Here is a 56,273-nt window from a genome sequence, read left to right on the forward strand (position 1 = left end):
CAGCACCTTGTTGGTGGTGCGGGAGGCATCCAGCTGCACGGAAAAAGCGCCGTTGGGGCCGGCCAGCGGCAGCAGGTTCCAGCGCGCGCTCGATCCATCCTGGAAGTCGTCGCAGAAATACAGGCCGCTGGCGGGGCAGAACTGGGTCGGCACGGTGTCGGTGCTGGTGTCGCCGATGCCGGTGACGCTGGTGCTCAGCTTGCCGCCGCCGGCTTGCGCCAGGGCGTTGGCCTTGACCAGCGCCACCGGGCGCGGCGTGAACGCGTACGGCGCGCTCCAGGCGGCCGGCGCGACTGCGCACGCCGGCAGCGCCACGCCGTTGAGCACCGAGCCCTTGTCGCTAAAGGCGCCGCCGCTGCCGCTGGGCGAGGAGACGACATCGGCACAGCTGCTGGCGCCCGCGATGGCGAAGACATTGTTATTCGACAAGATCTTGGCGCGCTGGCCCACGCCCACGCTGTACATATGGGGATAGACGGGTGCCGACTTGCTGCCCGTGTAGTAGTTGTTGAACAGATGGACCATGCCGAAGCGCACCCGCGGCGAGCGCTGGGTGACATCGGCGAACACATTGTTGCTGAAGGTGATGCGCAGCTTGCCTTCGTCGGTGGTGGCCGTGTCGCTCGACCCGATCAGGTTGTTCTTGTTGTGCTGGCCGAAATGGTTGTACGACACCGTGACGAAGTCGGAGGCGTTGGTGATATCGACCGTGCCGTCATGGCACTGCTTGTGCTTGCCGTTTTCGATGGGCTGCAAGTCGTCGGTCAGCGGGGCGTCGGTAAAGCTGTTGTGGTCGATCCAGACGTGGTGCGAGTTGGAGACGCCGATCGCGTCGTAAGCCGAATTCCAGTTGCCGCTGGCGCCGTCGAGCGGGTCCCAGATGGGGCCGGCGTCGCAGGGGTTCATGATCTTGAGGTTGCGGATGATCACCTGCTCGACGTTTTGTACCGCGATATGGCCGTTGACGATGCCCGTATTGGCCCCGGCGCCGATCAGCGTCGTGTTGCTGCCCAGGCGGATGGCGCCGCGCGCGGCCTGGTCGCCGGTGCTGACGTAGGGTACGCCGCCGCTCATGTCGATCATGCCGGTCAGCTTGATGATCTTGCTGCTGTTGCCGCCGTTGCGCAGGGCGGCGAGCAGCTGGGCGCGGTCGGCCACGGTGTAAATCTGTTCGGGAACGGCGCTGGCGCCACCCACGGTGCCGCCGGATTGGCTGGCCCAGCCGTCGGCGGGAGCGCTCTGGCGCGCGGGATCGACGGCTGCCTGGGCCTGGCTACAGGCGGCCGCCATCAGCAGGGCGGCGCTGAGAGCAGCGGCCCTGATCGGTGCTTCATTCATTGGATTCTCCGGTGACTAGGCTTTGGGGGCGCGGCGGCGCATGATCAGGAAGGCGGCAAAGCCGGCCAGCATCAGCGTGACGCTGGCCGGTTCCGGCACGGGCGAGGGCGCCGCTTCGAGGCGCGCGCTGAAGCTGTTGAAGCCGGCGCCCCAGTCGAGCGCGGACAGATCGAGGGCGATGCTGTGGCCGTCGATCAGATTGAGCACCGGCAAGCCGCCCACGGCGGCGCTGTCGATCAGCGTGAAGCGGGTCAATGGCGCGGCCAGGCTGGCGCCGAAATCGAAGCGCATGCTGTACGGCCCCGCGCTCACCGGTCCATTGTTAAATACCGTGAGAACGCCGTCTTCGGCGAAGTCGATGCCGAACAGGAAGTCGGCGCTGAGAAACTCGACCCCGTTGGCGCCGCCGGGGTCGATCGCCGTGACGTTCGACCCGGGAACCGGGGCGAACAGCTGGTCCAGTCCCAGCATGCCGTCGGCGGACCCGTTATAGGTCGCGCTGATGGTGGTGTGCTGCAGCGGCAGGGGCGCCGCGTTTGCTTGTCCCGCGGTCAGTGCCATGACCGCGAGTGTCTCCAACATTCTTTTTGTTTTCATTTTTTTGTCGTCCAGTAAAGTGAAACTGCAGGCTACATCGTTATTTCCTCATCAAAAACAGGATTGCTTACGCCGTCACGGTGGTGTTGTACACCTTGCCGCCGATGGTCACGTTGGTCAGTGTTGCCGACTTCACGTTGTAGGCGAACCAGGGATTGTCGGCATTGGCCGGGGTGCCGAAGTCGCAGTCGGTGATCGTGATGTCGGTAATCGGCACGATCAGCGACGGGTCATTGCCGTTGTAATCGAAGGCGACCGGACCGAGCAGCATGATGGCCTGGTAGCACGAAAAGGTGCCAGCCCTGGTTTTCACGTTGCCGACCTTGACGTTCGAAATGTGCAGGTTCGATACCACCGGCGGGCGCGTGCGCACGTTGTCGGCGGTCGGCGCGTAATCGCAATCGATGGTGACGACCGCGCCAGCCGAGGACGACACGGTTTTCGGTGCGATGGGCGAGCCGGGCAGGGGATTGTAGAACTGCGGCGTGGTCTGCACGCCGTTCGGTATCGTCACGTTGCGCACGTAAAAATGCTTGAGGAAGCCGCCGCGGTTCATATTGGTCTTCATGCGGATGGCCGTGCTCAGCGGGCTGGTGGCCCAGTTCACGTTGCGGAACTCGATATCCTGCGCGTACACATGCTCGATGCCGCCCGACATTTCGCTGCCCAGGGTCACGCCGCCATGGCCGCTGTTCATGATGCAGTTCTGAATCAGTACGTTCCGCGTCGGGCCGTGCTGGGTATCGAGGTTCTTGCCGGCCTTGATGGCGATGCAATCGTCGCCGGTGTTGAAGGTGCACTCTTCGACCAGCACGTTGTCGCACGCTTCCGGATCGAAGCCGTCGCTGTTCGGACCCATGCTGTCCATGTGCACCTTGCGCATTTCCAGGTCGCGGCACGCCACCGGGTGGTGCAGCCAGAACGGCGCCTGGTTGACCTGGTAGCCCTTGAGCAGCACCCTGGTGCAGTCGATGAATTCGATCATGCACGGGCGAAGGTAGTGGCCGCGGCCGAACACGCGCTTGCCGACCGGCACGCCGGCTTCCGACAAGGAGGGCAGGTAAGCTTCATCGTGGCGCCAGCGGCTGGACTCGCCTTCGATCAGCTTGACTTGGGCCGGCGTCAGATGCGGTGCCACGGTCAGGATGCTGGGCGGATTGGCCGGGTTCACGGCCACCTGCGACATCAGTTCCTTCGCGCCGGTGCGCTTGACCTTCCAGTCCCACCAGCAGTCGCCGCCGCCCACCGGCACGCCGCCCTGGCCGTCGAGAATGCTGGTCCAGTCCTCGCCGGTGAGGGCGATATTGTTCTGCTTGTGCGCGTACACCAGCGGCGAATAGTTCAGGCAATCGTTGCTCTGCCAGCGCGACAGGGTCAGCTTGCCGTTGGGGCCGCAGTCGACCTCGCCGTATCTGGCGAAATCGTCCGGGTCGTTGCTGAAGAATACGTGCGCACCGGACTTGAGGTGCACGTGCACGTTCGAGCGCAGCACGATCGGGCCCTTGCACAGCCAGGCGCCGGCGGGAATGATCACCCGTCCGCCGCCAGCCTTGGCGCAGGCGGCAATCGCCGCGGCAATGGCCGGATAGCAGTCGTGCGCGCCGGCGGCCGGCGTTCTGACCATGCCCGGTTCGTGGTGGCCGATGAACCCTTTGACGGTGGTCACCTTGCACGCTCTGGCGCCGTGCGCGGTGATCACAAAGTCTTGCTTGCGAAATACCAGCGGCGTTTTAAAGCGCTTGGCAATGGCGTGCGCCTGCTGCCATGGGTCGGACGGCTTGTCGCCGGCCAGGGCCGGCAGGGCAATGCCGCCGCCGCCCAGGGCCAGGCCAGCGGCCCCGGCGCCGCGCAGGAGGGCGCGGCGCCGGGTGTCGATCGAATGCTTGTTCATGAAAGTTCCTGCCTGATCTGAAGTTGTCGATTAAAAGCTGTACGTCATGCGCAGATTGTACGAGCGGCCGATCGGATTGGCGGCGCTGCTCAGGTAGCCGAAGGTGTAGCCGCTGTGGTTGGTAACCGGCGGATTTTCATCGAACATGTTGGTCACGCCGGCCACGATGCTGATGTTCTTGAAGCCGCTGTAGGTGCCGGTCAGGTTCCAGACCGCGTACGGCTTGATCTCGCGGTGATATTCGGGCGCCACCAGGTTCTGGTCGTCGTAGTGCGAGTTGTAGTTCTGGGTCAGCTGCGAACTCCAGTCGCCGCGCTTCCAGCTCGTTGTCAGCGTGTGCTTCCAGCGGTAGGTGATGATCGGGAAGCTGCTGGTGGTGCCGTTGCTGGCCAGGCCGAAGCGGCCGACGTTGGATACGAACGCGCTGTCTTTTTCGAGCTGGTTGTCGAACTGCGTCAGATAGGTACCGTCGAGCTGGAACTTGAACTCGCCGATGTCCATGCGCGGCAGCGCGTAGTTGGCGGTGAGGTCGATACCCGAGGTTTTCTGGCCGCCCAGGTTCATCGTCACGTTCTTGATGTAGGCCAGCGTGCCGTCCGGATTGCGCACGAACAGCTCTTTGTACTTGGCCGGGTCCTGGAAGTAGACTTGCTCCGGCAGGTTGGCCAGCATGTCCTTCATGCGGATGTTCCAGTAGTCGAAGGACAAGGTCAGGTTCTTGACCGGTTCCACTACCAGGCCCAGGGTCCAGCCGCGCGAGGTTTCCGGGGTCAGCTGGTCGTTGCTGCCGGTCTGCTTGGGCAGGGCCACGTTGCACACTTCCGAGGCCACCGCGCCCGCCACGGCGGTGCCGCTGCCGGCCACGCCCGGTTTGCCGCCAGGGCACAGGGCCGGATCGTCCCATTTGCCGGACGTGTTGCCGTTGGCGCCGGGCAGGCGGTAGCCGTAGCGGTCGAACAGGGTCGGCGCGCGGAAACCGGTGTTGGCCGAACCGCGCAACATCAGGGTTTTCGACGGCTCGTAGCGGAAGCTCGCTTTCGGGTTGAAGGTGTTGCCGAAGTCGCTGAAATAATCGTCGCGCGCGGCCAGGTTGACGGTCAGTTGCTTGCTGATCGGGATATCGAGCTCGGCGTACAGGGCCGAAACGTTGCGCGCGCCGCTGCCGTGCGAGGACGAGGCATTCGCGTAGCTGACCTCGTTGGTGATGCCCAAGCGCGTATCTTCGGTGGTATCGCGGTGGATATCGATGCCGACCGCCATCGCCAGTGCGCCGCCCGGCAGTTGCATCAGCGCGCGGCTGGCGGTGGCGTCGACACCGGCGAAGGTGCTGGTCGAATCGCGGTTCAGCTGGCCGTCGACCGAAATGTCGCGCAGGTAGCCCTTGCCGGCTTCGTCCTGCAGGCCGAAGGGGTTGAGCACGCCGCTGGCCAGGCCGCTGTTGAGGCCGGGACCGCTCACATAGCCGGTGTTGTAGTAGTTCTTGCGTCCGCTGTGGCCGTAGACCAGGCCGGCCTTGTAGTCCCACTCGCCGATCTTGCCTTCATCGACCAGCGCCAGGCGCTGATTCAGCTGCACATCCTTGTTGCTGGCCAGGCCCAGGTCGGCCACGCTCCAGGTCACGATCAGCGGTTCGCCCTTCAGGCCGGCCACGGCGGGCACGCCGCCGGCGCCGCCCGGATACCATTTGCTGGTGGCCGGCACGCGCGCGGTGACGCCTTTGGCGGTCACGCTGTTGGTCGGATTGCGGGCCGAGATGATGGTCGACTCGCCGCGCATGTAGTCCAGGCTCAGCGTGTGCTCGTCCGAGATCTGTTTGGTGCCGCGCGCGTAGAAGGTCAGCTGCCTGGTTTCGTGCAGCGCGGTGCCGTATTCGTTGCCGTCGATGATGCAGGTGTTCTTGGCGCCCTGGATCGAGAACGGCGCCTGGCAGCCGGACTTGTAGTACGGGTTGGCGGCGGTCTTGTTGGTGGCGGTGGTGAAATTGGCCGGGGAAGCATAGCCGCCGCTGGCCAGGGTCGGGGCGCGCCCGATGCTGGCCAGCAGTTCGGGCGAGCTCAGCTCGGCGCGGTCGCGCGCGGCCAGGCGGCTGCGCTGGCGGCCATCGATGGTGGCGTACAGATTCCAGCCGTCGGTGGCCAGGTTGCCCTTGCCGAAGGTGGCGGAGAGGCGCTGCTCGTCGCCGCCGCCCGATTTTTCAGGCTGCACGTACTGGGCGGTGACGCTGCCGCCTTCGACGCTGTTCTTGGTAATGAAGTTGACCACGCCGCCGATGGCGTCCGAACCGTAGATGGAAGAGGCGCCGTCGCGCAGGATTTCCACGCGCAGGAGCGAACTCATCGGAATGACGTCGAGGTTGGCGTAGCCGTCGGCGATCGCTTCATTGGCCAGGCGGCGGCCGTTGAGCAGGACCAGGGTGCGGTTCACGCCCAGGCCGCGCAGGTTGATGTTGGTGCCGGAACCGGCGTTGGACGGAGCCAGCGAGTTCGATTGCGGCAGCGCCATCATCACGTCGGCAAGGCTGGTCATGCCGCGCTTGGCGAATTCCTCGGCCTTGATGGTCGATACCGGCAGGGCCGTCTCGGTCGCCAGGCGCTTGATGCTCGACCCCGTCACTTCGATGCGCTGCATGCCGGCGTCAAGCTGTTGGGCCGCGGCCTGGTTCATCATCGTCAGCACCGCAAGGGTGATGGACGACAACACGAGTTTCGAGTGGGTCGAACTGGTTTGCTTGTTCATGTGAGACGGTCTCCTGCGGATTATTGTTGGCATTAGAAGCTCCCGGCCGTGGCGCGGAAGCTGGTCAGGACACCTCGCGTATCCTGTGCCACGGCGACGAAGGCGTGAGCCGGGGTCGACGTGGTCAATAATGGTGGTCCTGGTGGCGCGGCGTTCTTTGCGCCTGCTGCCTGCTGCTATGGATGGTTCTGTGCTTATCCTCGCGAAAAAGTGCGCGTCACGCGTTCCAGGTGGGCGCGCATGGCGGCGTGCGCGCCGGCCGGGTCGCGCGCCACGATGGCATCGAGGATGCGGCGGTGGTCCAGCAGCGTGGCCTGGCGCAGTTCTTCGGTCTGGAAATGTTCCTTGAGCTTGTGCCACAGGCGGCCGCGCTGCTTCCACAGATGGTCGACCGCGCCGACCATGGCGCTGTTGCCGGTGGCGCGGGCGATTGCCAGGTGGAAGTTGCGGTCGAGCTGTTCGTTGCTGCTGTAATTGTCGTGCTGGCGTTCCATGTCGACGACGGCGGTGCGGATGGCGTCGATGGCGCTGTCGCTGGCCATGCGGGCGGCGCTGGCGCACACCTCTGCTTCGACCAGGCGGCGCGCGGCCAGCACCTCGAATGGGCCGGGGCCGGCTTCGTCGAGTTCGGCGCGGGGTGGCTGGATACGGCTGACGTACACCCCGGAGCCGCCGCGCACGTCGACCACGCCGCGCAGTTCGAGGGCGATGAGGGCTTCGCGCAGGGAGGCGCGGCTGACTGCGAGGCGGGTAGCCATCTCGCGTTCGGGCGGCAGGCGTTCGCCGGCGCCGATTGCCTGGTCGCGGATCAGTTCCTCGATGCGACCAGCGACAATGCGGTACAGCCGCGGTTCGTGCGCGAGGAAGCTGTCGGGAGCAAGTGTGACGTTCTTGAGCATGGAGGCCTGCACATCTTTTGGTCAGGCCATTCTAAAGTGGTCTGACCAATCGCGCAAGGTGCTCATGCCAAAATAGTCGATTTGAGGTCGGAGCCGTCGTTCTCGCGCCAAGGCGGCACTCGGCGGGAACGACGGGGGCGAACTTTGCCTCACTTGCCCTTATAAATCCCCGCCTCAAGAATCACATCGCCGCTCTTAAGGAAATACGTCGATTTCTTCTCGATCTGGCCATTGGTCGGATTGTTATAGCGGTAATCGACCCAGCCCTTGCCGACCTTTTTGGGCCTGGTCGATGATGTCCTTGCGGAACAGCTTGCCGTCGGCGTCGGGCAGCACCACCATGTTCTTGCCGACCAGCTTGGGATTGGTCGGGTGCGCCAGCTGGGTGCCGTCGAGGGCGCGCATAGTCAGGTAGGTCGTCTCGTTGACGAACTCGGGATTCTTGCCGTTGATGGCGGCGATCAGCGCGTCCTTGCCGTTCTTTTGCAGGAAGACCACACCCTTGTCCACCATGGCGACCGCAGCGGCGGTAGTGTCGGCTGCCTGCGCGGCAAAGGACGTCGTGAGCGTGAACGCGGCGCCGGCAAGTACGGCCCTCATCATGGCTTTCATGGTCATCTCCCTGTTGATCGTCACCCGAAATGGGTAGCTGCTGGAGAAAATGTACCATGGGCCGCACTTGCTGCGAAGAAGTATTTACAGCGTTGTGGCTTACTTCGCCACGCGCCGCTGCATGGCGGCCAGGCGCCTTAGCAGCCGGCTTATCAGGCCGGCGGCCAGGTAGCGCAACGTGGCCAGCGGATGCTGCACGCCATAGCCCTGGCGGCCCAGGTTCTGCGGCATGAAAAAGCGGCTGAATCGCTGCACGGACCCGCTGTCGCTGGCCCGGAAACGGCCGTTGACGTGGGTCGTGTTGAAGCCGTATTCGTTGGCAAACAGGAACGCCGCGCTGGGCGAGGTCATTGAAATGTCCGCGAACTCGTCGTCGTGCAGGTCGGTGCAGCCGCGCAGGTAAGACACGCGGATGGTCATGGCGATGTCCGGAATGCGGATGACCAGCGGTTTGATCAGTCCCGCCAGTTCGAGCAGGCAGGGCAGCCCCAGCAGGTTGGCGTTGGCGCCCTTGCGGTATTTCTCGACGGCGGCGCGCACCTGGGCTGGCGTGGCGGGCGGCTCGGATGGCAGCAGGTCGCACGGCACGGCCAGCAGCCGCTCCCAGTGCTCGACGGCGGCGTCGCTGGCCCAGGCCAGGCTTTCGGCTGTGTCTACCCCCAGCGCGATAGTATCGCCCGGCTGCAGGAAGCGCACCGAGTCGGTGGCGCGCGAGAGGCGCGCCCACTGCGCTACGCGGCGCGGCGTGTTCTGGTGGTCGTTCATGTAGCAATTGTCGATGTGGGCGAAGGCGACGAAGGAAGCGAAGGGCACCGTGATCTTGGGCGTGAAGGCTTCGATCTGGAGCTTGATGCGGTGCAGCTTTTCGGCTGCGGCGGCGCAGCGCTGTTCGGCCTGGAACGGGTTGCCGACCCAGTTGGCGTAGCCGAACTGGGTGGTCAAGACATCGACCCGGTCGCACAGCAGCGCGATGCTGGACTTCACCAGCGCGCACTGGGCGGCGCTGGACAGGGCGCAGTCGTTCAGGTTGAGCAGGTGGCGCCCGCCTGAACTGACCAGGCAGTACGAATCGCCGTCGGCGTGGGGAAACACGGTGATGCGCATGTCGGCATCGAGCGCGACCGGCACGCCGGGCAGGCATTCGATGACATCGAAGCCGTTGCTGCGCAAGAAGTTGACCACGCGCTTGTCCTTGGTTTGCTGGAACAGCATGGTCACCTTGCCGGCAAAGTCGCGCCGCAGCCGCTTGACGAAGGGCACCGAAAAATGGTCGGGATGCTCGTGCGAAAACCAGATGAAGGTGTTGCGCTTGAGCGCGGCGATGTCCCTGATCAGCGCCGCGTTCGAGGTGCTGGTGTCGAGCAGGCTCCAGCCGTTGTTGAAGACCGGCCCCTCGACCCAGGGATCGGCCAGCAGCACGGTGTTGTCGTTGGCGAGGTGGAAGCAGGCGTGGTTGACAAAGGTTAGCAGGTTATGGCTCATGGCGGCACCCGGTCAGCTGATGGCGATAAACCGGCCGCGGTGAAACCCGAGCGACCGGTGCGGATGAAACTGGCAGCGCTCGACCGCGCCGACGAAAATGACATGGTCGCCCTCGACATAGCGGCTGCGCGGGCGGCACTCGAAGGCGGCAACAGTACCGGTCAGCACAGGCATGCCTTGCGGCGAGAGCGTGAAAGCGACCGTGTCGAAGCGGTCGTCGCCGGATCGGGCGAAGCGTTGCGCCAGATCGGCTTGGTTGTCGGCCAGCACGTTGATGACGTAGCCGGCGGCCGCCTCGAACGCGGCCATGCTGCTGGCCGTGTGCGCCAGGCTCCACAACACCAGCGGCGGATCGAGCGACACCGAATTGAAGGAGTTGATGGTCACGCCCACCAGGCGGCCGCCGGGCAGGGCGGCGGTGACGATGGTCACGCCGGTGGCGAACTGCGACAGCGCCTGGCGGAAATGCTGGCTGTCGAAAGCGGTTGACGGAACACTTGGAGAAAGGGAAGGCATGGCTGGCCTGCGCGTGATGGACGTCAGGTCATACTAAATGCGGTCGGGTGCGCGGCTTTGATCCCGCACAAGCGGCCTGAACGGTTCAGTTGGCGGGCTGGTAGCTCTCCAGAATGGCTTGCATTTTGCCATTCTTGCGTAGCGCCAGCAGGGCGCGGTTTACTTGCGCCAGGGTCAGCTTGCCGTTGGGAGGCAGCGCGCAGTACGTGTCAAAATGTTCGACAGTGAGTGCCGTGCGGCTCAGACGCACGCGCTCGGCGTGGGCGCGCCGCTGGTAATCGTAATACAGGGAATTGGTGAGCATGTAATCGAAGCGGCGGCGCAGCAGCTTGCGCAGGTTCAGGTCGTCGCTGGCGGTGTCGTCGCGCACGAATTGCCGGCCCAGTTCGCGTTCCAGGGCGGGATAGCGGTAGCCGGTGATGGTGCCGGTGCGCGCGCCGGCCAGTTCGCGCAGGGTGGCCAGGGGCGGAGTGTCAACGCGGCCGACAATGATCTGCTTGTTGGAAAAGACGGTGTCCGACCACTGCCAGCGCTTGCCGTCGAGCCATTCGGGACGCAGGTCGCACAGCAGGTCCACCGTGCCGTTTTCCAGCGCAGATTCAACCCGCTTGCGCGGCAAGGTCAGGTAGCGCGGGCGCACGTTCAGTTCATGCGCCAGCGCATCGCCGACATCCTTGAGCAGGCCGCCGGTCAGTTCGTCGCGGTGGAAGCGGGTCATGGGCATGGCGCTGCCGGTCGAGACGCCGAACACGAGGTCGGCGCCACGCGCGGGCAGCACCAGGGCACAGGAAAACAGGGATGACAGCAGCAGGAAGCCAATCTTCATGCCGCCATCATACCTTGCCGTGGCGGGCGGGGGCGGCCTACTGAATCTTGGCGATGGAGACCTCCGTCGATTTGACCAGGGCGATGACTTCGCTGCCGACCTTCAGGTCCAGATCCTGGATCGAACGGCTTGTGATGACCGAGGTGACGATGCCGTGCGCCGTTTCGACATCGACTTCCGATACCACCGGGCCGGCGATGATTTCCTTGATCTTGCCCCTGAACTGATTGCGTACATTGATTTCCGAGATAGCCATGCTGTTCCTTTACGTTGGTGGGAGGAGGATGATTCAGTAACTGATGGTTAATAACTCATGAGCAGGCGCAGCGGTTTGCTGCCGCTGTCGCTGCCGGGCCCGGGGTGGACCGCCTGCGGCGCGCCCCCGGAAAACAGTTTCAGTTCGCCCGGCTCGAAACGGTGCCATTGCTCGCCCGTGGTCAGGGGCAGGGTGGCGATCACGACGATCTGGTCATCCAGATGGTTATGCTGGCGAAAATCGATCCGCAGGTCGCAATCGACCAGGCTGGCGCTGGCGAACGGGTAGGCCCGCACCACGTAATGGAGCTGGGTCGAGCAGTGGGCCAGCAGAAAGTCGCCGTTCGAGACGATGAAATTGAAGGTACCGTGGCGCGCGATCACCGCCGCCATGGTCTGCACCGCTGCGAACAGGGCCGCGCGCGAGGGCGGCTGCACCGGAAAACGGCGCCGCAGGCCGGCCAGCAGGTAGCAAAAGGCGCGCTCGCTGTCGGTTTCGCCGGCCGGCACGAAATGCGGATCGGGCGCCGGGCGGAAGGTGCTCAGGTTGCCGTTGTGGGCGAACGACCAGGTCGTGCCCCACAGCACGCGGGTGAAGGGATGGCTGTTCTGCGGCGCCACCTCGCCCTCGGTCGCCTTGCGGATATGCGCCACCACGTTTTTGGCCTTGACCGGATTGTGCTTGAGGGCGTGCGCCAGCGGCGAATCGATGGACGGGCGGTCGTCGATGATCAGGCGGCAGCCGGCCGGCTCGTGGAAGGCGATGCCCCAGCCGTCGCGATGCCCGCCGGTTCGCCCGCCGCGCTCGCTGAAACCGGCGAAGCTGAAGTTCAGCGCCGCTGGCTTGCTGCTGTTCATTCCGAGTAATTCACACATGGGCGTCGATTCCTTTTTTGCATCTGTCGCCCTCAGCGTAGTCCGGCCCAGCGCATCTGCAAACGAATGATTTCGCGTTTCGATAGATGCATTTTGCGCATAAGAACCCGGGAGCGATATGCGCGGCCCGCATATCGATTGGCGAAACGATTCCTTCGCCGGCGAACGGCGCAAGGCTAGACTTTCCGCTTTATACCGATAGCGAGACATGCAATGCCTTTCCCCACCTTGAACACGTACCTGGCCCATTTGTCCGACCCCAACCGTCCGGCCAGCAGCGTGTGGCTGGACTCGGCGGGCCGCGCCCAGGGCAAGTATTTCAACTGCACCATCACCAGTGCCTTCCAGCCCATCCGCGCGCTCGGCAGCAGCCGCATCGTGGCCTACGAAGGGCTGGCGCGCAGTGCTTCGGCGGGCGATGCCGGACTGTCGCTGTGGAAACTGCTCGACCATGCGGCCAGCGACGACGAGTCGATCGAGCTCGACCGGCTGTGCCGCATGCTGCATGCGATCAATTTCTTCCGCCAGGACGAGGCAGGGCAGAGCGACCTGTATCTGAACGTGCACGACCGGCTTCTCAGCGCTGTCAGCAGCAACCATGGGCATGCCTTCAAGCGCATTCTCGACGCGCTCGATTTGCCGCTCGGCCGCATCGTGCTGCAACTGCCCACGACCACGCCGCAGCAGGGATGGCTGCTGAACTACGTGGCCGACAATTACCGGCGCAACGGCTTCCGGCTGGCGCTCAATGCGGCCTCGGTGGCGCAGGCGCAGGCGATGGTTGCCGAGCAGCGGCCGCACGCGATCAAGCTCGATGCGCGCTATCTGTCGGGCGGCGTCTCGCTTGCGCCACTGCTGGACGCGGCCCGGGCGGCCGGGGTGAAGCTGATTTTCAAGCGGGTCGAAACGGCGCCGGCGATTGATTCTGCCGAGGACATTGCCGGTTTGCCGCTGTACGCACAAGGCTATTACCTCGACCAGCCGCAGGCGGCCCTGGTCACCGAAGCGGCGCTCGCTGCCTGACCCCGGGGTGCACGGGACGCAAGGTTATTCCTCAGCAAAAGGGGCTTTTCGCTTAGAATTCGGGGGCTATTAACGAATTTTAGGCAGGGGCAGGTATGGCATCAGCGGCGATTTGGCGTAACGATATGGTCGCATGCGTCCTGGCGCGGTAGGGCAGCGCCGTGCGCCGCGCGACCAGGGCAAGCGCCGCCTGGCCGGCGCCGTGCTTGTTTCGCTGCTGGTGCATGGACTGATCCTGTCGCTTCAGTTCGGCATTCCGGCGCTCGGCTTGCCCGGTTCGGCGACGCCGATCGAGGTGCGCCTGGCTGATGTGGCCACACCGCCCGCGCCGATGCCGCCGGCACCGGTCGCACCTGCGGTCCCGATTCCGCCATTGCCGCTTCCCGACGCCGTGACGCCGCCAGCGCCGGCAACCGGCATGCGCCTGGTCGATCCGGCGCCGGCGCCCGCACCGGCCCCCGTTCCCGCTCCCGTCACCCCGCGCCTGGCCGTGAAGAAGGACAAGCCGCGCAAGGCTAAACGCATCAGTCCGCCTTTGCCGGCCAGCGACGCGCTGGCGATGGATACCCGCGTCATCGCCCAGGATGTGATCGTGAACGATTTTTCCGTGCCGATGCCGCGCCCGGAAGAGGCCGAGCAGAAAACCATCGATCTCAAGGAAGCCCAGCACGGCACCGACGATGGCACCGAAGCGACCAGTGCCGCCGAGGTCGCAGAGGCGGCCCGCGCGGCCCAACTGGCCGAGATCCGGCGCCAGGAGGAGCAAGCCGAGCGGCTGGCGGCGCAGCGCAAGCTGGAAGAGGACGAGAAGGAGCGCAAGCTGGCCGAGTTGCAGGTACGCCAGCAGCAGGAAAAAGCGGCGGCCGAGGCTTCTGAGGAGCAGGAAAAGCAGGCGCGGCTGGCGCAGCAGGCGCGGGTGGAGGCGGACGCGGCGCTCATGGTCGAACAGCAGAAGGCGGAACAGGTGGCCACCCAGCAGAAGCTGGAGCAGCAGACGGCCGATCAGCTGCGCGCGGAACAGGCGAAGGCGGACCGTCAGAAAGCCAATCAGCTGGCCGCCCAGCAACTGGCTGCCCAGAAACTGGCGGAGCAGCAGGCGGCGCAGAAACTGGCCGAGCAGCTGGCAGCACAAAAACTGGCCGAGCAACAAGCTGCGCAAAAGCTGGCGGAACAGCAGGCAGCACAAAAACTGGCGGAGCAGCAGGCGGCACAGAAACTGGCAGAGCAGCAAGCCGCACAGAAGCTGGCAGAACAGCAGGCCGCACAGAAACTGGCCGAGCAAGCCGCTCAGAAACAAGCCGCGCAAGCAGCCCAGGCCGCTCAACAAGCCGCGCAAGCAGCGCAGGCCGCCCAGCAAGCCGCGTTGCAACGCGGACGCGACGGCGGCGGCAGTCAGGCCGCCAACACGCCGCCGGGCGGCACCGCGGCGGGCGCCGGCAGCGGCGCGGGCGGCAAAATCATCGTTCCCAAGAACCTGCTGGGCAGCGACCTGTCGAACCGCGCGCGAGAAATGGTCAAGGGTCTCGATATCCTCTCCGGCACGCCGCCACCGCCACTGCGCGACGAGCGCCGTGTCGCCGTCGGCGCGGCCGAACGCGATGTGCCGCTGCGCATGTACGTGGAAAGCTGGCGCCAGAAGATCCAGCGCAATGGCAGTGCGAATTATCCACGCGATTGGGCCGGCGTCGAGCATACCCACGCACTGGTCAACGTGGCGGTGCGCAGCGACGGCACGGTGCAGGACGTGACGATCCTGCGTTCGAGCGGCCGCGCCGACATGGATGAAGCGGTGCTGCGCATCGTGCGCGTCAACGCGCGCTACTCGCCGTTCCCGCCAAATATCGCCTCGCGCTACGACGTGATCGACATCCGCCGCGTATGGCAGTTCGGCGAGAACCTCAAGCTGATGGAAGAACTGCGCTAGCCTTTGCGGCTGGCCACCAGGCCGGCCAGCAGCCGTTCGACCACTTCCAGGTTGGCCGGTTTGATGAGGTGATGGTCGAAGCCTGCTTCCTTGCTGCGCGCGCGATCGTTATCGTCGCCCCAGCCGGTCAGCGCTACCAGCACCACCGGTTCCAGGTGCGCCATGGTGCGCAGCGTTCGCGCGACTTCATAGCCATTCATGCCGGGCATGCCGATATCGAGAAAAACCACCTCGGGCCGGAACTGTTCGGCCAGCGCCAATGCGCGCGGGCCGTCGTTGGCGACGCGGCTGGTGTGGCCGATGATGTCCATCAGCTCCGAGAGCATGTCGGCGGCGTCGACATTGTCGTCGACCACCAGCACGCGCAGGCTGTTTGAGCGCGTATCGGCGATCGAGCCGGCGCCGGGCGCCTGCGCCCCCACTTCGGGCGCGAGCGGCAGGCGGATGTCGAAGCGGCTGCCGCTGACCGTCTCGTCGCGTACCAGGTCGATCGTGCCGCCATGGAGTTCCACCAGCCGCCGCGCCAGCGACAAGCCGATTCCGAGTCCGCCCTGGGCGCGGTCGAGCGAGGCGCCCACTTGCGAAAACATGTCGAACACCGTCAGCGCCGATTCGGGCGGGATGCCGATGCCGGTATCGCGCACCGACAGCACCGCCTGCGCGCCATCGCGCCACGCCACCACCGTGATGCGCCCGCCGGCCGGCGTGTACTTGGCGGCGTTATTGAGCACATTGCCGATCACCTGGGCGATGCGGGTCGGGTCGGCGTCGAGCATGAGCGACTCGGACGCGACGTCGACCGTCAGCGCGTGGCGGTTGGCGTCGATCAGCGGCATGGACGTTTCGACGGCGCTGGCGATCAATTCGCGCAGCTCGACGCGCACCGGCTTGAGTTCCAGGTTGCCGCGCGTGATGCGGGCGATGTCGAGCAGGTCGTTGACCAGGGTGACCATCTGCGTGACCTGGCGTTCCATCATGTCGCGCACGCGTGCCACGGTGGCCTGGTCATGCTCGGCCATGCGCATCACCTGCAAGCCATTGCGGATCGGGGCGAGCGGATTGCGCAGTTCGTGCGCGAGGATGGCCAGAAATTCGGTCTTGCGGCGGTCGGCCTCGCGCAGCGCCTCGGTGGCGCGTACCCGTTCGATGTGGGCCCACGAGCGTTCGACGGTCTGTTCGACCAGCGCCACTTCGGCATCGGTCCACTGGCGCGGACGGTCCTGGTGCACCGCCATCATCGCCACCAGCTTGCCTTCCTTGACCAGCGGGCAGCAGATGATGGCACGGCAAGCGATGGCGTTGAACATCGCGCCGCCGCCGGCTTCGTCCAGTTCGCGGTCGACGTCGCAGATGCGCAGGGTGCGGCCTTCGCGCATGTCGCTGGCGGCGCGCGCACCGAACAGGTCGAGCGAGTAGGCCCCGACGGTGCTCATGGCGCCGGGCGCGGTCCAGTCGTGGCGGATGGTGAAACGGTCGTTGTCGCCTTCCACGTCGGCGTAAGGACAGCGCGTGACGCCGAGGTGCTGGCCGAGCAGGCGCGTGGTGACATCCATGATGGTCTTGGGGTCGTCCGCGTTGCGGGTGGGTTGGCTCATGGCGTCGAGCAGGCGCAGGCGCTCTTCGACCCGTTTGCGCTCGTCGATGTCGATATGGATGCCGACCCACTCGGTGATGGCGCCGGCGGTGTCGAAAATCGGCACCGCGCGCGCATTCATGTAGCGGTACTGGCCGTCGGCGCGGCGCAGGCGGTGTTCGATCTGGTACATGCTGCTGGCGTCGAGCGCGGCGCGCCAGGCGGCGGCCGTGCGGTCGCGGTCGTCGGGATGGATGGCGTCGAGCCACCCCCAGCCGCCGAGCTGATCGCTGGACTGCCCGGTATATATAGTCCAACTCGGTTGGGCTCCCTCAAGACGACCGGCCGCCGAGGCCAGCCACATGATGGTGCTGCTGGCCTGCACCAGCGAGCGGTAGCGCGCCTCGCTGGAGCGCAGTTCATCGGCGGCCTGGCGGACGGCCATCGGTTCGGCGGCGCCGGACGGGCTCGGGTCAGACGGGGGCAAGGCTTGGGACATGGGTCGTTTTGTACGGAGATGAAATCGGTCGCATTTAACCATGAGCTTGCCAGAAAAAGGTTTTTCCTGTCGCCACTGCTGTAAAAAAATGCTCGCAGCCGGGGTTTGATGTGCAGCAAGACCCGGCCGGGTGCGCTCACTTACTCTGAACTGGACAATGTTTATTTTGATAAGCACCATGAAAACACACAAATCCTTCCTGAAAACGCTGCCAGCCCTGCTTTTGCTGGCCAGCCTGGCCGGCTGCGCCGGCTTCCGCATCACCGGCGACCCGCGTTCGGGCATCGCCAGCGAGCCGGCGCCGCCCACCCAGTTGATCAGCGCGCAGCTGATCGAAGCCGAGAAAGCCTTGCGCGCCCGGCGCAGCAGCGACAGCGTGTCCCACCTGATCGTGCGCAATGCGCCGCCGTACGCCATCGGCCGCGGCGACATCCTGTCGATCGTGGTGTGGGACCATCCGGAACTGGCGGGCCAGGGCGTGGCCGCCTCGGCCACGGCGGCCGATGCCCAGAGCCCGAGCGCGCCGCCGGCCGGCTTCGTGGTGGACCACGACGGGCGGGTGCAGTTCCCGTTCGCCGGTGCGCTCACCCTGGCCGGGCTGACCGAGGATGAGGCGCGCGCGCTGCTGACCAAGCGCCTGGCGCGCTACATCACCAATCCGCTGGTGACCTTGCGCGTGCAATCCTACCGCAGCAAGCGCGTGTATATCGATGGCGAGGTGCGCTTGCCGGGCTTGCAGTCGATTAACGATATTCCCATGACCCTGGTCGAGGCGCTCAACCGCGCCGGGGGCATGCTGCCCAGCGCCGACCAGAGCCGCATCGTGCTGGAGCGCGGCGATGCACGCTACCAGGTCGGCTTGCGTGGCCTGGTGGCGCGCGGCATCAATCCGGGCAGCATCCTGCTGGCGCCCGGCGACGTGGTGCGCGTCCATTCGCGCGACGAGAGCAAGGTGTTCGTCTCGGGCGAGGTGGTCACGCCCAAGGCGCTGACCATGCACGACGGCCGCCTGACCCTGAACGAAGCGCTGGGCGAGTCGGGCGGCATCAGTCCCATCAGCGGCGATGCGCGCCAGATCTATGTGATCCGCAGGGCGGTGGACGGCACCCGCGTCTACCAGCTCGACGCGCGGCGCGCCGGCGCGCTGGCGCTGGCCGAAGCCTTCGAGCTCGAACCGCGCGATCTGATCTATGTGGCTGCCTCTCCGCTGGCCAACTGGTACCGCAGCGTCAGCATGCTATTCCCGGGCGCGCTGACGCAAGTGGTCAATATCAGCCGCCCCTGAACCCGCTTCAAGGACCTTGCCATGAACCATGCCGACCAACCTCAACCGCTGTCACCTTCCCCCAATACCCTGCCCATGCCCATGCCCAGCCTGCCGCCAGCCGCGCCGCCCGGGCGCGAGGCGGAGCCGCACGAGATCGACTTGCAGGGCTACGTGAATATCCTGTACGACAGCCGCTGGCTGATCGGCGGGGTCACCGCGCTGGTGACCTTGCTGGCGATTATCTATGCGCTCGTCGTCAGCCCGGTGTACGAAGCGAACCTGATGATCCACGTCGAGGAAGAAAGCCCGAATGCATCGAAGAATATCCTCAGCGAAGTATCGTCCCTGTTTGAAACGAAGAAGGCGGCGATTGCCGAAATGGAGCTGCTGCGCTCGCGCATGGTGATTTCGCATGCGGTCGACAACTTGCAGCTGTTTATCAATGTGCGGCCCAAGTATTTCCCGGTGGTTGGATTCTGGTTTGCCAATCGCAAGTCGAACGACTTGTCCGAACCCGGCATTTTCGGGCGCGGCGGCTATGTATGGGGGCCGGAGAAGGCCGAGGTGTCGGTATTCGAGGTCCCGGAAGCGTGGTACAACCGCGAATTCACGCTGACCGCGCGTGGCAACGGGCGCTACCACCTGTCCGGCGGCCCTCTGGCAACGGCCTATGAAGGTATCGTCGGCACCACGCTCAGGACCAAGGCCGGGGGCGCCAGTCTGGAGTTGCGGGTGGACCGGCTGCGCGCGCAGCCGGGCGCCCAGTTCCGTCTGATGCGCAGCTCGCGCCTGGCGGCGATCGAGCGGATCCAGACGGCGCTGGTGATTACCGAGCAGGGCAAGCAGTCGGGCATCATCGAAGTGCGGCTGCAGGGCGAGGATGCGCAGCGCATCAACAGCCTGCTGGGCGAAATCGGGCGCGAGTACATGCGCCAGAACCTGGCGCGCAAGACCGAGGAGGCCGAAAAATCGCTGGCTTTCCTGAACCTGCAGTTGCCCACGCTGAAACGCCAGCTGGAAGAGTCCGAGGAAAAGTACAATGGTTTTCGTAACAGCAAGGGCAGTATCGACATGCGCGAGGAAGCACGCATCAGCCTGCAGCAGGCCGCCGCGGCGCAGACCAGGCGCCTTGAACTGGAGCAGCGCAAGACCGCCTTGCTGACCCGCTTCACCGAGAACCATCCGATCATCGTGGGCATCAACCAGCAACGGCGCGAGGTGGAAGCCGAGATTGCGGAAGTGGCCAGGCGCATCCGCACCCTGCCGGTGCTGGAGCAGGACGAATCGCGCCTGCTGCGCGAAATCAAGGTCAATACCGACCTGTACACGGCACTGTCGAACACGGCCCAGCAACTGCGCCTGATTTCCGTGGGCCGGGTCAGCAACGTGCGCCTGATCGACGCACCGATGGCGCCGGAACGCGCGCTCAAGCCGAACCGGCCGCTGATCGTGGCGCTGGCGCTGGTGACCGGCCTGTTTCTGGGCGTGATGCTGGCGTTTGCGCGCAAGGCGTTTTTCGGCGGCATCGACAATCCGCAGCACATCGAAACGCTGCTGGGCGCGCGGATCGTGTATGCCAGCATTCCTCACAGCACGCATCAGGAGCGCCTGCTGCGCGGGGCCCGTGGCGGCACCGTGCTGCCGATCCTGGCGCAAGTGGCGCCGGAAGATATCGCCGTCGAGAGCTTGCGCAGTTTTCGCGCGGCACTCACATACGCGATGCCTTCCCTCAAGAACAACATCGTGATGCTGGCCGGGCCGGGCCGGAACCTTGGCAAGTCGTTTCTGTCTGTTAATTTCGCTGCCGTGATGGCGGCCAGCGGCAAGCGCGTGCTGCTGATCGACGCCGATTTGCGCAACGGCCACCTGCACCGCTATTTCGGCGTCAGCCGCGAGCAGGGTCTGACCAAGGCGATTGCCGGTTCGTTGCCCTTGGACCAGGTGATTCACCAGGGCGTGCTGGAGAACCTCGACTTCATCCCCACCGGCGCATTGCCGCCGAACCGTTCGGAGTTCCTGCAGCACTTGAATTTTTCAAATTTGCTCGACGTGGTCAGCAGCCGGTACGACATCGTGCTGATCGATACGCCGCCGATCCTGGCGGTGTCGGATGCGCTCATTATCGGCGCGCATGCGGGGGCCGTGTTCATCCTTGCGCGCGCCGGGGTGACGACCGAGGGCGAGATCACCGAATCGATCAAGCGCCTGAACCATGCCGGCATTGCACCGCAGGGCGTGCTGTTCAATGACATGGCCTTGCGTGTCGGCAGTTATGCGTATCAGTTCAAATACACCCACGCGCCCCAGTTGGAGCACTGAGTTGCCGTAGGGATAGTGGATTGCGCTGGCTCCTTCCTGCCAACTTAACAAGTCTTCTCTTTAAAAAACGCGACATGCCGGTGCCGGCGTGTCGCGTTTTTTCTCGTTTATATTCCCCAAAGGAAAATTCATTTGATCATTTGATTACTCAGGTAAATTTACCTGGGTAAACACTGAACCTAAACATTTGACGCAGATCAAACCTTATTCATTTACTTGATTGAATGAGGAACTTTTGATGAATAAGCTATCCAGTTTTGCGTCTGATTTCCGCTTCAACGCCAGCATCTGCGGCGGCGTTGCCGTGCTGCTCTCCGCTTGCGGCGGCAGCATCGGCAACAACGGCAACCATGCGACCCCGGCTCCGCAGTTTGCCGCCGTTACCTACAATGGCGCGCTGGCGCCGCTCGACCTGTACGTCTCGCCCAGCGGCGCCGACAGCAACGCGGGCACCCAGGCCGCGCCGTTCAAGACCATCGCCCGCGCCGCCCAGGCGGCAACGCCGGGCGTCACCATTCGCGTGCTGCCGGGGACCTACCCCGGGGGCTTTCGCACCACTGCCAGCGGCACGGCCGAAGCGCATATCCGCTATGTGTCCGAAGTGAAATGGGGCGCCAGAATCGTTCCTCCGGCCAGCTCGACCACCACCTCGGCCTGGGACAACCGCGGCAGCTACGTGGAGATCGACGGCTTCGAGGTTGACGGCAGCGCCACCCAGGCCGGCACCAAATGGCTGCTCGGCCTGTACACCGCCGGCTCCTATAGCACTGTGCGCAACAATCACGTGCATCACATCGCGCGCACGGTCGCGTGCGCCGGCAGCGGCGGCGGCATCGGCTCGGACAGCTATTACAAGGGCACCGCCAACGATGTCAGCGCGAATGTCGTGCACGACGTCGGGCCGGCCGGCTGCCCCACTTATCTCGGCATCTTTATCAACACGGCTGGCAGCCGGGTGGACAACAACCTGGTGTACGCCATCAGCGATGCCGGCATCCGCATGTGGCATGACGCCACGCAGGGAATCGTGGTCAACAACACCGTGTTTAACGCCAGCACGGGGATTGTGATCAGCGGCGACGGCGGCTACAACGGCAGCGTGCCCAACGACAATACCCGGGTCAGCAATAATATTCTTTACGACAATGCTCGCTATGGCTTGCTGGAAGTCGGGTCGACGGGCGTCAACAATCGCTACAGCAACAATCTGATTTTCCGTAACGGCACGCCGGTGATGCTGAACAACGGCCTGCAGCCGGTCGGCACCGTGGCGGCCGAACCGCAGTTCGTCAACTACGTGCGCACGGGCGGCGGGGATTACCGTCCGGCCGGCACATCGCCGGCCAAGGGCGCCGCACTGGTGGCGGACGCGCCGGCCATCGACCTTGACGGCAAGCCGCGCACGGCGGAAACCGGCATCGATATCGGCGCCTATCAGCATATGGGAGGGACCACGCCGACACCCACACCAACGCCAACGCCAACCCCGACACCAACCCCGACACCAACCCCGACGCCGACACCTGAGCCCACCACGCCACCGACCACGTACAACTATTACGTGGCAACCACCGGCTCGGATACCGCCGCCGGCACCAAGGCCGCGCCTTTCAAGACGATCGCACGGGCTTCGCGCGCCGCGTTGCCCAGCACGACGATCCATGTGGCCGCTGGCACCTATCCGGGCGGCTTCAAGACCACGGTCAGCGGTACCGCGGCCGGGCGTATCTATTACGTGTCAACCACCAAATGGGGTGCGAAAATCGTACCTCCGGCAAGCTCGTCGAACGATACCGCGTGGGACAACCGTGGAAACTATACCGACATCATCGGTTTCCACATCGATGGCACCACCTCGCAGAGTGGCACAAAGTGGACCCATGGCATCTACAACGGCGGTTCCTACGACATGACGCGCGGTAACTGGGTTCACCATATTGCCAAGAACGTCCCCTGCACAAGCGCGGGCGGCTCGGGCATTGGGGTGGACAGCTACTACCGCGGCATCAAGTCCGATGTGGTGGGCAACCTCGTTCATGATATTGGACCGGCCGGCTGCCGATTCGTTCAGGGGATTTACGTCAGCACCTCGGGAACCGTTAAAAATAATGTGGTGTACCGGGTTGCCGAAGGGGCGATTCACCTCTGGCATGACGCGAACAATGTGATCATCACCAACAACACGGTGACCGCATCGCACACCGGCATCATTGTCGGCGGTGGCGACTATTACCACACCACCGGCCCCAACAATGACACCATCGTCGCCAACAACATCGTGTACGACAATGCGATGGGAATTTCGGAGCAGGGCCAGACCGGCACGCGCAACCGCTACACGAATAACCTCGTGTTCAATAACACGACGTACAACTTCAGCCTGAAGAACGGATTGACGCACAGCGGCACCATCAGTGCCGACCCGCAATTTGTCGCCTATACGCGCACCGGTACGCCGGACCTGCATCTGCGGCCTACCTCGCCCGCCATTGGAAAAGGCACGCCCACCAACGCGCCGCCCACCGATTTCGACGGCAAGCCGCGCAATGCAAGCACCGGCTTTGACATGGGGGCATACCAGCACTGACCGGCTTGTGGTCGGCGTCAAGGAGGCCCATGCCATCGTGGCTAAGATGGTGGACATGGACCCTCTTGACGATCACTCCTCAGAACAGGAACGTATCCGTTCCGTCTACCGCGACTGGCTGGCGGACGAGCGTATTTCCGCGTACGCCTGGCACCGGGAGGACGTCATGGAACAGGACGCGGCGCGGCGGCGCGTGGCCGGCGCCTTGCTCGCACGCACGCTGGGGCCGGAACTGGGCAAGCTGCGCGTGGTCGATGTCGGTTGCGGCTCGGGCGGCTTCCTGCGTCAACTGATCGACTGGGGCGCCGACCCCTGCAGGCTGGCAGGCACAGAGTACCAGGAACAGCGGCTGGTACTGGCGCGCATGCGCAGCGCGCCCGGAATCCGCTGGCACCTTGGCGACCTCGACTTTGCAGAGCCGGGCAGCTTCGACCTGGCCGTTGCCAATGCCGTCTTTTCATCCATCCTCGCCCCGGACCTCAGGGCGGCGCTGGCGCGTGACATGTGGCGCAGCGTGGCACCAGGCGGCTGGTGCATGCTGTTCGACTTCCGCTACAACAATCCACGCAACCCCAACGTGCGCCGCGTGACGCGCGACGAATTGCGCCGGATGTGGCCGGCGGCGGAAAGTCACTATCGCAGCCTGCTGCTGGCGCCGCCCATCGCGCGGCGGCTGCTGGGCGCGCCGCGCATCGTGGCCGAACTGCTTGCCACGCTGGCGCCGCCGCTGCGCTCGCACTTCATCTACATGGCGCGCAAGCCGGCCTGACGATATCCTGTCCGTCCGACCCTGCGCCCGTCCTGTCGGCATGCGCGACGTTGCCGCAGAGCCGATCATGCTCATCAGTCGAATTTCCTCATTCGCCGTGACGACGGCCCCAGTCAACTGCATCAGCGACATGTGCCACATGCGCCGCATGCGCGGGCGGTGCCGCGTCCCCGGGCCTCGCAGCGTTCCGGGCCCGTGCCGCGTCCCCAAGGCGCCGGCAGGCGTCGCGCCGCTCGGCATCGCACATCATGCAGATCGGCCGGCCGGGTTGCATCGTCAAGAGACGACCTGGCGTTCACTGCTTCGCTGGCGCCGTTTTCTGCGCTACGGTCTCCTTTCCCATCAACAGGTTCTTCACCCAGCGCCGTACGGCATATGTACGCGCCTCGAACATCAGATAAAAGCCGTACGAAGAGACAAGTACCACGGCAAGCATGGCGAGGTAAACGCCCAGATCGGCCAGACTGTTCGCCCCCATTTGCCGGCAACCGAACACGGTCATGCCAACGTAGCCAATGATGCCCAGTACCGGCACGTGCACCACATACAGCGTGAACGAAAAATTAGAGAAAAACACGGCCACCCGATGCAGCGGGACGACGAATTTTTGCGCCCTGGGAAGCGGGGTCACCGTACTCGACAGAAACAGCAGGAACAAGACGCTCAGCAGCAAATCCTGCGGGTACGACGCGAACACCATGTCGTCATTGCTGCCTTTTAACCTGAAGACCACCGATGCGATCGCCAGCACCACCAGCATCATCATGCGCAAGGGCGCACCGCACTCCACCCGCACGCGCGAAAACGCTGCGCCGAGCAGCCAGATCGTAAAATACAGCACCATCTCGACAGGCAACAGCGCGCCCACTAACAGCAAGGCGCTTGCCGCCAGTGCCCGCCGCACGCCCGAACTGGCCGCCACGCACATCAGCAGCAGCGGAAACATCACGTAGTACCATGTTTCGTTCGACAGGCTCCAGAGCGGGAAGTTCCCTCCGAATTCAGGAACGACGATGGTTTGCAGTCCGACCAGATTGCCGGCCAGCGCGGCCACCGAATAGTCGTTGCCCGGCGAAAAGTCGGGCGCACGCGGATCGATCACGCCGCTGGCGATGCCGGTGGCAAGAATGAGCACAAACGTTGGCAGCAGCACCGTCCACAGGCGCGTGATGCGGTCGATCGCATACAGCCTGATGGCTTGAGGCTGGCCCAGCTTGTTGAGCAGGCTGCCCCCGACCAGCCAGCCGCTGATCAGGAAAAACACGACCACGGCCTGGTGCGCGAAGCCGGTCAGGAAAGCCAGGCCCTGGTACCACAAGGCCGGATTTTCCAGGGTGCGCAGGCCGGGAAAAAATTCGCTGCGCAGGTGGGCGGCCGCCACCTGGATGGCCGCCAGGCCGCGCAACAGCGAAATGAGCAAGGAATGCCAGGAATCTTCCCCCAACTGGCTTTCCTTCAAGAAGCGGATGCTGGGCATCGGATGCGAGTTCATGGTGCGGTATCCCGGTTGAATTAGTCGATTGAGAGCGGATAAAGGCGCGCGTTACCGGACAGCAGGCGCGCGGCGCGAATCATCCAGTAGCCGAGGTGGGCGAACTTCATCAGCCATGCCGCAGCGAGCAGGGTCGGCACGGCCCACAGCAGGCCGTGCAGCGGCAGGGCGGGCACGCTGGCGGCGCCCAGCCGGATGCTGGCGAGGCTGGCCGCCGCGCCCAGCACCCACCCAGCCACGGCTTCGGCCAGGCTGTGCTGCCCGTCGGCGACCAGCAGCACGCCGACCAGTCCGCCCAGGGCCAGGCCGAGCGCGACCCCGGCGCGTCGCCAGCCTTCGGCGCAGCCATGCAGGAGCATCCAGAACAGCATCGGAAAGAGGGCGCTCGCCCCGGCCGCATGGCCGCTGAGCGCCTTGAAGCCGAGTGACGGCACACCGCCTCCCCAGCCGAGAAACAAGATCTTGCTCGCAGCGACCAGTCCCAACGCGACGCACAGCAGCACGCCCCAGCACAGTGCCATGCGCCAGGCGCGGGCAGCCAGCAGCCAGGCGAACAGGGCGGCGCCGAGCGCGATGGCCAGGCGCGGATCGCCAAGGTGCAGCAGGGGCGTGAGCATGTTCATGACAGTCGCTGGCGCGTCAGCGCGGCCAGGGTGCTGAAAATGATGCGCAGGTCGGTCCAGAAACCGCGCTCGCGCACATAGCGCACGTTGTAGTCGAGCTTGGCAGGGAGGATGACGTCCAGGTAAGCCCGTTCGGGGTCGGCGCTGCGTCCGAGGATGGCGTTCTCGTCCTTGTAGCAGATGGACGCCCAGTCCGTGATGCCAGGCTTGACCGAGAGCACGATGGCGCGCACCTCGGCCGGATAGCAGGCGACATAGCGCGGCACTTCGGGACGCGGTCCGACCAGGCTCATGCTGCCCAGGACCACATTGATCAGCTGCGGCAATTCGTCGATCTTGTAGCGGCGCAAAAACTTGCCGATGCGGGTAATGCGCGCATCCGCGCCGACGGTGAGCCGGGGGCCGTGGCCGCTGTCGACGCGCATGGTCCGAAATTTGATGATATCGAACGGCACGCCGAAACGTCCGACGCGTTGTTGACGGAACCAAGCCGGCCCTGGCGAGTCCAATCGAATACAGATGGCGATGACGGCAAACAGCGGGGCCAGCACCACCAGCCCGGCCAGCGCCGCCACGATGTCGAAAAGGCGCTTGCTCATGTCAGTAACTCGCGCAGGGTGTCGATGATGCGCTGCTGGTCGGCGTCGCTCATGCGTGTGTACAGGGGCAGGGACAGCATGCAGGCGAAGCTGGCCTCCGCCACGGGGAATTGTTCCGGGCTCAGGCGGCAACTGTCGCGCCAGAACGGATGGCGGTGCAGTGGAATGAAGTGCACGCTGGTACCGATGCCGCGCTCGGCGAGGCGGGCGATCAGTTCGTCGCGGCCGAACCGGGCGCCAGCTTCCAGCCGCACCACGTACAGATGCCAGGCGTGGCTGCTGCCCGCGCCGGGCACGCAGGGCAGGCGCAGCGGCAAGCCTTGCAGGCCGATGGCGTAGGCCTGCGCCAGTTCCTGGCGGCGCAGCAGGAAGCGGTCGATCTTGCGCAACTGCTCGATGCCCATGGCGGAGGCGAGATCGGTCAGGTTGTACTTGAAGCCGGCGGCCACCACGTCGTAGAACCAGGCCGGTGTGCGCGAGGTGTAGCGGTCGAAGGCGTCCTGGCTGATGCCGTGGATGCGCATCAGCCGCACGCGCCGCGCCAGAGTGGCGTCGCGGGTGACCACCATGCCGCCTTCGCCAGTGGTCATGGTCTTGTTGGCGTAGAAACTGAATACGGTGGCGTCGCTCGCCAGGGTGCCGACCAGCCGGCCCTTGTAGTGCGTCGGGAAGGCGTGCGCGGCGTCTTCCACGACTTTGAGCTGGTAAGCACGAGCCAGGGCCAGCACGGCGTCCATGTCGCATGCCAGGCCGGCGTAATGCACGGGGATGATGGCGCGCGTGCGTGGCCCAATGGCGGCCTCGACCGCTGCCAGGTCGAGATTGAGGGTATCCGGGTCGGCGTCGACCAGGACGGGGTGCGCGCCGAGGTAGTGCACGACTTCGGCGGTGGCGGTAAAGGTCAGGGTTGGCACGATGACTTCATCGCCAGGGCCGATGCCGAGCGCTTCAAGCGCCAGGTGCAGGCCGGCGGTGGCGGAGTTGACCGAGATCGCTTCCACGCCGTCGCCGAGGTAGGCGGCGAAGTCGTGCTCGAACTGGCGCGTGCGCGGTCCGGTCGTGACCCAGCCCGAGCGCAGGCACTCGACCACGGCGGCGATTTCCTCGTCGCCGATGTCGGGCAGGGCGAAAGGCAGGAAGGGAGGTGCAACGGGCAGGGCCGGGCCCGGCTTGGGTGTCAGGTCTTCAGGCATGATGGGTGCTCCGTGAAGTTGGTGTTCGCGTCCGGGTGTTCCGCACGCCGATGCGTTGCTTGCCCGGCCCTGCAGCGCCGTAGGCAGATCGTTCAGGAAGGAGGGTAGGCGTCGCTGTCTTCATGGGAAGGAGGGCAGGCGTGGCTGTCTTCACAGGAAGGACGGCAATCATGGCTGTTGATAGGGCATCACTCGCCGCTCGATGGATGTCGCGAAACGGTGCACGCGGCCTTTGCCGACGCAGCGCACTGACCGCCGACGCCGACGCCGACGCCGCCGCGCCGAGGCGGCCCTCGGAGGGGCGGCACGTTGGCTTGACAGCCGCCGACGCAACGGCGCACGGCGCATCGTCGCGGTGACTCGCCGGGACTGCTCCTGCTGGCAACGTTGCCTCTGCCTGGGGTATCAGGGACCGGACCGGCGCTGCCGGCGGGTTGAAGCAGCCGCGCCGGCCCGCACCGGACATGGCAGCGCCGTCTTGTGATCGCCGCTGGGAATGAACGGTAGCCATCATGCGCACGCCTGCAAGAAACGCCGCCCCAGCACCGGGTAGCTCAGGTTGGCCATGGCGTAGGCGCGGCCGCGTTGTCCGGCCGCTTCGCGCTCGTACGGGTCGAGCGTGAACAGGGCCAGCAGACCGTGCGCCACGGCGGCGGGGTCCTGCGGGGCAACGGTCAGGCCGCAACGGGCGTCGGCCACCGGATCGTTGCCCGCCTCGACCGAATGCAGGATGGGCCGGCCAGCCATCATGTAGTCGATCAGTTTGTTGGGCGCGATGCCATACCGGTACAGGCGCTGTCGCTGCCAGCCGATGTAGGCGACGTCGAAGCAGGCCAGCAAGGCCGGCACCTGTTCCTTGGGTACCGGATCGAGAAAATGTACATGGTGCAGGCCGCGTTCGCGCGCCAGATGCGCCAGCCGGGGCTTGTCAGGACCGCCACCGGCCAGTACGAAGGCGATGCGCTGGTCAGCCACCAGGGCGGCGGCGTCGAGCAGGGTATCGAGGGCGTTGGCGACGCCATGCGTGCCGGCATAGCCGACGATGAACTTGCCCTCGTGCCGCAAGGCCGCCAGAACGGTGCCGGCCTGCCCCGAAAGGGCCGGCGGCTCGGCCAGCCATTCGGCCGGGTCGGCGCCGTTGGGCACGATATGCAGTTTATGCGGGGCCATGCCGTGCGCTTCCAGATGATCGCGCACCTTGGGCAGGATCGATACGATGGCGCAGGCGTTGCGGCAAGCATAGTTTTCTGCCGCCTGCAGCAACATGATGAAAGGATGCCAGCGCGAATAGCCGCCCAGTTCGATGGGCGAGAGCGGCCACAGGTCGTGCAGCTCGAACAGCAGACGCGCGCCGGCCAGCCGGGCGATGCGGTGCGCCGGCCAGATGTCGAGCGGGTAGGTACTTGAGGCAATGACGACGTCGGGCGCAAACTCGGCGGCGAGCTGGCGCGCGTGCCGTTGCAGGTGGGCGACGAAGGCAAGCATATTGACCACGCGCGCCGCGCCGTTGCCGCGGTAGGCGGGCGTGGCGATCCAGCGATAGCTGACGCCGTCGATGGTTTCGTCCAGCCGGGGCTGGCCATGCAGCTGCGGCGCCTGGGCCCGGATGTGCGACTGGGACGAGGCGATGATGCGCACCGTGTGGCCCAGCCGTACCCATTCGCGCGCCAGGTAGAAGGGGCGGTATTCCATGCCGTGCCGCAGGGAGCCGGCATAGTGGTTGATGAGGAGAATGTTCATGCCGGAACCTCCCGCGGGCGACACGCGCTTACCATGTCAGTCCGTCGGCCAGGCGGCGCAGGTTGCAGCGCGTGTTTTCGCGCCAGTTGGTTTCCCACTGGACCGGATGGGTCAGCAGGCACATGGTGCGGTAGCGCCCAGGCGCGGCCCGCGGCGCCATCGGGGTATGGCTGGGGCGGCGGGCGGTCTGATGGCCATGTCGAACTGTTCGAGGAGGGCGCTGTCATACGTTTCACAGGCGATGCCGCAGCGCGCGCGCAGGGCATCGACTCAGGCATGCGCGACGGCATCGGGTAATCGCTGTACAGGCGTCGGAAAAGTCGTTTCATCGGAGGTGGTAAATCGCACGATGGGGGATAAAGCCGAGCATGGTCTTGAACTGGCGCAGCCCGGGCAAGGCGCCGTAGTAGGTGTCGTACATCAGGTAGCGCGCCAGGCCCTGGTCGATCAGTCCGGCTGCAATGTCGCCCACCAGCAAGTGCATGATGCCGTCGTTGTTGCGGTAACCCATGAGCTTCTCGAATGCATGGAAATTGCCGTAGCGCCCGACGTTGGCGTACGCCACCAGCTTGCCGTCGGGATCGAGGACGCCGTAATAGGTGAAGTTGCTCAGCTTGTCGTAGCAGCGCTGCTTTTGCAGGTAATGCTGGTCCATGGGACGTCCCTGGCGCGCCTCGACCGAGGTGTTAATGGCGTGGATGGCATCCACATGGTCGTTGCGGTCGATCTGGGCCAGGGTGTAGCCGCGCGCGCGTGCCCGCTTGATGTGGTGGGCGCCCCAGTTCCTGCCTTTGATGCTGTCCAAATAGGCGCTGCGTCCCTGGAAACCGTGCAGGTCGATCAGTGCGGCGCCCCAGCTTTTGTGCTGGATGATTTTGTAGCGTGGATGGCGCTTGGTGTAATACTGGTAGGTCGAGCGCACATTGATGGGGGCGATGGCCAGGTCGAAATACAAATGCGCGACAGGAAGCCGCAGCACTTGCCTGACGGTGGCGATATGGTTCGAAACTGTGGAGAGTAGGCTGTTCATTGCAGTCGTCGCGGCTTAAAACCGCCTTTTCTTGTTGGTTGGATTTGAATGTCAGGCGCATCTAGCCTTGCGCCTCCTGGCCGGAAATGGTTCGGGCTTTTCTTACTGTAGCCAGATGAAGCGGGAGGCTATTTGAAGTTGCGTAAGTCGATACGGCGCAAGCGCGGTTCTTTGTTATTCGTCAGGGGTGCCGCAGGTTTTTATTTCGGCGATGACATGAATAGTTATCCGGATGCGCCGTGGCGGTCGGCAATGCGCCGATTCCCCAACGGCGCTTGCAGCTCCCGATAAAGCCTGATCAGTTTTTCCGCCTCGGCCGGCCAGTTATATTTTTCGAGAATCGCGCGCCGTCCATTGCGGCCCATGCGGCGGGCAATGTGCGGATGGCGCACGAAATAATCGATGGCGGCGGCAATGGCGGCCGGATCGAAGGGATCGACACACACGCCGCATTGATTACTTTGGATAATCCCGTGCCATAGGGGAATATCGGAGGCGATGACGGGAATGCCTGCCGCCATGTATTCGAACATCTTGACGGGCAGGGCCTCGAGGTAATTGGGTTCGGGATACAGGGTCACCAGGCCGGCGAGGGCGCGCGCCATGAGCGCGCGCACGCCGTCGCGGCCCAGGTGGCCGGGGCGATTCAGGCGTTGCCAGCCGGGTAGTGCGCTCAGGGCGTTTTCCAGCGCCACCTCGGAAAAACGCCCGGCCAGGGTGATACGGGCAGGCGATTGCAGCAACTGCGCTGCGCTGACCAGCTCGCCGATGCCGCGCATCGCGGACAGGCTGCCGACATAGCACACCTCCTGCTGTTTCTCGTCCCACGGGGCGTCGCCGTCGAATTCGGCGGGCATCGGGTAATTGTTGACATCGACCGTGTTCGGGTTGATCCGCAAGAATTTATCCCGGATAAACGGCGTTGCGGCAACGATCGCATCGAAACGGCGGCAGGCGTGGCGTTCGTAGGCGGCGCATGTGCTGGCGAGCAAACCCCGCAAGGATGGCGCGAGGTAGGGCTTGCTTAGTATTTGCAGCGGCAAATCTTCATGGGCGTCGAAGATGACGATCTTGCCCAGGCGCTTGAGGCGCAGCCCGACGGGAATCAGTTCCGGATCGTGCAGGTGATACATGTCGGCATCGATCAGGCGCGCGCGCTGCAAGACGCGGCGCGTGCTGACCAGCATGCGTCCCATGCGGCCCGGGTGATGCCCGACGTCGGTGATATGAACGCCGCTGTCGCGCTCGTCCCCGAGGCCGTCCGCCACCACCAGGGTGACCTTATACCCTTGCCGCGCCAGCGTCATGCATTGCTTGACGAAGATCCGGGTGTCGCGGCGCGGATGGGCCGATGTCAGATGTGCAATTGAGAGCATGTGTCATTCCATACCGGTAGGATGAATACGCCGCCATGGTGGCGCCGATGAGCATGTCGGTAAAATAATGCGAGGTAATCAGAAGCAGCAGCGTGATGCAGCAAAGGGAAAAACCCAGAAGGAATTCGCCGGAGCGCTGGCGTGCGAAATATCCTTTGAAAAACATCGGAATCGCCGGCACGATCAATATGCTCAGCACAAACAGAAATCCGAACAGGCCGGTATCGACCCAGGCCGACAGCACATTATGCGAATACAGGCCCGGCGAATAACTGGCGTAGTCGCCGAAGACCGGAAACTGCGCGATCGTATTCATCGCATACGCGCTCAGATGATGACGCTTGTTGGCCGAGGTCGAATGTGACAGATCAAGCAGTTCCAGTACCCGGTTACTGGGCAGCATGGACAATAATTGGTCCAGATTGGAGAAAATCACAAGGAACAGGATGATAAAAATGGAGGTCATTAATAACTTCTGGCGCGCGTGATACAGCTCGATGATGGGAATCATGAACAGCATGGCGGCAAATTCGCTGCGCGCCGTATTCATGAACAGGGTCAGCGCGGCCAGGCAATACAGCAACACGCGCAGCGGCAAGGAGCGGGTGTACGCGATGGCCACCGCAAAAGTAAACAAATACGATCGCGAAAACCCCTGGTACGAGGCCAGGCTTTCCGGATTTTTTGCCGTGCCGAGCGGCGCCAGGTAGAACGATCCATCGACGGCGTAGGCAAACACGATGGCCGACATGCCCAGCAGGCTGCCCAGCGCCATCTGGCGAAAGCGCCGCTGGCCCGGGTCGCACAGGCGCAACGCGAAGAACACGTTCAACATGAAGATGATCCCGAGCACATGATTGGTGACGATCAGCCCATTCGCGCCGGCCACGGCGTTGACGGCGACGATCAGCGCGAAGTAGGCCAGGTACAGGAAGAAGGCGACATCGCTCTTGCCCAGGTAATCGCAGTCGCGCCGGACCCGGGCCGCGTAGAAGAAAAACAGCATGGGCAACAGCAGCAGCGATACCAGCGCGAAATAGCCGCCTAGGACGGCTGGAATCTTTCCCAGTCCCAGCGCCGTGTGATAAAAAAAGAAGCCGGGAAACAGCGCAAAGAAGGCCAGCATGCCCGCCAACTGTTCGTGTCCCGTGGTGCGCGCGATCGGGTTCATACGGCCGCCATGCGGTTTTGCGAGCACTGGTACGACATGTGCAAGTAGATAAAATAGAGCAGGGAGTAGCCGACCGCATACCACAGCACGCTTTGCTGCAAGGTGCCGGGCGCGGCGAACACCGATACGGTCATCACGAACAGCGCCACCTGCCACACCAGGTCGATCTTCTGCTTGCCGGCGACAAAGAACACATAGCTCAGCGGGCTGGCGATGAAATTGAGGAAATACAGCGGCGCGAGGATTTGCGCCAGCTCGCCGGCGGCGCGCCAGTTTTCTCCGAACACGAAAGCGAACAGTTGCGGCGAAAACAGCAGCAGCACCAGCGAGGGGCCGATGCCCAGCAGCACCAGCGCCTTGAAGGTGTAGCGGTAGGCATCGCGGCAATTGCCCTGGGTCTGGAAGTCATGCACCGACTGGCGCTTGAACACTTCCAGCACCGACGAGGCCAGCAGCGCAATCGGCGCGCCCAGCACGCGCTGGGTGAGGGCGAACAGGCCGGCTGCAAGTGCGCCGTGGCGCGCGCCGATCATCAGCAGCGGCAATTGTCCGACGATCACGTTGAGCAGGTTCGAGGGCAGCGAAAAGCGCCAGAACTTGTCGTGACGGCGCAGGTAGCGGCGCTGCCCGTCGTCCAGGCGCCAGCCCGGCCATGCCTGGGGCGGCGCCAGCAGCAGCATGGCGGCCAGCAAGCCCGCGGCCAGCCCGATCAGCTGGCCAGCGATCAGGGCCACGCCGCCCACGCCCAGCGCCAGCAGGCCCACCTGCGCCAGGGCGATGCCGCCGGCGCTCCAGATGCGCGCGCGCGCGGCCTTGCCGAAGGCATTGCGCGAGGTGGCGTAGGCCAGCGTGGTTTGCATGTAGGCCGTCATCCAGGTGGCCAGGCCGAGCGTCAGCAGCGCCGGCCACGACAGGTGGGCGGCGATGGGCAGCTCCAGCAGGCGCGCCAGCACCGCGCACGCGGTCATCAGGATGGCGGTGAGGCTGGCACTGTAGGCCACCACCGAAAAGCAGGTGCGCTGCGCCTCGCTTTCGTGGTCGAGGATCATCGCCGCTTCCAGCCGCAGCGTGGCGCCGATGGCCGCCACCGCCACCACGCCCAGCCAGACGCTGAAGGCGCCCACGTCGGCCGGGGTGCACAGGCGGGTGATGAGCGGGGCCGCCAGCAGCGGCAGGGCCTGGGCCCCGAGCGCGCCGCCGAGCACGGTCATCACGTTGCGCCAGTAAGCCGGTAGCCGCGCTGTCATTGCCGTCTCCACGTCAATCCTGCCGGCATGAAGCGGCGCCACTGCCGGCGGCGCGCAGCAGCACCGCGCACACCTGGCCGATGCTGTCGTCGTCGAGGTAGGGCCCCATCGGCAGGCTGAGTACCCTGGCGGCCATGGCTTGCGCGACCGGGGCGCTGTCCGGGTCGCTCCAGCGCGCATAGGCCGGCTGCAGGTGCATGGGCACGGGATAATGCACGGCGGTCGGAATGCCGGCCTCGTGCAGTGCGGCGCGCACCCGGTCGCGCTCGTCCACGACCACCGTGTACTGCGCGAACACGCTGCTGCGGTCGCGCGGACGCGCCACCTTGCCGATTTTCCCCGACAGCAGGGCGTCGTAGCTGGCGGCGGCGCGCGCGCGCTGCTTCAGTTCCCAGTCGAAATTGTCGAGCTTGGCCAGCACGATGGCGCACTGCAAGGTATCCATGCGTCCACCCACGCCGATGCGCGTGTGCACGTAGCGCTGCGCCTGGCCGTGGACGCGGATTTCGCGCATGGCCGTGGCCAGCCCGGCATCGCTGGTGAAGATGGCGCCGCCGTCGCCGTAGCAGCCGAGCGGCTTGCTGGGGAAAAAGCTGGTGCAGCCGATGGCCGACAGATTGCAGCTGCGCTTGCCGCCGTAGGTGGCGCCGAAGCTCTGCGCCGCGTCTTCGATCACGCTCAGGCCATGGCGGTAGGCAATCGCATTGATCGCTTCCATGTCGGCCGGCTGGCCGTACAGCGACACCGGCATGATGGCGCGCGTGCGCTCCGTGATTTTTTCTTCGATCAGGGTGGGATCGATATTGCAGGTGGCCGGGTCGATGTCCACGAACACCGGCGTGGCCCCCAGCAGCACGATGGCTTCGGCCGTGGCGATGAAGGAAAACGGCGTGGTGATGACTTCGTCGCCAGCTTTGACGCCGAGCGCCATCAGCGAAATGAGCAGCGCTTCCGTGCCCGACGACACCGTGATGCAGTGCCTGGCCCCGGTCAACGCGGCCAGGCGCGCTTCGAGCTCGTCCACTTCCGGTCCCATGATGTACTGGCCGTGGTCGAGCACGGCCTGGATGCGGGCATTGATGTTCTCGCGTCCAGCCTGGTATTGCGCTTTGAGGTCGATAAATTCCATGATGGTCGGTCCGTTCGCTGGCAGGTCAATCGATCGATAAGGAGGCGCGCTCGCCGGCCAGGGTGCACACCCCGCCGCGCACCCGGTAGCGTTCGCCCGTGTGGGGGCAGGTGGCCTCGCCATCCTGCCCCATGGGCAGGGCCAGGCGCTCGCCATGGCGGCCGATCCAGCCCGTCTGGCGCGCCGGCACGCCCACCATCAGCGCGTAATCGGGCACGTCGCGCGTGACCACGGCCCCGGCGCCGATGAATGCATAGCGCCCGATGGTGACCCCGCACACGATGGTGGCGTTGGCGCCGATGCTGGCCCCGCGCCGCACCAGGGTGCGCCGGTAGGCATCCTTGCGCACGATGGCCGCGCGCGGATTCCAGACGTTGGTAAATACCATGCTGGGGCCGCAGAACACCTCGTCCTCGATGGTCACGGCGTCGTACACCGACACATTGTTCTGGATCCTGACCCGGTCGCCGATCAGCACGTCGTTACCGACGAACACGTTCTGCCCCAGCGAGCAGCCGGCGCCGATGCGCGCGCCGCCGCACACGTGCGCGAAATGCCAGACGCGGGTGCCCGCGCCCAGGGTGGCGCCGGGGTCGACGATGGCGCTCGCTTCAATGATGGCCTGGTCCATGTTCAATACTCCAGCGGCAAGGCCACGCGCTTGCCGTCGCGCGCCGACTTGTAGGCGGCGATGAGCACTTCGAGCGACTTGAGCCCTTCACGGCCATCGGTTTCCGGTTCGGCTTCGCCGCGCAGCACCTTGATCACATTGTCGTAATACAGCGGATGGCCGAAGCCGTAGACCGAGGTGGTCTGGTAGCTGGCGTCGTTCACCCGCGCATCGTCCTCGTCCGGCTCGGCGAACTCCCATTGCTGCACTTCATTGACCGCCACGCCGCCGATGCGCGCCGTGCCGCGCTCGCCCAGGATGGTGATCGAGCCTTCCAGGTTGCGCGGATAGGTCAGCATGGTCACGTTCATCGACCCCAGCGCGCCGTTGCGCCAGCGCAGGCTGATCACGCCGGTGTCCTCGACCTCGATATCGCGCGCCAGGGTCGCGGTGTAGGCTTGCAGGCTCTCGACCGGGCCGACGATCCAGTCGATCAGGTCGACGTAGTGGCTGGCCTGGTTCATGAAGGCGCCGCCGTCGTATTCCCAGGTGCCGCGCCATTTGGCGCTGTTGTAATAGTCGTCCGGACGGGTCCAGAACACATTCAGGTTGACCATGTAGATGCGCCCGAAGCGCTTTTTATCGACCGCGCTTTTGAGCAGCTGCAAGGTGGCGTTGCGCCGGTTCTGCTTGACCACGAACATGCGCACCCCCGCCGCGTCGCAGGCGGCCACCATGCGCTTGCCGTCTTCCCAGCGCGTGGCCATGGGTTTTTCGGTGATCACGTGGCGCCCGCCGGCGGCGATCTGGACCGCCTGCTCCGGATGCAGGCCGGACGGGGTGCAGATGATGAACGCGTCGGCATTGCACTTGGCCAGCATCTCGCCCAGGCCGCGGTAGGGCCGCGCGCCGGTGCGCTTGCTTGCCGCGGCCAGCGCCACCGGGTCGATGTCGCACACGCCGGTCAGCTCGCAACGGTCCTGGTGCTGGGCGATGGCATTGAAATGGTTGTGGGCAATACGGCCGCAACCGACCAGCGCAAAACGGATGCGGCGGTCGAGAACGGGGGGCGGGAAATAGTGCATGATCACTCTCCAAATCGAAGGTTCAAGCCTTGACGACATTCGGCAGCCGGTCCAGGTAGACCCCGCGCGTGTCGACAATCAAGGCGGCGTGCTGCTGTATCAGCACGTAATCGAAGGCGCTGTGGCTGGTGGCCAGCAGCACCACGTCGTAGGACGCGATCGACGCTGGCGTCAGGGGCACGCTGGCGAGGTCGAAATGGTGTTCTCGCATGGGCGGAAACACCGGCACGTGCGGATCGGAATAGTCGACCAGGGCGCCCTTGGCGCGCAGGATTTCCATCAGCTCAACCGAAGGAGATTCGCGCATGTCCTCGACGTTTTTCTTGTAGGCGATGCCGAGCACCAGCACGCGGCTGCCGCGGATGGAGCGCGACCGCTCGTTGAGCGCGTCGGCCAGCTTGCCGATGACCCAGTGCGGCATGTCGCTGTTGATTTCGCCGGCCAGCTCGATGAAACGGGTGTGCAGGCCGTACTGGCGCGCCTTCCAGGTCAGGTAAAAGGGGTCGATCGGAATGCAGTGCCCGCCCAGGCCCGGACCCGGATAGTAGGGCGTGAAGCCGAACGGCTTGGTGGCGGCGGCGCGGATCACCTCGTGGATATCGATATCCATCTTGTCGGCGATGATCTTCATTTCATTGACCAGGCCGATGTTGACGGCGCGGTGGATGTTTTCGAGCAGCTTGGTCAGTTCGGCGGCGCGGGTGGAACTGACCGGCACCACCTGGTCGATGGCCGGGCTGTACAGCGCGATGCCGGCGCGCAGGCAGGCCGCCGTATCGCCGCCGCAGACCTTGGGAATGGTGCGGGTTTCGTAATCGGGGTTGCCCGGGTCTTCGCGCTCGGGCGAAAACACCAGGAAGATGTCGTCGCCGATGGTCAGGCCGCGTGAAGCGATGCGCGGGCGCAGTTCCTCGTCGGTGGTGCCGGGGTAGGTGGTGCTTTCGAGCGAGACCACCTGGCCGGCGCGCAAGTGGGGCAGCAGGGCGTCGGCGGTGGCCAGCACGAACGACAGGTCCGGTTCGCGGTAGGCGTTGAGCGGGGTCGGCACGCAGATGATCAGGGCGTCGGCCTCGGCCGCGCGCGCAAAGTCGCTGGTGGCCTCGAAGCCGGCCGCCAGCGCAGCCCCGATGGCGGTGGCGGAAATATGCTCGATATAGCTGGCGCCGGCGTTCAGGCGCGCCACCTTGGCCGGATCGATATCGATGCCGAGCACCCGGAAGCCGGCCTGGGCATAGCGCAGGCTGAGCGGCAAGCCCACATAGCCCAGCCCGATAATGCCGATGACAGCGCTGCGTTGATCGAGTTTCCCGATTAACTTCACTAAATGGCGGCTAGAATATTGGTCGCGCATGGATATTATCTCCGTACTGAAGTTGGGTAAATCCGGATCAGGCTCCGGAGGGCATCCCGGGCCGATTTTGTTTATGCCGGACGGTATTTATTCGATGCGGTCGGGCGAGAAACTGCGTAATAGCGCGGGCCGGTTTTTATCGGGCGGGGCCACCGCCGCCGGTGAACGGTGGACTGGCGCGCCATTCGGCTGCGGCGTATATTCGGACACGATTGCCTTGACCATCGATTCGATCATGCCGCGATCATGGGTATTGCAAGCGAGCATCAGGCAGGTAATATAAGTGTCGAGTACGCCGGGATCGAGCGCGTGTTCCTTCATGCGCATGATGCGCGGATGGTCGCTGGGACAAACCTTGCCGTCCGTAAGCAATTCCTCGTACAGTTTTTCGCCGGGAAACAGTCCCACGAACTTGAGGCCGATGTCGCCTTCGGGGTTCTGCGCCGTCTTTTCGGTCAGTCCCGACATCATGATCATGGTGCGCGCCAGGTCGACGATGCGGACCGGCTCGCCCATATCGAGCACGAATACGTCGCCGCCCTCGGCCATGGCGCCAGCCTGGATCACCAGTTGCGCCGCCTCGGCGATCAGCATGAAATAGCGCGACACTTCCGGATGGGTAATCGTCAGCGGCCCGCCGTGGGCCAGCTGGCGCTGGAACAGGGGAATCACCGAGCCCGACGAGCCCAGAACGTTGCCAAAACGCACCATGCAAAAGGTGGTGTCCGGCCCGTGGGTGGTGGCGGCCGCCTGAAAGATCAGCTCGGCGATACGCTTGCTCGCCCCCATGATGTTGGTCGGGCGCACCGCCTTGTCGCTGGAAATGAGCACGCAGGTGCGCACCTTGAACTTGGCGGCGGCGGCCGCGATCACTTGCGAACCGAGCACGTTGTTGCGCAGGCCGGCGACGATATTGCTTTCGACCAGGGGGACATGCTTGTAGGCGGCGGCGTGGTAGATGGTGTCGATGGGGTTTTCCTGCAGGATGCGCTCGACCAGGCGCGCGCTGCATACCGAACCCAGGTGTGCGCTGATGCGCATCTCCGGATGCCGGCCCAGCAATTCCTGGCGGATGGTGTACAGCGCGAATTCGGAATGGTCGACCAGGTGCAGGTGGGCCGGGGCCAGGGTGGCGATCTGGCGGCACAGCTCGCTTCCGATGGAGCCGCCGGCGCCGGTCACCAGCACGCGCTTGCCGCGCACGCAGCGGTCGAACAGGTCGGTGCGCGGCGGCACCGGTTTGCGGCCCAGCAAGTCCTCGAACTTGAGGTCGCGTACCGCTTGCAGGGGCGTGGCGTCGTCGGCCAGGTCGAGCAGGCGGCACAGGATGCGGGTGTTCACGCCGGCCATGGCCAGGCGCTCCATGATGTCGCGCAGACGCTGGGGCGATACCGAGGGCAGGGCGATGATCACCGAACGCACGCCCAGGCTGCGCACCGCGTCCGCCAGGCGTTCCGTATGGAACACGCGCAGGCCGGCGATGGTGCGCTCGTTGAATGCGCGCTTGTCGTCGAAAAAGCATACGGGGCGATATTGATTGCTGGTACGCATTGTCAGCGCCAGCTGCGCGCCCGGCTCCCCGGCGCCGTAGATGGCCACCGCATGGTCGGCCGCGGGCGCGTGGTTCATCTGCTTGCGCAGGAAATTGCGCACCGTCATGCGCGAGGTGACCACGTAGGAAAACGCAATAAACCAGTAAATGACCAGCGCGCTGCGCGGGAACGTGTCGTTGTTGATGCCCACCATGATCAGGTACACCGACAGCGTCGCCAGCGCCAGGGTGAAGCCGGTCACGGCCAGCATGCGCTGGTCGATGAGGCGGATGACGGCGCGGTACAGGTCCGACAGCGAGAATGCGCCGACCGTCAGCAGCGGCACCAGCAGATAGGCGGCCGGGTACTGCAGCGCCGATGCGGTGTCGCCCAGGCGCAGCAGCATGGCCGCCAGAAGGCACGCCGGCAGGGCCAGCAGATCGACCATGACCATCAGCGCGATTTTGGCAGTCCGGTTCATGGTGACCAATCCGGTACAGAATTGGCTAAGCGGATTTGTAATGGGCGTCTGCATGGCGGAGAGGGAAAATGAAAGAGCTTGGGTTTATATGGCGAATATCATGGAATACTGGCGCTGCGTATTCACGTATTCACGTCTTTATAATCAGCGTCACGCGGCGGCTTAGAGGACTTTTCCACGTGTAAGTTTATTATCCTGCCGGCTTGATGTGGTTGATTTGATAATCGTCAACGGCTGACTTAGCGTAAAAATTGCTAGCTGGATTTGATTGGGATTTAGAATCAATTGCAATTGGAAATATTATTGATGGCGGCTCAGAGGGGGGAATGACGGATTATCCTAAGACCTGTGGGAAAGCGCGCGAGAATGAGCGGCATAAGGCAATCGGACTCGGCCAAGATACACATCGTGAAAACCGCGAAGTTTGATATATATCGTGTCCGCGAACGTTAGCGGGAGCATTTTGGCGCGCGCGCGGTCTATTGATAGGTGACTGCGGGCGCACCTTGAGTGCGCGCGCTGGCAACTCATCCACGGAGGAGGAAATGAGCAAGATCATCGGTATCGATCTCGGCACCACCAACTCCTGCGTCGCCGTGATGGAAGGCGGCCAGGCCCGGGTGATCGAGAACGCGGAGGGCGCGCGCACCACGCCCTCGGTGGTGGCCTACCAGGACCATTGCGAAATCCTGGTGGGGGCGCCGGCCAAGCGCCAGGCGGTGACTAATCCGCAAAATACGCTGTTCGCCGTCAAGCGCCTGATCGGGCGCAAGTTCGACGAGGCGCAAGTCCAGAAAGACATCCATCTGATGCCTTTCAAGATCGTGCGCGCCGATAATGGCGACGCCTGGGTCGACGTGCGCGGCAAGCGCCTGGCGCCCCAGCAGGTGTCGGCCGAGGTGCTGCGCAAGATGAAAAAGACGGCCGAAGACTATCTGGGCGGGCCGGTCAGCGACGCCGTCATTACGGTACCCGCCTATTTTAATGACGCCCAGCGCCAGGCCACGAAAGACGCCGGGCGCATCGCCGGCCTGGAAGTGCGCCGCATCATCAACGAACCGACCGCCGCCGCGCTCGCCTTCGGCCTCGACAAGGCCGCGCGCGGCGACCGCAAGGTGGCCGTGTACGACCTGGGCGGCGGCACCTTCGACATCTCCATCATCGAGATCGCCGAGCTGGAAGGCGACAAGCAGTTCGAGGTGCTGTCCACCAACGGCGACACCTTCCTCGGCGGCGAAGATTTCGACCAGCGCGTGATCGACCACATCATCGCCGAATTCAAGAAGCAGAGCGGCATCGACCTCGGGCGCGACCCGATTGCCTTGCAGCGCATCAAGAGCGCGGCGGAGCGCGCCAAGATCGAACTGTCCTCGACCCAGCAGACCGACATCAACGAGCCCTACATTGCCATGTCCAACGGCGCCCCGGCCCACCTCAACCTGCGTCTGTCGCGCGCCACCCTGGAAGCCCTGGTCGACGACCTGATCGACCGCACCATCGCGCCGTGCCGGCTTGCGCTCAAGGATGCCAACCTGGCCAGGGAACAGATCGGCGACGTCATTCTGGTGGGCGGCATGACGCGCATGCCCAAGGTGCAGGAAAAGGTGCGCGAATTTTTCGGACGCGACGCCCGCAAGGATGTCAATCCCGACGAGGCGGTGGCGGTAGGCGCGGCCATCCAGGGCGCGGTGCTCTCCGGCGAGCGTTCCGACGTGCTGCTGATGGACGTGACCCCGCTCTCGCTCGGCATCGAAACCCTGGGTGGGGTGATGACCAAAATGATCCCCCGCAACACCACCATTCCCACCAAATTCAGCCAGGTGTTTTCGACCGCCGACGACAACCAGCCGGCCGTGACGGTCAAGGTCTACCAGGGCGAACGCGAAATTGTCGCGGGCAACAAGTTGCTGGGCGAATTCAATCTGGTCGGCATTGCGCCGGCGCCGCGCGGCATGCCGCAGATCGCGGTCAGCTTCGATATCGATGCCAACGGCATCCTGCACGTCAGCGCGGTGGACAAGGCCACGGGCAAGGCCAACCAGGTCACCATCAAGGCCAATTCGGGGCTGAGCGAAGCCGAGATTCAGAAAATGGTGCAGGACGCGCTGGCCCACGCCGACGAAGACCGCCGCGCGCGCGAACTGGCCGACGCCCGCAACCGCGGCGATGCGCTGGTCCATGCAATCCGAAAGCAACTCGACGAACATGGCGCGGGCCTCGATGCCCCGGTGCGCGAGCGGATCCAGGCGGCCATCGACCGCCTTGACGCGGCCTTGAAAACCGGCAGCAAGGAAGACATCGACACACGCATCGCAGCCTTGTCCGCCGCGGCGCAGGGCATTGGCGCAAAACTGTACCAGCAGCAAGGCAACGGAGCGGGACAGGAACAGCAGGGTGGCGCGCAGGCCGGTTCCGGGCAAGGGGGGCCGGGGCGGGACGACGACGTGGTCGATGCCGATTTCCGGGAGGTGGGCGGGGGCTGAAGACGATGAGGAAGGGCTGGGCGCTAACGTCCCATCATTTGATGCGCGTGGTGTCCGGCGGCGGCAGAGTCAATACGATGGGAGCTACCGCACCGCGAAGGAGCCCGCCATGGCCGAGCCCGTCGTTATCACGCTCGGCCAGGTCGAGCAGCTTGCCCCGCGCGCGCTCCCCGTCTACCGCACCGCTTTCAGCATGGAGCAACATTTCCTGATTCATTTCGGCATCGCCGCGTCAGCATTGCGGGTAAGCCATTTCATGGCGCAGGTGCTGCATGAAACCGTTGCCCTCGCGCGCGCGGTGGAAAACCTGCGCTACAGCACGCAGCGTTTGCCCAAGGTATGGCCGCAGCGTTTCCTGCCGCGTGGGCCGCTCGATCCGGCCATGTACGCCAACGATGAAGTCCGGCTCGCCAACGCGGTGTACGGCGGCCGTTTGGGCAACGACCTTCCCGGCGACGGCTACCTGTACCGCGGTCGCGGATTGTTGCAGCTCACTGGAAAGGACAGCTACGCACTGGCGAGCGTGACGTTGAGAACTGGCTATCCGTCCGCGCCGGATTTTGTTGCCGAGCCCGACGCGGTGCTTTCGGCTCGCTGGTGCCTGGGCGCGGCGGCCGCCATCTGGATCGCGAAAGGCTGCAACGAGGCGGCGGATGACGACGATGTCGTGGAAATAACGAGGCGCATCAACGGCGGCACGGTGGGACTGGCCGAGCGCCGCCGCTGGCTGGCGCGCACGCGTGCAGCGTGGCGGGGCTGACGTGGGACGGGAGTCGAGTGTGGCTTTCGCCAGCGCGGCGCCGCCGTCCCGCTGAATGCCGCCTCGGCGCGGGGGCGATTGCTCTTACGGCAACGCCATCCGTGTCTGTCGCCCCGGTTTTACAGTCAGCGCGTCACCGGGCCTGTCGGCCCTTTGATGGCCGCCGTCGTCGTGGCGGTCGCCGTGGCCTTCACCGCCGCAGCAACCGGCGCGCCCGGACGTGGCTGGGGCGCCGCTGGCGGCACCACGATATGGTCATTCAAGCGCAGGAACTTGAAACCCGCCAGCTTTTGTCCATTCTTGCCACTACGCTCCTCGCGCGCCGCTGTCCGCGCAAAAAATGCCTCGAAGCTTTCTTCGCGCACCTGCGGCTCGGCCGAGTTCAGGAAATTGCGCTGCCCGTAGGCATCCACCACGATGAAGCCGACGTGCGACGCCCAGAACTTGCCCCCGCGCGTGGAAATCACGTTGACCAGGTCGCCATCCTGCAATTGCCCGACCACGCTTGCCACCTTGTCTTTGGTCACATACGCTTCCTGGCTGAGCTGCACGGGAATATTGCTGGCCGTGTTATGCCGCATCTTCAGGAAGGCCGTGCGGTCGATCTTCATGTCATACACCGGGCCATCGGTTCCGGCCAGCAGCGCGCTGACGTCGGACACCAGCCAGGCATTATTGATATTCCAGTCCACCTCGGTGTAATGATTGCGTGTTGCCACGCCGATCACGCCATCCTTGTAGCGGATGCGCTGCAGCATCCAGAAAAATTCTTCCCACGACTGGCTCAGCGCCATCGCATACGTGTGTTCGGCGAACACCACGCAGTCGCTCGCCTGCAGGCTGAACATCGGCAGGTTGTCGTGCAGCTCATAGGGATACTCGCCCAACAGATTGAGCACGTACGGCTGGCCGATATTCTTGCGTCCGATCGCGGCGATGCGCTTGCGCAGGTCCGGTTCGGCGGTATGCATATAGGCGATGTAACGCCCGACTTCGGCCGGCGTCATCTGATAAATCTGCTTGCGCTGCAAGGTGGCGAGGTCGAACGGCGGTGCGGCAGGGGCCAGCGGCGCCGCGGCGACAGGCTCGGGTATTGGCAGCGCCACCGGTGCCGGCGCAGCCGGCGGCGGTGCCACGGCAACCGGCGCCACGACAGGGGGGGCGGGTGGCGCGCTTGCGCAACCAGCCAGGACGGCACTGAGCAAAACGAGGGGAGCAAGACGCATCGGAAACCAATATTGAACGCTAAAGCGACACGCTAACCGCTGGCACGGTGTTTGACAATGGAAATGTGTTGCGCGAACACAAGGAAATTGCAGGCTTGCCGATCCGGCATTGCCGACTTTGATAGATGAAATGACACCTGCGATGTTGTGGCCCGCCTGTCATTGCCGGAACACGACTGCGCAACATGGCGCAAGTCGATGCCACAACGAAAAAGCCCGGCAAAGAACGGAAGCACGCTAGAGAGCGCTCAAGTAGCGCTCAGGTCTGCCTTGCATGTCGTCGATGGCTTCGATACGTTGGAGTGACCGTCCAGGCGCACCGAACGACGTCGTCATTGCAAATGGAAATAACACAAAGGAATTATCATGGGAAATATCCGTAACGACCGTCGTACCACACGGTGGCCGAATGGCGTCGTGCCATATTCCATCGACGCTGCAATCAGCCAGATCGGGCGCCAACAGATCATCACGGCGATGGCGCACTGGAGCAATGTGGCGCCGGTGCGCTTCGTGGAACATACGGACGAAAACGACGTCCTCATTTTCAATGTCAGCAATGACGAATGCTTTTCCGCAGTGGGCCGCGTCGGAGGGCGGCAGTGGGTGGGATGTGAATTTCCCATCACGCCCGTCGTGCCGGAGGGGGCATGGCTGGCCTTCGAACGCCAGGGCGACACCCAGGTCGATTGCGTCTTCGTCGGCACCGATGGCGCCGTGTATGCGATGTGGACGGTGGCCCCTGGTGTGTGGTCGAGCCCGGTGGCACTGACGCCCCCCGACGTCGCGCCGCCGGGTGCGCCGGTAGCCTTGCACCATCAGGTCGATGCCAATCAGCTCAACGCCGTGTTCGTGGACCGCAATGGCGTCGTGAACGTAATGTGGGTGATCGGCGGCGGAGCCTGGCAAGGGCCGGCCGGACTGACGCCTTCCGACACCGCTCCACCGGGCGCGCCGGTGACCTTGCACCATCAGGTCGATGCCAATCAGCTCGACGCCGTGTTCGTGGACCGCCATGGCGTTGTCAACGTGATGTGGGTCATCGGCGGCGGAGCGTGGCAAGGGCCGGCCGGACTGACGCCTCCCGACACCGCGCCACCGGGTGCGCCGGTGGCCCTGCACCACCAGAGTGGCTCCAATCAGCTCGACGCCGTCTTCGTGGACCGTAATGGCGTCGTGAGCGTGATGTGGGTGATCGGCGGTGGCACGTGGCAGGGGCCGGTGGGACTGACGCCGCCCAACACCGCGCCGCCGGGTGCGCCAGTGGCCTTGCATTATCAGGTCGATGCCAATCAGCTTGACGCCGTGTTCGTGGACGGCAATGGCGTCGTGAACGTGATGTGGGTCATCGGCGGTGGCGCGTGGCAGGGGCCGGTCGGCCTGACGCCACCGAACACCGCGCCGCCCGGTGCGCCCGTGGCCCTGCATCATCAGGGCGGCCCTAATCAGCTCGACGCGTTTTTCGTCGACGGCAATGGCGTCGTGAACGTGATGTGGGTCGTCGGCGCTGGTGCATGGCAAGGGCCGGCAGGACTGACGCCCCCCAACGCCGCACCAGCGGGTTCGCCGGTCGGAATCGCCGCCCACGACGGTGACTTGCTCGAGGCGGTTGTGGTCCCGGCGAACAATGTGCCATTAACGGTCTCGGTGCGCGGGCTGCAAGCGTGGTCGGTCGTTTCGCAGATCGGTTCGGGTTTCGGCACGCAGGCGATCATTCACGAGCTCGGGCACGCCCTGGGACTTTTTCACGAGCACCAGCGACCGGACCGGAACTCCTTCGTCACCTATAACGGTGCGAACGTGAGGGCTGGGAAGGAGCACAATTTCGTCATTCCTCCCGAGGCGCAGCCATTGGGCCGGTACGACTATACCTCTGTCATGCATTACTCACCCGGTGCCTTCTCGGCACCGAACATGGGGCCCACCCTCGTGCCGCCGGCGGGGGGCGTGACTGGCAACGAGGTGCCGGGCGCAGAGGATGCTCAAGTCCTTGGCTATGTGTACGGCCGTGTGTCGGCTCCGGGCGCCCGGTTGGACGCCGCATTTCAGGGCAGCGACCAGCAGTTGACGGTCGCGTTCACCGATGTGTTCGGCGGCATTTCGGTCATGTGGGTCATTGGCGACCGTCCGTGGGAACCGCCGGTGCAGATCGCGCTGCCGCCGAATACGGCGCCGCAAGGCGCGTCGGTGGCCTTGCATCATCAGGGAGGAATCAATCAGCTCGATGCCATTTTCGTGGACGGCAACGGCGTCGTGAACGTGATGTGGGTCGTCGGTGGCGGTGCGTGGCAAGGGCCGGTCGGACTGACGCCTCCCGACACCGCGCCGCCCGGTGCGCCAGTGGCCTTGCACCATCAGGTCGATACCCATCAGCTCGACGCCGTGTTCGTGGACCGCAATGGCGTTGTGAATGTGATGTGGGTGACCGGCGGCGGAGCGTGGCAAGGGCCGGCCGGGCTGACGCCTCCCGACACAGCGCCGCCGGGTGCGCCAGTATCCCTGCATTATCAGGGCGGCACCAATCAGCTCGATGCCGTGTTCGTGGACCGCAATGGTGCCGTGAATGTGATGTGGGTCGTCGGCGGCGGTGCGTGGCAAGGGCCGGCCGGACTGACGCCGCGCGACACCGCGCCACCGGGTGCGCCAGTGGCCTTGCACCATCAGGTCGACGCCGATCAGCTTGACGCCGTGTTCGTGGACCGCAACGGCGTCGTGAGCGTGATGTGGGTGATCGGCGGCGGAGCGTGGCAAGGACCGGCCGGACTGACGCCCGCCAACACCGCGCCACCGGGTGCGCCGGTGACCCTGCATCATCAGGGCGGCCCCAATCAGCTCGACGCCGTGTTCGTGGACCGCAATGGCGTCGTGAACGTGATGTGGGTGATCGGCGCTGGTGCGTGGCAAGGGCCGGCCGGGCTGACGCCCGCCAACACCGCGCCGCCGGGTACGCCAGTGGCCCTGCATTATCAGGGCAGCGCGAATCAGCTCGACGCGCTCTTCGTGGACGGTAATGGCGTCGTGAAGGTGATGTGGGTCCACGGCGGTGGTGCGTGGCAAGGACCGGTCGCCATCAGCTGATATCGCGTGGCGCAGACAGCGGGGCGGCAAACGCCTGAAGCGACGCGCACGATCATGCGCGTCGCTGGCCGGACCTGGCATCACCATGGCGCGCGATGAGGCGACCAATGGCGCCCCGTCCCGCGCCATTCATTGCAGCACAGGCAGCGCAGAGATAGTGTGGCCGGCAACAGCGCGCCATCGCGTGGCGCCTTCAGCTACGGGCGTTCTGTGATTCGCCGCCACGATCCTGATGATGATTTTCGCGCAAATGTGCGGCAACGAACGGTTGAGTTACCGTCCAGCCCTTAAGATGAAGCTGTGTGAGTGAGGGGCCAGCGGCAAAGTCCAAAGGTGACACCTCCTCAGCAGGTTAGCCGGTCGCCTCGAGGATCGGCACCAATTCTTCATGCCAGCGCAAAGCATCGCGCTGGCCTTGATCAACAAAACGACGCGGAGGTCATCATGCCTGCCATTACACATCCACCCAAGCATCTTGTGCGCGAATATCTTCAGCGCCGCTCGCGTGATCCCAAACCGCCGCCATCGCCGGAAGAAATCCGGCGCGAGCTTGGATGGGCTTTGCTGCTTCCAGGCTTCAAGCTGGCCAAGCGCAGCAACTGACCGCCTCCTGTCCTACAAGAATCTTGCACGTTGTCCTATTTTTTCTGTAGCACCGCTCTACCATAATCCTAAAAACATCAACACAGGAGTCTCACATGACAAATCGAATCGGTAACAAAGACGAAGCCCAACATCGTGGCAAAGCCGAGAAAAAAGACATCAAGCGCACCAACATCGCGCGTGAAGCCATCAAGAAAGCCATCGCCGCTTCCAAGTACCGCAACCAGGTCCGCAACCAGCCAGCGCCAGAGGCATTCCTGCCACCAGCCTGATGGCCGCCTGACCGCAGCACCAACAACCCGCACCGGCAACGCTGCGGGTTTTTTGTTGTCCGTCACTCATCAAGTACAATCCGGCGGCACGCCAGTGCAAATTTGTTAATTTTGCAGCCTAACCCGGAGCAAGTCGATGAGCAAGTCCCCCCAGCGTCATGTGCTGTTGATGTTTTTAACGGCCATGTTGGCATTGTCCGCATGCAGTGACAAGTCGAAGGAAGCAGCGTCAGAAAGTAAGGAGGCGGGCGAGAACGCCGTCGAGGAAGTGGCCGACAACGAACCGGCATTGCCGACAGCCGACTACTTCGCTCCCATCCTGGCCACGGCAGAGGGTACGTACAGCGAGTGCGAGGCGATCGGTAGGGGGGCTGCAGCGGGTTTGAAGGCCGGCGGGTCGGCCGTGGTCGCTGCGAATGGCAAGGTCAGCGGTGCCGGTATCGCCGGAGAATTGACGGCGGACATGGAAGTCCTGCTGGTGCGCCAGCGCGAGGGGAACGCTGCCCCGACGCTCGCGATGACGGTCCAGAATGACAAATTCATGCTCTCGCTGATGGAGCACGATGACGGAAAAAAACAAGCCGGGTTCGGGATTCCGCCCAACATGACTCAGTGCAAGGTCACCAAGCCGATCAAACTGTCCAGCCAGAGTCTGTACGCCTCGTATGCCTACCTGATGGATGCCAAGACCACGATCAAGTGCCTCAACAGCGGTACGTTCAGCTTCGACGACGTCGCCTATCAGGTGGCGAAAGGCGTGTTGAAGATCGGTGATGAGACTTACGATCTGAACACACTGAAGATGGAAACGGTGAGCATTGGCAACGATAAGCGTATGTCCTACCTTGGACAGACAGCGGACGAAAGATCGATCATGGTCTTTCTGGACCCGCAGGGCAAGGTCAGCAATCTCCAGGTGAACGGCAAGGGCGACAAGGCGTTCGCGTGCGACGTCAGCCCGTAAGCCACGCCGGTGCCGCCGCTCACGCAGGCTGCCGCAAGGCCGCCCGCGTGACCGCGATCAGGCGCGCACTGAGCCGCTCCAGCTTGGGCGACTGCACCCGCCACGCATGCCAGTACAGCATCACGTCGGTCGGCTTGTCTGGCGCCAGGTCGATCAGCGTGCCGTTGCCGATGTCGTCGCCAAACTGCTGCTCCGGCACCATGCCATACCCCAGCCCCAGCCGCACAGCGTGCGTGAATGCGTCGCTCGACGGAATGTAGTGGCAGGGATAGCTCCCGGCCGGCAATCCCAGCTCGCGCAGCAGAAATGCCGACTGCAAGGCATCCTTGCGGTCGAACACCATCAGCGGTGCGCGCCGCGCCGCCTCACGCTGCAGGCCGTCGGGAAACCAGCGCGCCACGAACGCGGGCGTGGCGAGCAGGCGGTAGCGCATCGCACCGAGCCGCTCCACCGTGCAGCCGCGCATTGGCTGCGCTTCGCTCGACACCCCGGCCAGCGCCGATCCCTGCGACAACAAGGTGTAGGTGTGATCCTGGTCGTCCAGCGCGATGTCGAGCAGGATCTGTTCTTCGATCAGGAACGACGCCAGTCCCGGCAGCAGCCAGGTGGCCAGGGTATCGTTGTTGACGGCCAGGGCGATCGTCAGCGGATGCGCATCGCTGTTGGCCGATTCGGCCAGGAACTCGGCCTCCAGCAGCCGGCTGCGGCGCAGATATTGGACCAGGCGTTGGCCAGCCGGGGTTGCGCGGCAGGGCTTGCTGCGGATTAGCAGCGGCGTGCCCAGCTCGTTTTCCATGGCGCTGACCCGTTGCGACACGGCCGACGGCGTCAGGTGGAGCAGGGCGGCAGCCTGCTCGAAACTGCCGCTGTCGATGACGGCCAGCAGCGCTTCCCCTTTGCGCGTATCGAGCATGCGAGCCTCCAGGATTAGAAAAACTTAATTATACGTAATTGGATTAAATCCGCTTCACTTCGGAAGTTCTCTGCCGCACACTCCCAGCTCATCCAGTTATCGCCAGGAGTGTGCATGCCCTACGTATCCCCCTTTTTCAACGGCCTCGTCTTGTGTTCCGGGCTGATCGTCGCCATCGGCTCCCAGAACGCGCACGTCCTGCGCACCGGCCTCAAGCGCGAACACGTGGGCCTGACCGTCGCTGCCTGCATCATCATCGACGCCGTGCTGATCGGGCTGGGCGTGGCCGGTGTCGGCACCCTGGTGCAATCGTCGCCGCTGCTACTTGGGGCGGCGCGCTGGGGCGGGGCGGCGTTTCTGCTGTGGTACGGCCTGCGCAGCTGGCGCGCCGTGTTCGCCAGCGCCGCGCTGACGGTGGCGCCCGAGGCCGCACGCACCGGCGCGCGCCAGGCCCTGGCCAGCGTGGTGGCGTTGTCGCTGCTCAATCCTCATGTCTATCTCGATACGGTGGTCCTGCTCGGCGCCATCGGCGGCAACTTTACTCCGCCAGAACGCCCGGCCTTTGCGCTGGGGGCGATGAGCGCCTCGGCCCTGTGGTTCTGCGCGCTCGGCTATGGCGCCACGCGGCTGTCCGGCCTGTTTGCCCGTCCCGCCGCGTGGAAATGGATCGACGGCCTGACCGGCACCATGATGCTGGCGCTGTCGGCCTCGATCGCCTTCGGCGCCTGAAGGCCGGCGCCGTCATTCACCGGCCGCCATACGCCATTCGCCGAAATCCGCTGGGCAGCGCTGCCGCGCCGTTGTATCGTTGCGCCTGAACTGACTACAGGAGCAAACGTGTCCAATAAATCTTCCTACGAGTGGCGCAAGCAGTTGATGTGGGGCTTGCTGCTGATCGGCTTCGGCACCATCGTCCTGCTCGAGCAGATGGACGTGATTCACGTCGACGGCCTCTGGCATTACGCACCGCTGGTGCTGACCGTCATGGGCCTGAACAAAATGATCGGCTTTCCGACCGCGAAAGACTTCACCACCGGCCTGTGGATGGTGTTCCTGAGCCTGTGGCTGCTGTCCACGTTCGAAAACCTGTTCGGACTGACCTTCAGCAACGGCTGGCCGATCCCGGTCATTTTCTGCGGCGTCACCATGATTCTCGAACCGTTCATCGAACGCCGCCTCGCGCCCGAGCAGGAGCCGCACGATGAAAAATGATCCCCGCACCCCCGGCGTGCCCAACCAGGTCTGGATCGGCCTGGCGGTGATCGGCTTCGGCTTGCTGTTCCTGCTCGATAACCTGAACATCATCGACCGCCACCGCGTGCTGTACTTCTGGCCCGTGCTGGTCGTCATCGGCGGACTGGTCAAGTTTGCCGGGGCCGAATCGCGCCACGAACGTGTGGTGTTCGGCCTGATCGCCGCCGCCGGCGCCGTCCTCACCCTCAACCGGCTCGGCTACGGCTACTTTTTCAATGCCCGCACCCTGTGGCCGGTGCTGATCATCTTGTTCGGCATCGGCGTGATCCACAAAGCCATGCGCAAACGCATCACGCCGCCCGGCGCGCCGCTCAAGGCCGGTGGCGAGGCCGCGCCGGATGCCGACGCGAATGCCAATGCCGACGCCGTGGTCGATATCACGGCCATTCTGGGCGCCTTCCAGCGCCGCATCAGCACCCCGGCCTTCTGCGGCGGCAACGTCAGCGCCATCATGGGCGACTGCGTGCTGGACCTGCGCGAATCGTCGATCGACGGCGAGGCCGAACTGAATGTGTTCGCCGTCATGGGCGGCATCACCATCAAGTGCCCGCCCGACTGGAGCATCGTGCTCGAAGGGGTGCCGATTCTCGGCGGTTTCGAGGAAAAAACCTCGCCCGCGCCAGGCACCGGCAAGCGTCTCACCATCCGGGGCTACGCGATCATGGGCGGCGTGGAAGTGCGCAACTGATGCAGGGGCCGTTTTCCACGCGGCGCGGCGCGGGCCTGTACCTGCTCGCGTGGCTGCTGCTGGCGATCGTGTTCGCGGGCCTGATCGTGGCCGCCACCGGCGCCGCATGGACCAACGGCTTGCTCTTTGCTGTACCGGTGACGCTGGTGTATGCCTGCGCCACCGGCTTTTCCAGTTACTACCTGTGCCGCGCCTATCCGCTCGGCGAACGCAGCGCCATCTCCGTGCTGCTGGTCTTTTTCGTCGCATCGCTATTTGCCGGCTCGCTGTGGACGGCGCTGTGCGCCGCGTGGAACAGCGCCTGCGAATCGCTTGGCCTGCCCTGGGCCGGCGTTCCCATGACCGCCCCCTTGCAGGCGATGAGCGTGGGCCTGGGCGTGATCTTGTACGCGATGGCCGCGGTGGCGCACTACCTGGCGCTCGAATTCCAGCGCGCGCGTGCCGCCGAACGGCGCGGACTCGAAGCGGCGCTGATGGCGCAGGATGCCGAGCTGCGCATGCTGCGCACCCAGATCGATCCGCACTTTCTGTTCAACAGCCTCAATTCGATCAGCGCACTCACGTCCATCGACCCGGCCCGCGCGCGCGACATGACCTTGCGCCTTGCGGATTTTTTCCGTCACAGCCTGGGTCTGGAAGCGAACCGCAAAGTCACCCTGGAAGCGGAAGCGACGTTGGCGATGCATTTCATCGCCATCGAAAAGGTGCGCTTCGGCGCGCGCCTGAACGTCGAGCAGGCGATCGACGCCGGCGCGCTCGATTGCCTGCTGCCGCCGATGATCCTGCAGCCGCTGGTCGAAAACGCGGTCAAGCATGGCATCGCCAACCTGACCGGCGGCGGCACCATCCGCATCGCGGCGCAGCGCGCCGGCTCGGTCCTGAAAATCGTCGTGGAAAACGACATCGACGACGAGCCGTCCGCCGCAGGAAAAGGGATCGGACTGGCCAACGTACGCCAGCGCCTCGCCGTCGCCTACGGCCACGAGGCCGGCATCTACTGGACGCGCGAGGCGCGCCTGTTCCGGGTCGCGCTGACGCTGCCCGCCCATACGAAAGAAATGGAACCATCATGCGCGTCATAATCGTCGACGATGAAGACCTCGCGCGCGGCCTGGTGCGCGAGTTTTTAAGCAAGCATGCCGATATCGACATCGTGGCCGAATGCGCGAACGGCTTCGACGCCGTCAAGGCCATCACCGAACTGGAACCGGACCTGGTTTTCCTCGACATCCAGATGCCCAAGCTGAACGGCTTCGAGGTCGTGGAACTGGCCGGCGCCAAGGCGCGCTACATATTCGTTACCGCTTTCGACCAGTACGCGCTCAAGGCTTTCGACATCCACGCCGTCGACTACCTGCTCAAACCCTTCAGCCAGCAGCGTCTCGACGCCGCGTTGGCGCATGCGCGCACCAGCGTCGCAAAAGTCGGGGTCGACGCGGTGCTGCGGGAGGCCGCGCAGCGCAACAAGCCGCTGGAGCGGGTGCTGATCCGCGACGGTGCGCGCGTCCACATCATCGCCGCCGGCCAGATCGACTACATTGAAGCGCAGGATGACTACGTGCGCATTTGCGCCGACGGCAAGCACTACCTGAAAAACCAGCGCCTGTCGGAACTCGAAAGCCAGCTCGATGCGGCCCTCTTCGTGCGCATCCACCGTTCCTGGCTGCTCAACCTCGGCGCCATCGAGCGCATCGAGCAGGGCAGGGACAGCCACACCGCGATTCTCAGGGATGGCACCCGCCTGCCGGTCAGCCGCAGCGGCTACCAGAAGGTCAGGGCGCTGATCGGCTGACCCCCCGTCGTTCGCTCCACCACTGCGTCGTACCCGCGCAGCCTCCAGGTCCTGAGAAACTCCTCGACCTCTTTGGAGCGAGGCAAGTCCAGAGGCTAATGCCGCTAACTTAGAGTGCCTAAGAAAACCGGTCACTTATCCTGGAAGCAACAACGACGTACACTGAGCTACTGCGACCGGCCGCTTTCGGCTGCGGATTCAAGCGGTCATCGCACGTACAATTGAAGTCCAAACCTGCTAATGCAGTCACCGATTCGTGTAAAGAGAAAATTTTGAAAATAACTTTGCGACTCAAATTTTTTGTAGCTGCCGCAGCGCTTACGGCACATGCATCCGCGCACGGTGCCAATGAGATGCTTGCAGAAATGGCCTATTGCGCGAAGGCGTCGGTATTTGCGGAGGTCTTCACTCAAGGCATGCTCGCAAACAAGAGTAACGATGAAAGTGTAGAGGCGGCAGTGACGGCTCTCAATGCGATGTACACCGACAAAATTAATGAGCAGGATCGTAGATTATTGACTCCTTGGGCAGTGATGGTAGACAAGCTACGTGGATATCGGCCGAGCACAGGCGGCGCCTTGGTCGCGCTCAGCTGCTTTACATTTTTGACGGACGGAAAGTATTTGCAGATGGGCTCGCCATCCGTCGTCGCATCTGTTTGAGCAATGTGAGATTCCTGCGATACCGGGTCCACTGCTGACGCAGTCGGGCAGTCATCAAAAAAAACTACGCTTCGCTTCCCTTGGAGAATGAATAGTAATTTCAGTAAGGCAAATGTTGGGGAATGAACGGCTGAACATGCGTACAGCAATTGCGAAGCACTGACCGATGAATCCGCAGTCGGAAGCGGTCGATCCGTCAATCGCTCGTCCACTGTCGAGTACAATCGGCAGCATCCGGCCGATAGAGGACGGTCGTGGGCCAGCGCCCGCTTACGCATCTTCGACAGGAAAACCGTAGTGCGGCAACCTGTCATCCGGCAACCAAGGCCAGTCCGAGCGCCTTGTAATAACTTGCTGAGCGGAAATTAACTCCTGTTCGGTCAGGAATATCCCGAAAAGATCGTTGCCGCCATTGATTGCGTAAAAATGGTAAGTGGAAGCCTCGAGACTTGCATTCACGATCTGGAAAAAGGCAACCGTGGCACGCTCCCAGCCATCGTTGTTCTGCTTACCGCTCTCCAGCACCTCCCAGATTATAAATTGCCTGCCACCAGCTTCAACGGTGTACCCAAGACCATCGTTGCTTTGGACCTCGGTGACTTTAAGTGGTGTGGCAGAATACTCCTTGAGCCGGGGCAACAACTCGATATAAGAGGTCAGGATACCCTGCTCCGCCAAACTTTCCGCGTCCAAAGTTACTAGCTGCTCGTAGTCCAGTGGGTTTACTGACACAGACGGGGATGCTGGCTGGCTAATACCCCACAGGCTTTTCAGGAGCTCGACAAGTCGTTTCATACTTTGATTATAACGGGGTGGTTTGCTTATCCGGGCATCGTCCGGCCAAGTAAAAGCCGCCCGGGCAATAGGACTGCTGTAAGCGCTCCATAAAACACAGCCTTGTGGCTTGATCCCGATTTCCGCATGCTTGCC

At 64.2% G+C, this 56,273-nt stretch carries 48 protein-coding genes (1 of these 48 only partly in view); 18 read left to right on the plus strand and 30 right to left on the minus strand.

Translation table 11 applies throughout. The annotated features are described in order from the left end of the window. The 11 genes from RBA40_RS23320 to RBA40_RS23370 all read right to left on the minus strand — a co-directional run. On the minus strand, positions 1–1,338 hold the beginning of the coding sequence (locus RBA40_RS23320) for a pectinesterase family protein (protein WP_306650346.1). The gene continues 2,205 nt to the left of window position 1, outside the view; 1,338 of the gene's 3,543 nt are visible here — the first part of the coding sequence; the start codon lies at positions 1,336–1,338; its stop codon lies beyond the left edge, outside the window. 15 nt (positions 1,339–1,353) lie between these two features. Next, on the minus strand, positions 1,354–1,920 hold the full coding sequence (locus tag RBA40_RS23325; protein WP_306650348.1) for a PEP-CTERM sorting domain-containing protein: 567 nt from the start codon (positions 1,918–1,920) through the stop codon (positions 1,354–1,356). Positions 1,921–2,002: 82 nt separating this feature from the next. After that, complete coding sequence (locus tag RBA40_RS23330) at positions 2,003–3,826, minus strand: glycoside hydrolase family 28 protein (RefSeq protein ID WP_306650350.1); 1,824 nt, start codon at positions 3,824–3,826, stop codon at positions 2,003–2,005. 30 nt (positions 3,827–3,856) lie between these two features. Then, a complete protein-coding gene (locus tag RBA40_RS23335) occupies positions 3,857–6,562 on the minus strand; it encodes a TonB-dependent receptor (RefSeq protein ID WP_306650352.1) in 2,706 nt (901 codons plus the stop codon). A 194-nt stretch (positions 6,563–6,756) separates the two neighbouring features. Then, a complete protein-coding gene (locus RBA40_RS23340) occupies positions 6,757–7,461 on the minus strand; it encodes a FadR/GntR family transcriptional regulator (protein ID WP_306650358.1) in 705 nt (234 codons plus the stop codon). Positions 7,462–7,704: 243 nt separating this feature from the next. Continuing rightward, a complete protein-coding gene (locus RBA40_RS23345; protein ID WP_306650360.1) occupies positions 7,705–8,073 on the minus strand; it encodes a cache domain-containing protein in 369 nt (122 codons plus the stop codon). 99 nt (positions 8,074–8,172) lie between these two features. Further along, on the minus strand, positions 8,173–9,555 hold the full coding sequence (locus tag RBA40_RS23350; RefSeq protein ID WP_306650362.1) for an MBL fold metallo-hydrolase: 1,383 nt from the start codon (positions 9,553–9,555) through the stop codon (positions 8,173–8,175). A gap of 12 nt (positions 9,556–9,567) precedes the next feature. Then, positions 9,568–10,071: a flavin reductase family protein gene (locus RBA40_RS23355; protein WP_306650364.1), complete on the minus strand. Its 504-nt coding sequence runs from the start codon at positions 10,069–10,071 to the stop codon at positions 9,568–9,570. Positions 10,072–10,156: 85 nt separating this feature from the next. Next, positions 10,157–10,897 carry a substrate-binding periplasmic protein gene (locus RBA40_RS23360; protein WP_306650366.1) on the minus strand — a complete coding sequence of 247 codons (741 nt, stop codon included), beginning with the start codon at positions 10,895–10,897 and terminating at the stop codon, positions 10,157–10,159. A gap of 37 nt (positions 10,898–10,934) precedes the next feature. Further along, positions 10,935–11,153: a TOBE domain-containing protein gene (locus tag RBA40_RS23365; RefSeq protein WP_054267531.1), complete on the minus strand. Its 219-nt coding sequence runs from the start codon at positions 11,151–11,153 to the stop codon at positions 10,935–10,937. A gap of 47 nt (positions 11,154–11,200) precedes the next feature. Beyond that, positions 11,201–12,028, minus strand: coding sequence for a class II glutamine amidotransferase (locus RBA40_RS23370; protein WP_306650368.1), 828 nt, complete (start codon positions 12,026–12,028; stop codon positions 11,201–11,203). Positions 12,029–12,241: 213 nt separating this feature from the next. On the opposite strand from RBA40_RS23370, the gene RBA40_RS23375 reads away from it, so the two are divergent. Beyond that, a complete protein-coding gene (locus tag RBA40_RS23375) occupies positions 12,242–13,051 on the plus strand; it encodes an EAL domain-containing protein (protein ID WP_099880278.1) in 810 nt (269 codons plus the stop codon). Positions 13,052–13,184: 133 nt separating this feature from the next. Further along, positions 13,185–14,975, plus strand: coding sequence for a cell envelope integrity protein TolA (tolA, locus tag RBA40_RS23380; protein ID WP_306650370.1), 1,791 nt, complete (start codon positions 13,185–13,187; stop codon positions 14,973–14,975). On the opposite strand, the gene RBA40_RS23385 is transcribed toward tolA, so the two are convergent. Continuing rightward, positions 14,972–17,047: a hybrid sensor histidine kinase/response regulator gene (locus RBA40_RS23385; protein WP_306650372.1), complete on the minus strand. Its 2,076-nt coding sequence runs from the start codon at positions 17,045–17,047 to the stop codon at positions 14,972–14,974. The two genes, tolA and RBA40_RS23385, sit on opposite strands and share 4 nt — an antisense overlap. Positions 17,048–17,225: 178 nt before the next feature. Between RBA40_RS23385 and RBA40_RS23390 the strand changes: the two genes are divergently transcribed. The 4 genes from RBA40_RS23390 to RBA40_RS23405 all read left to right on the plus strand — a co-directional run bounded on the left by RBA40_RS23390 (position 17,226) and on the right by RBA40_RS23405 (position 23,989). After that, the gene (locus RBA40_RS23390; RefSeq protein ID WP_306650374.1) at positions 17,226–18,332 is read left to right on the plus strand and encodes a polysaccharide biosynthesis/export family protein; all 1,107 of its coding nucleotides are present in this window, start codon (positions 17,226–17,228) and stop codon (positions 18,330–18,332) included. A 21-nt stretch (positions 18,333–18,353) separates the two neighbouring features. After that, positions 18,354–20,633, plus strand: coding sequence for a polysaccharide biosynthesis tyrosine autokinase (locus RBA40_RS23395; RefSeq protein WP_306650376.1), 2,280 nt, complete (start codon positions 18,354–18,356; stop codon positions 20,631–20,633). A 238-nt stretch (positions 20,634–20,871) separates the two neighbouring features. Then, positions 20,872–23,220, plus strand: a complete 2,349-nt coding sequence (locus RBA40_RS23400) for a right-handed parallel beta-helix repeat-containing protein (RefSeq protein WP_306650378.1) — start codon at positions 20,872–20,874, stop codon at positions 23,218–23,220. A gap of 46 nt (positions 23,221–23,266) precedes the next feature. Further along, positions 23,267–23,989 (plus strand): class I SAM-dependent methyltransferase, encoded by a 723-nt coding sequence (locus tag RBA40_RS23405; protein WP_306650439.1) that lies wholly within the window; start codon positions 23,267–23,269, stop codon positions 23,987–23,989. A gap of 295 nt (positions 23,990–24,284) precedes the next feature. Here RBA40_RS23405 and RBA40_RS23410 read toward each other — a convergent pair whose 3' ends face one another. From RBA40_RS23410 to RBA40_RS23480, 15 genes are all read right to left on the minus strand, one after another. Beyond that, entirely contained in the window at positions 24,285–25,481 is a 1,197-nt protein-coding gene (locus RBA40_RS23410; RefSeq protein ID WP_306650380.1) for an acyltransferase family protein, read from the minus strand. Between the two features lie 20 nt (positions 25,482–25,501). Continuing rightward, the gene (locus tag RBA40_RS23415) at positions 25,502–26,104 is read right to left on the minus strand and encodes a membrane-associated phospholipid phosphatase (protein ID WP_306650382.1); all 603 of its coding nucleotides are present in this window, start codon (positions 26,102–26,104) and stop codon (positions 25,502–25,504) included. After that, the gene (locus RBA40_RS23420; RefSeq protein ID WP_306650384.1) at positions 26,101–26,703 is read right to left on the minus strand and encodes a sugar transferase; all 603 of its coding nucleotides are present in this window, start codon (positions 26,701–26,703) and stop codon (positions 26,101–26,103) included. The genes RBA40_RS23415 and RBA40_RS23420 overlap by 4 nt, the downstream gene beginning before the upstream one ends. Further along, positions 26,700–27,896: a DegT/DnrJ/EryC1/StrS family aminotransferase gene (locus tag RBA40_RS23425; protein WP_306650386.1), complete on the minus strand. Its 1,197-nt coding sequence runs from the start codon at positions 27,894–27,896 to the stop codon at positions 26,700–26,702. Before RBA40_RS23425 ends, RBA40_RS23420 begins: the two co-directional genes overlap by 4 nt. A gap of 510 nt (positions 27,897–28,406) precedes the next feature. Continuing rightward, the gene (locus tag RBA40_RS23430) at positions 28,407–29,636 is read right to left on the minus strand and encodes a glycosyltransferase family 4 protein (RefSeq protein ID WP_306650388.1); all 1,230 of its coding nucleotides are present in this window, start codon (positions 29,634–29,636) and stop codon (positions 28,407–28,409) included. Positions 29,637–29,664: 28 nt separating this feature from the next. Continuing rightward, positions 29,665–29,796 carry a hypothetical protein gene (locus RBA40_RS23435; RefSeq protein WP_306650390.1) on the minus strand — a complete coding sequence of 44 codons (132 nt, stop codon included), beginning with the start codon at positions 29,794–29,796 and terminating at the stop codon, positions 29,665–29,667. Between the two features lie 165 nt (positions 29,797–29,961). Then, a complete protein-coding gene (locus RBA40_RS23440; protein ID WP_306650392.1) occupies positions 29,962–30,666 on the minus strand; it encodes a hypothetical protein in 705 nt (234 codons plus the stop codon). Positions 30,667–30,890: 224 nt separating this feature from the next. After that, a complete protein-coding gene (locus RBA40_RS23445) occupies positions 30,891–32,042 on the minus strand; it encodes a glycosyltransferase (protein WP_306650394.1) in 1,152 nt (383 codons plus the stop codon). Continuing rightward, positions 31,948–33,213 carry an O-antigen ligase family protein gene (locus tag RBA40_RS23450; RefSeq protein WP_306650396.1) on the minus strand — a complete coding sequence of 422 codons (1,266 nt, stop codon included), beginning with the start codon at positions 33,211–33,213 and terminating at the stop codon, positions 31,948–31,950. The genes RBA40_RS23445 and RBA40_RS23450 overlap by 95 nt, the downstream gene beginning before the upstream one ends. After that, complete coding sequence (locus RBA40_RS23455; RefSeq protein WP_306650398.1) at positions 33,210–34,460, minus strand: lipopolysaccharide biosynthesis protein; 1,251 nt, start codon at positions 34,458–34,460, stop codon at positions 33,210–33,212. The genes RBA40_RS23450 and RBA40_RS23455 overlap by 4 nt, the downstream gene beginning before the upstream one ends. Positions 34,461–34,473: 13 nt before the next feature. Then, positions 34,474–35,589, minus strand: coding sequence for a DegT/DnrJ/EryC1/StrS family aminotransferase (locus RBA40_RS23460; protein ID WP_306650400.1), 1,116 nt, complete (start codon positions 35,587–35,589; stop codon positions 34,474–34,476). A 25-nt stretch (positions 35,590–35,614) separates the two neighbouring features. After that, a complete protein-coding gene (locus RBA40_RS23465; protein WP_306650402.1) occupies positions 35,615–36,220 on the minus strand; it encodes an acyltransferase in 606 nt (201 codons plus the stop codon). Positions 36,221–36,222: 2 nt separating this feature from the next. Beyond that, complete coding sequence (locus tag RBA40_RS23470) at positions 36,223–37,284, minus strand: Gfo/Idh/MocA family protein (RefSeq protein WP_306650404.1); 1,062 nt, start codon at positions 37,282–37,284, stop codon at positions 36,223–36,225. 22 nt (positions 37,285–37,306) lie between these two features. After that, positions 37,307–38,635 (minus strand): nucleotide sugar dehydrogenase, encoded by a 1,329-nt coding sequence (locus tag RBA40_RS23475; RefSeq protein ID WP_374710537.1) that lies wholly within the window; start codon positions 38,633–38,635, stop codon positions 37,307–37,309. An 87-nt stretch (positions 38,636–38,722) separates the two neighbouring features. After that, positions 38,723–40,648, minus strand: a complete 1,926-nt coding sequence (locus RBA40_RS23480) for a polysaccharide biosynthesis protein (protein WP_306650408.1) — start codon at positions 40,646–40,648, stop codon at positions 38,723–38,725. A gap of 545 nt (positions 40,649–41,193) precedes the next feature. Between RBA40_RS23480 and dnaK the strand changes: the two genes are divergently transcribed. Together dnaK and RBA40_RS23490 are read left to right on the plus strand one after the other, a co-directional pair. Continuing rightward, positions 41,194–43,131 (plus strand): molecular chaperone DnaK, encoded by a 1,938-nt coding sequence (gene dnaK / locus RBA40_RS23485; RefSeq protein WP_306650410.1) that lies wholly within the window; start codon positions 41,194–41,196, stop codon positions 43,129–43,131. Positions 43,132–43,240: 109 nt separating this feature from the next. Next, positions 43,241–43,891 carry a glycoside hydrolase family 19 protein gene (locus RBA40_RS23490; RefSeq protein ID WP_306650412.1) on the plus strand — a complete coding sequence of 217 codons (651 nt, stop codon included), beginning with the start codon at positions 43,241–43,243 and terminating at the stop codon, positions 43,889–43,891. A 125-nt stretch (positions 43,892–44,016) separates the two neighbouring features. On the opposite strand, the gene RBA40_RS23495 is transcribed toward RBA40_RS23490, so the two are convergent. Further along, entirely contained in the window at positions 44,017–45,027 is a 1,011-nt protein-coding gene (locus RBA40_RS23495; RefSeq protein WP_306650414.1) for an N-acetylmuramoyl-L-alanine amidase-like domain-containing protein, read from the minus strand. A 456-nt stretch (positions 45,028–45,483) separates the two neighbouring features. On the opposite strand from RBA40_RS23495, the gene RBA40_RS23500 reads away from it, so the two are divergent. The 4 genes from RBA40_RS23500 to RBA40_RS23515 all read left to right on the plus strand — a co-directional run bounded on the left by RBA40_RS23500 (position 45,484) and on the right by RBA40_RS23515 (position 50,034). After that, positions 45,484–48,195 carry a beta propeller lectin gene (locus tag RBA40_RS23500; protein ID WP_306650416.1) on the plus strand — a complete coding sequence of 904 codons (2,712 nt, stop codon included), beginning with the start codon at positions 45,484–45,486 and terminating at the stop codon, positions 48,193–48,195. Positions 48,196–48,639: 444 nt separating this feature from the next. Further along, positions 48,640–48,798 (plus strand): hypothetical protein, encoded by a 159-nt coding sequence (locus RBA40_RS23505; RefSeq protein WP_306650418.1) that lies wholly within the window; start codon positions 48,640–48,642, stop codon positions 48,796–48,798. A gap of 95 nt (positions 48,799–48,893) precedes the next feature. Next, a complete protein-coding gene (locus tag RBA40_RS23510) occupies positions 48,894–49,070 on the plus strand; it encodes a hypothetical protein (protein WP_167399956.1) in 177 nt (58 codons plus the stop codon). Between the two features lie 136 nt (positions 49,071–49,206). Beyond that, positions 49,207–50,034: a hypothetical protein gene (locus tag RBA40_RS23515; RefSeq protein ID WP_306650420.1), complete on the plus strand. Its 828-nt coding sequence runs from the start codon at positions 49,207–49,209 to the stop codon at positions 50,032–50,034. 19 nt (positions 50,035–50,053) lie between these two features. On the opposite strand, the gene RBA40_RS23520 is transcribed toward RBA40_RS23515, so the two are convergent. After that, on the minus strand, positions 50,054–50,947 hold the full coding sequence (locus RBA40_RS23520; protein WP_306650422.1) for a LysR family transcriptional regulator ArgP: 894 nt from the start codon (positions 50,945–50,947) through the stop codon (positions 50,054–50,056). 114 nt (positions 50,948–51,061) lie between these two features. On the opposite strand from RBA40_RS23520, the gene RBA40_RS23525 reads away from it, so the two are divergent. From RBA40_RS23525 to RBA40_RS23550, 6 genes are all read left to right on the plus strand, one after another. Continuing rightward, complete coding sequence (locus RBA40_RS23525; RefSeq protein ID WP_306650424.1) at positions 51,062–51,676, plus strand: LysE/ArgO family amino acid transporter; 615 nt, start codon at positions 51,062–51,064, stop codon at positions 51,674–51,676. A gap of 108 nt (positions 51,677–51,784) precedes the next feature. Next, positions 51,785–52,159: a LiaF transmembrane domain-containing protein gene (locus tag RBA40_RS23530; protein ID WP_306650426.1), complete on the plus strand. Its 375-nt coding sequence runs from the start codon at positions 51,785–51,787 to the stop codon at positions 52,157–52,159. Continuing rightward, a complete protein-coding gene (locus tag RBA40_RS23535) occupies positions 52,149–52,889 on the plus strand; it encodes a LiaI-LiaF-like domain-containing protein (protein WP_306650429.1) in 741 nt (246 codons plus the stop codon). The genes RBA40_RS23530 and RBA40_RS23535 overlap by 11 nt, the downstream gene beginning before the upstream one ends. After that, complete coding sequence (locus tag RBA40_RS23540) at positions 52,889–53,971, plus strand: sensor histidine kinase (protein WP_306650431.1); 1,083 nt, start codon at positions 52,889–52,891, stop codon at positions 53,969–53,971. The genes RBA40_RS23535 and RBA40_RS23540 overlap by 1 nt, the downstream gene beginning before the upstream one ends. After that, the gene (locus RBA40_RS23545) at positions 53,959–54,681 is read left to right on the plus strand and encodes a LytR/AlgR family response regulator transcription factor (protein WP_306650433.1); all 723 of its coding nucleotides are present in this window, start codon (positions 53,959–53,961) and stop codon (positions 54,679–54,681) included. The genes RBA40_RS23540 and RBA40_RS23545 overlap by 13 nt, the downstream gene beginning before the upstream one ends. Positions 54,682–54,902: 221 nt before the next feature. Then, positions 54,903–55,343 (plus strand): hypothetical protein, encoded by a 441-nt coding sequence (locus RBA40_RS23550; RefSeq protein WP_306650435.1) that lies wholly within the window; start codon positions 54,903–54,905, stop codon positions 55,341–55,343. A 270-nt stretch (positions 55,344–55,613) separates the two neighbouring features. Here RBA40_RS23550 and RBA40_RS23555 read toward each other — a convergent pair. Further along, positions 55,614–56,273: hypothetical protein (locus RBA40_RS23555; protein ID WP_306650437.1), on the minus strand; the 660-nt coding region annotated here is incomplete at its 5' end.

It is taken from the genome of Massilia pseudoviolaceinigra (assembly GCF_030846505.1).
In the GTDB taxonomy this organism is placed as follows: domain Bacteria; phylum Pseudomonadota; class Gammaproteobacteria; order Burkholderiales; family Burkholderiaceae_D; genus Telluria_A; species Telluria_A violaceinigra.

Coding starts and splice junctions, on each gene's coding strand:
- RBA40_RS23470 (WP_306650404.1), bottom strand. CDS start 37,284: ATGCACTATTTCCCGCCCCCCGTTCTCGACCGCCGCATCCGTTTTGCG.
- RBA40_RS23545 (WP_306650433.1), top strand. CDS start 53,959: ATGCGCGTCATAATCGTCGACGATGAAGACCTCGCGCGCGGCCTGGTG.
- dnaK (WP_306650410.1), top strand. CDS start 41,194: ATGAGCAAGATCATCGGTATCGATCTCGGCACCACCAACTCCTGCGTC.
- tolA (WP_306650370.1), top strand. CDS start 13,185: ATGCGTCCTGGCGCGGTAGGGCAGCGCCGTGCGCCGCGCGACCAGGGC.
- RBA40_RS23370 (WP_306650368.1), bottom strand. CDS start 12,028: ATGTGTGAATTACTCGGAATGAACAGCAGCAAGCCAGCGGCGCTGAAC.
- RBA40_RS23355 (WP_306650364.1), bottom strand. CDS start 10,071: ATGCCTTCCCTTTCTCCAAGTGTTCCGTCAACCGCTTTCGACAGCCAG.
- RBA40_RS23425 (WP_306650386.1), bottom strand. CDS start 27,896: ATGCCTGAAGACCTGACACCCAAGCCGGGCCCGGCCCTGCCCGTTGCA.
- RBA40_RS23395 (WP_306650376.1), top strand. CDS start 18,354: ATGAACCATGCCGACCAACCTCAACCGCTGTCACCTTCCCCCAATACC.
- RBA40_RS23405 (WP_306650439.1), top strand. CDS start 23,267: ATGGTGGACATGGACCCTCTTGACGATCACTCCTCAGAACAGGAACGT.
- RBA40_RS23520 (WP_306650422.1), bottom strand. CDS start 50,947: ATGCTCGATACGCGCAAAGGGGAAGCGCTGCTGGCCGTCATCGACAGC.
- RBA40_RS23340 (WP_306650358.1), bottom strand. CDS start 7,461: ATGCTCAAGAACGTCACACTTGCTCCCGACAGCTTCCTCGCGCACGAA.
- RBA40_RS23460 (WP_306650400.1), bottom strand. CDS start 35,589: ATGGAATTTATCGACCTCAAAGCGCAATACCAGGCTGGACGCGAGAAC.
- RBA40_RS23500 (WP_306650416.1), top strand. CDS start 45,484: ATGGGAAATATCCGTAACGACCGTCGTACCACACGGTGGCCGAATGGC.
- RBA40_RS23410 (WP_306650380.1), bottom strand. CDS start 25,481: ATGAACTCGCATCCGATGCCCAGCATCCGCTTCTTGAAGGAAAGCCAG.
- RBA40_RS23390 (WP_306650374.1), top strand. CDS start 17,226: ATGAAAACACACAAATCCTTCCTGAAAACGCTGCCAGCCCTGCTTTTG.
- RBA40_RS23335 (WP_306650352.1), bottom strand. CDS start 6,562: ATGAACAAGCAAACCAGTTCGACCCACTCGAAACTCGTGTTGTCGTCC.
- RBA40_RS23465 (WP_306650402.1), bottom strand. CDS start 36,220: ATGGACCAGGCCATCATTGAAGCGAGCGCCATCGTCGACCCCGGCGCC.
- RBA40_RS23435 (WP_306650390.1), bottom strand. CDS start 29,796: ATGGCGCCGCGGGCCGCGCCTGGGCGCTACCGCACCATGTGCCTGCTG.
- RBA40_RS23415 (WP_306650382.1), bottom strand. CDS start 26,104: ATGAACATGCTCACGCCCCTGCTGCACCTTGGCGATCCGCGCCTGGCC.
- RBA40_RS23440 (WP_306650392.1), bottom strand. CDS start 30,666: ATGAACAGCCTACTCTCCACAGTTTCGAACCATATCGCCACCGTCAGG.
- RBA40_RS23515 (WP_306650420.1), top strand. CDS start 49,207: ATGAGCAAGTCCCCCCAGCGTCATGTGCTGTTGATGTTTTTAACGGCC.
- RBA40_RS23325 (WP_306650348.1), bottom strand. CDS start 1,920: ATGTTGGAGACACTCGCGGTCATGGCACTGACCGCGGGACAAGCAAAC.
- RBA40_RS23330 (WP_306650350.1), bottom strand. CDS start 3,826: ATGAACAAGCATTCGATCGACACCCGGCGCCGCGCCCTCCTGCGCGGC.
- RBA40_RS23540 (WP_306650431.1), top strand. CDS start 52,889: ATGCAGGGGCCGTTTTCCACGCGGCGCGGCGCGGGCCTGTACCTGCTC.
- RBA40_RS23455 (WP_306650398.1), bottom strand. CDS start 34,460: ATGACAGCGCGGCTACCGGCTTACTGGCGCAACGTGATGACCGTGCTC.
- RBA40_RS23375 (WP_099880278.1), top strand. CDS start 12,242: ATGCCTTTCCCCACCTTGAACACGTACCTGGCCCATTTGTCCGACCCC.
- RBA40_RS23535 (WP_306650429.1), top strand. CDS start 52,149: ATGAAAAATGATCCCCGCACCCCCGGCGTGCCCAACCAGGTCTGGATC.
- RBA40_RS23365 (WP_054267531.1), bottom strand. CDS start 11,153: ATGGCTATCTCGGAAATCAATGTACGCAATCAGTTCAGGGGCAAGATC.
- RBA40_RS23350 (WP_306650362.1), bottom strand. CDS start 9,555: ATGAGCCATAACCTGCTAACCTTTGTCAACCACGCCTGCTTCCACCTC.
- RBA40_RS23505 (WP_306650418.1), top strand. CDS start 48,640: ATGCCTGCCATTACACATCCACCCAAGCATCTTGTGCGCGAATATCTT.
- RBA40_RS23420 (WP_306650384.1), bottom strand. CDS start 26,703: ATGAGCAAGCGCCTTTTCGACATCGTGGCGGCGCTGGCCGGGCTGGTG.
- RBA40_RS23400 (WP_306650378.1), top strand. CDS start 20,872: ATGAATAAGCTATCCAGTTTTGCGTCTGATTTCCGCTTCAACGCCAGC.
- RBA40_RS23490 (WP_306650412.1), top strand. CDS start 43,241: ATGGCCGAGCCCGTCGTTATCACGCTCGGCCAGGTCGAGCAGCTTGCC.
- RBA40_RS23525 (WP_306650424.1), top strand. CDS start 51,062: ATGCCCTACGTATCCCCCTTTTTCAACGGCCTCGTCTTGTGTTCCGGG.
- RBA40_RS23360 (WP_306650366.1), bottom strand. CDS start 10,897: ATGAAGATTGGCTTCCTGCTGCTGTCATCCCTGTTTTCCTGTGCCCTG.
- RBA40_RS23445 (WP_306650394.1), bottom strand. CDS start 32,042: ATGCTCTCAATTGCACATCTGACATCGGCCCATCCGCGCCGCGACACC.
- RBA40_RS23510 (WP_167399956.1), top strand. CDS start 48,894: ATGACAAATCGAATCGGTAACAAAGACGAAGCCCAACATCGTGGCAAA.
- RBA40_RS23345 (WP_306650360.1), bottom strand. CDS start 8,073: ATGAAAGCCATGATGAGGGCCGTACTTGCCGGCGCCGCGTTCACGCTC.
- RBA40_RS23475 (WP_374710537.1), bottom strand. CDS start 38,635: ATGCGCGACCAATATTCTAGCCGCCATTTAGTGAAGTTAATCGGGAAA.
- RBA40_RS23430 (WP_306650388.1), bottom strand. CDS start 29,636: ATGAACATTCTCCTCATCAACCACTATGCCGGCTCCCTGCGGCACGGC.
- RBA40_RS23450 (WP_306650396.1), bottom strand. CDS start 33,213: ATGAACCCGATCGCGCGCACCACGGGACACGAACAGTTGGCGGGCATG.
- RBA40_RS23385 (WP_306650372.1), bottom strand. CDS start 17,047: ATGTCCCAAGCCTTGCCCCCGTCTGACCCGAGCCCGTCCGGCGCCGCC.
- RBA40_RS23480 (WP_306650408.1), bottom strand. CDS start 40,648: ATGAACCGGACTGCCAAAATCGCGCTGATGGTCATGGTCGATCTGCTG.